The sequence below is a fragment of the Okeania sp. SIO3B5 genome, assembly GCF_010692555.1.
Lineage (GTDB): Bacteria > Cyanobacteriota > Cyanobacteriia > Cyanobacteriales > Microcoleaceae > Okeania.
Map to the genome: position 1 here is coordinate 1 of NZ_JAAHHG010000026.1, position 56,749 is coordinate 56,749.

A 56,749-nucleotide genomic window follows, 5' to 3' on the forward strand; every position below is an offset into this window, starting at 1 on the left:
GTTCCCGTATGCCCTACGGTACAGTTTAAACCTTAAAAAAATTTTGGTTCTCTGATACTTGTTGCTTAGAGCTTTTCCATACACAAGCATTCCTGTGCATGCGCCCCCTAACTCTAGTTTTCAAGGTGCTAGTTTGCTACGATTAGTAGCTAGGTTTTTAGAGCGGTTGAATACCTTTACCGCTTTTATAAGTGTAACATAAAGTTGCCCTAAAAGGGCAAGGGTTTAAACCCAATTTTTTACCGAAAAATTATCCTCACTTAGAGATACTGTATTGAGCAGTCTGGCAAATTGGCCACCACTGCCAAATCCTGCTTCACTACCGTTGGGGTTGTAGAACAAGTCCCCGGTCTCTGTGTTGTACACAATAATAGCATTGGCCGTTGTAGCATCTTGACTATTGGTAACTGTCTCAAATTCAGTCTCAATGCTGAACCCAGTACCGCTTTCACTCATCAGTGCGGTGAAAGTTCTTTTATTCAGAAGAATTAAATCTTGTCCGGGAACGAAGTCTGTAATTTCATCTATTCCTAAATCTTCAGGATTAAACTCTTTGTTGGTGTTGAAAATAAAGCGGTCAATACTAGCTCCTCCACTGAGAACGTCATTTCCACTACCACCATTGAGGCGATCGCGACCAATACCACCATTAAGGGTATCATCACCACTACCACCAAGGAGATGGTCATTACCACGACGACCAATCAAAAGGTCATTGCCAGATGTACCATACAGGAGGTCGTTGCCTAAACCACCATTAAGAGTATCATTACCCTGACCGCCATTCAAGCGGTCTTTACCACCACCACCTCGGAGAATATCGTCGCCACTACCACCCCTGAGTGTGTCGTTCCCTCCTCCACTACTTAAGGTGTCGTTGCCTGCTTCTCCATTTAGCACATCATCGTCTGCATCACCAGTGATTTCATCGTCAGTAACTTCATCAATGACATAGAGACCTGCATCTAAAGTCAAATCAGTTTGATCTTCAACTAAGGTGATGGAAGTAGTACGACCTGTGGTGGGGTCTACATCGCTATCTAGATTGTCATTTGTTTCTTCATTTTGAGGACTGAAACCGTAACCTTCAGGGGCGATAAATTCTAGGAAGTATTCCCCTGGAGGAATGTCTGTGAAACTGTAGGAACCAGAGTCAATAGTTGTGGTTGTCTCAACTAAGTTTTCATCGCTGTCATAGAGATTGACCGTGATATCTGCTAGACCAGGTTCGTTTTGGTCTTGAATGCCGTCAACATCACTGTCTAACCAAACAAAGTCACCGATGGTGGCATCTTGGGGAAGAGTAACAATTTCATCTATAATAAAGTTGGCAAATTCTGTATCTGTGCCAGAATTTCCTGCTTCGTCTTGGATGGTTGTGGTATTAACTCCTAAACTGTAGTTACCAAAGGTTGTGGTTAAGTCTGTCAGTCCCTGAATTCGGTAGGTAGCATCAGAAATATTTTCGATGGTAATTCCATCGGTTAAGATGGTTTCACCATTGCGGGTGAGGGTAATATCGCTGTTGTCAAAGGTTGTAATGTCGATCGCTTCTGAAAAGCGGACATCAATAAATTCTACGGGGTCTGTGGTTAGGGTTTCTGGAACATTGGAAAATTCTAGGATGGTGGGTAGGGTGACATCGGCGAAAAGTTCGAGAGTGCCTGTTGTGGAATTTCCTGCTGCATCGGCGATCGCTATTTCTACTGTGCGAGACCCTACTCCAGAAAGTTCTATATTTCCAGTGAAGTTTGTTCCTGTTACTGTTGCTTGACCGAGGGAATCTCCTGTGGTTATGTCTGTGAAAGAAACTTGCAGATTTTCTTCTGGTAAGTCTCCTGCAATGGTAATTTTATTGCTGGCAATGCTGTATTCTCCGTAGTCGGTGCCATCCTGGGTTGAGTCGGATGAATCGTTGCTAGAACCATTAACTAGGATGTTAGTTGCAGCTAGAGGTGCAATTGTATCTAGTTCCCAACTGGTAGCAATATTCTCAGCTATTGAGTTTCCGGCGCTGTCTGTAATTCCCGAACCATTGATTGTCAGGGTATATTCTCCATCTTCGGTTTGGAAGGGGATTAAGCCTTTGATGACGTAAGTTGTTTCATCTTGTTCCTCAATTTCTATATTTTCTGTAATTAGATTTTCACCGCCATCAACTGTGAGGGTAATATCTTCCCAACTGAAAGATTCGGGGGCGATCGCCTGGTCAAAGGTGATAGTTATACTGGGAATGGGAATATTACGGGGGTTAGTAATTTCATCAATTCCGGCCAAGGTTGGTACGTTGTTGTCCAGTTCCCAGGTGAACCCTTTGCCACCGACTCCGTTATTGCCGTCTATATCTTGAACGTTATTCGCAGCAACAATGAGTTCGTATTCGCCTTCGGTATTACTCAAGTTTGCTATGTTGGCAACTTCGTAAGTAAGGTCATCAATTATTGTCACAGTAACTGTGTCATTTATCAGGTTGCCACCGTCATTGCGAGTTAGGGTGATGTCTTGATAGTCGAAGCTTCCAGCAACAATAGCTTCGGTGAAGGTGACTGTGAATGTGTCCACTGGGGTCGTCAGCAGATTGCTAGTAAAGCCTTCAATGGTGGCAACTGCGGGGCGGTCTCCGGTGAATACCCAATTTTCTGTGACTGTTCCTGCTCCGGTATTTCCGCTTAAATCTTCGATTCCTGTGCTATCAATAGCGAGTCGATATTGTCCGACGTTTCCTGTGATTCCACTCAGGTTATTGATTTGGAAGGTAATGGGGTCAATTTGAGTTACGGAAACTGCGTCGGTAATTAGGTTATTGCCGTCATCCAGGGTAAGTTGAATATCCTGATAATCAAAGGTATCGGCAGCGATGGGTTCGGTAAAGATAACTTGGATATCGGGAACAGGGGTATTCCTGGGATTTGGATCTACGTCAATAATTTGCTGTACTTCTGGAGGTGCGCTGTCGTCGCTGTCGTAAATAATGGTGTAGTTTCCGGCGCTGTCTAAATCTAGGATGTGCAGAATATTTTCGTAGATGGGTTGCCCTGTGGCAGGGAAGGTGCGGTCTGTGCGCCAATAGTTATCGGGGTCGATTTCTGTGCCATCAGAACGCATAATTTTGTCAATGTTGAATTGACCGTTGGCGGGGTCTTCTAAGTTAATGTATGTCCATCCTGCTGTGGCAGTTGTTGTAATTTCTGCTTCTAGGTCGGAAATTGTTACTGGTGCGTCAACGGTTACGTTGTCGATGGCGGTGACTGGTGCTGTTGTACCGTCGCTGAAGTGGAGGATATCGGGATAGAAGTTGGCATCGAATTCACCGTTTACTAGGAAGTCGGGAAGTCCGTCGCTATCTGCTTCAACTTTTTGGATGAGTTCGTGAATGTTGACTTCTTTGATTAGGGATAGTTCCGGGTTGCCTAAACCGTTGACGTGTTCAAAGGTGGCTTCGTATTCGATGAATTTTCCTTGCAAGCTGGATTTGAGTAACCAGTCAGCAACGGCGGTTTCTCCTGGTTCGATGTTGCCAAAGTCTACGGTGAGGGAAGGAGTTGCTGGATTTCCGTTTACTTGAGAACCGATAATCTCGAAGTCTATGAGTAATCCTTTTTCGTTTTCGATGATTTGGGGTTGGGAGGAGGTGATGCTTAAATCTTGGGCGGCTCCAAAACCTTCGTTACTGACTAATACTCCCAGGGAGAATGGTTCGGAAATTTCTGTGGCATCGGTGAATGGATCGTCTCCAAAGACGTTGCGTTGTTGGAAGTAGTCAACGGTGAGTTCTGCTTGGGGGTAGACGGTAATGGGAGTTGAGACTAGAGGAACTGTGACGAGTTCGCCTTCTTGCAGGTAGCTGAGACTGCCTCCAATACTATATTCTTCGGGGGTTTCCTGAGCGGCGAGGTTGGTGGGGATAAATGTCCATTCGGCGCTACCAGTGGAGTCTGTTCCTAGAATTCCTGAGCCATCAACAGCGGAGATATTTTCGAGGATGGGGTCGGTGATGCCGAATAATTCGTTGACGACGTTACCATTTTCGTCTAATACTTCTAGGTCAATATCAATGTTTTCTAAGCTGACTACATTGCTACTGTTTTCTATGACGAGTTCGCCGAGGAATGCAGAGCGGGTTAATACTGCTTCTTGGTCGATTTCAATACGGACTTTAGCGCAGACTCCATCGCTGTCGTTATTGAGAGCTTCTTCCAATTCTTGTACACTAGCAAAAAATTGTTCGGCCACATCACTGAAACCTGCTGCTTCACTGGCTTCAATTGCTGCATTAGCCTTTGTTAAAGCATCCTGCCAAGTGTCTATTGCCAGAAAATATTGGCTTTCCCCTTGTGGAAGGTCCGATAGATTAAAGATACCTGCTTCCCAGTAATCCATCGTCCGATTCCAACGTTCTAGAAACTTGTTAACATCTGCTCCTGTTATTCCTAATGGTAAAGTAGTATTTAAGAGTTCATTTCTTTCTGATTCAGAAATTTTTAACTCCGATGTTGCTGTACCTTCAATTCTTGTCTCAAATGCCTCAATCCAATTTGTGAAATTGACATCATCTTGTTCAGCAGCTTCCCACCAGACAAAATCTCCAAACAGAATAGTTTGTGCGTCTACAAAGTCCTGAAGTTGCTGTAAATTATCACTAATAAGTTGTATGGCAGGTTCAGGAACAGAGCTAGATTGAATAGAGTCAAGTTGTGACGATCTTTGAAGGAGCAAACGCCTTTGATTTCCTGTTCCTGCACTTCCTGCACTTCCTCCATCTCCTCCACTTCCTCCATCTCCTCCACTTCCTCCATCTCCTCCACTTCCTCCACTTCCTTCACAAGCTGTTAGAAGTTTATAGCCACATTCTAGATATTTCAGATATTTCCAAGGTCCAGGAATTGTTTTTCCAATAGCCTTTGCACAGCTTATAGCAGCTTTGAAACAGTTATAAGCATCAATCAAACCTATACCATCTGATAGACCACCAACGCACTTCTTAGCGTCCTTTATACATTTTTGCCAATCCTTTAATGGAACAAGTTTTAGAGCACATTTTTCAATTTCTTGTTTAATCTTTTCTTCACAAGGATCGCAATTGGAAGGAGTTAATACAACATCACCACCAGTAACAGGACCAAGACCACGAGGACCACCAGGATTACCAAAATCAATAGGATCACCAGAACCACCAGGACCACTAGGATCATCATCCGGGGGATTAGTAGTAGTTTCACAGTTTCCTTCCACATTCCTTACAAGCAAAGGAATGGCACGTTTTATTACTTGACCAGCACAAATGTAATCATAGTCAAGACCATATGAAATGTTGCAAGGAACTTGTGGAGTAGAAGAAGCAGACCTAAGTTGTATGGAACTACGATTAACAATACCATTGTCTTCTTGTGAACTGCTTAACTCTAAAGTATCAAAATCAGCAATTCTCGTAATCCTGACAGGTACAGTAATCGAACTTTTCGCATCTAAACCACCAATGTCATCAATCAAAGGCTCAATTTTATAGAATGGATGTTCCCCAAAGTCCATATTCAGATTGTTAGCAGCAATCAAACCATGATTGGTAAAAGTCATATCAATCTGTTTCACCTGACCAACTACTTGTAAATCTGCTAAATCAATTACAGGCGGATCGACAACAACAGTAGGAATAGGCACGTCAGTCTCAAAAACACTTTCTAAAGTAATATCGTAGCGGTCTTCAATCTCAATTTCTGTAACATTCCAAGTATATTTAACAGTCTGACGAGACAAGAAAGAGTTAACTATTTCATTTTCCCCGGCATCAATTTGGATTGTTTGACGGAAGGAATCATGGTCATCTGCCTTTACTTCCAAGGTATAATAACCTTCTGGCAAATCGTCAAAGTTGACCATACCACTCTCATCAGTGGTAACTTTGCCGAGTTCTTCCCCTGTAAAATAATCCCGTAATGTCACCTCTGCACCACTTAACTTCGGCGCACTTTCGGTAAAATAAAACAACTCATTAACCACATTGACCTGTAAGCTACCAATGGCATCACTAACAGCTCGAAACTCAAACGGAATAGATAAATCTCCATCGCTCCCCGCAGCATCAAAGAAAACATTGCCTTGGTACTGGGTCAACTCTAACTCTTCATCCGGTGACAATATGAAAGTAACATTTGTTGACTCCCCTGGTGCTAGAAATTCAATGGTGTCTGTAGCCGCCGATAACCAAGGTGCTTCGGGTAGAATAACGTCAATATTCTCAGCAACTGCTCCACCTTCGTTGGTTAACTCAACCTCCACAAAAGTTTGCTCTCCCCGCAACATTCCACTGCTAATGGTGCTAACATCTGTGACTAATCGTGGAACAGTTCGTTCTAAATCTACATTAACAGGTAAAGTTGCAGTAGCTCCTTCCGCACTGGTGAGTTGAATTTCAAAAGTATCCTCAGTAATTTGAGATTCATTGGGAGCAGTAATTGTATAGCTAATGTTGTTCGTACCATCTCCCGCCAAAGTATCGGGAACTTGAACTTCAACATTCCAAGATTCGGGCGCATCTACCACATTAGAGGTAAACCCGGTTAAAGGAGTATCAGTCAAATTTTCTAGACTAATTTCAGCGGTGAAGGGTGTATCAGCAAAAATCTTGTGAGTGACTTCCTCCTCATTAAACGTTGCACCCAAGACATTGAAACTGTCCTCAAACCCAGTATCCTCGCCCTCATTGTCAGGGAAGAAAGCACGAATATTAAAAGTTCCAGCTTCTCCTTGCAAGGGAGTAAATTCTCGGACAAAGTTGCCGTTAGCATCGGTAAACCCGTCTAACTCCCTGGTGAAACCATTATTTTCAACTTCAATTGTGACAAACTCAAAGGGAATAGGAGAATTATCTTGATTACTACGAGCTGTTCCCTCTAATAAAATGCTTTCTCCAGTAACTCCTACTTCTACATCTGTTGTTACAGTTGCACTGTAAGCAGGCAACACTTCAAAGGGAGCTATAACTGTATTATTTGCTTCTTGACCTTCCGCTACTATTTCGTCTGCATCAACAGCAGCAATTAGATAATAATTTCCAGGCGATCGAGGGTTAAAATAGGTAACATCACGCTCGTAAAACTGACCAACTTGAATATTCGCACTAATCTCAAATTCGCTTAAAAGTTCATCCTCTGCATCCAGTTGTTCGTCGGTAGAAAGGTAAATTTTGTCTACCCATGTATCTTCTAAAGTTGCTAGACCTTGGTTTTCCACCTTGTAGGTAAACTGTGCTTCTTGTCCAGTAAATGCAGGCGAATCTGCCTCTAGTTCGCTAATTAGCAGGTCTGGTAATTCAACTCCATTGTTCTCTTGAATAGTTCCCGTAGCTGTATTATTAGCGATCGCTCCATTTATGGGATTAGAAAGATTAACATTAAAGGTTTCATCCGGTTCATTCTGTTCTGCATCTAAAACTGTCGGCACAGTAATATTTGCTTGAGTGCTGCCAGTCGGAATGGTAATTGTGCCGGAAGTTTCTGTGTAATCATCCGGTTGAGTCGCGCTACCATCGCTGGTTGTGTAAGAAACCGTCACATCTTCCGTTGCGGGTTGGTCTAGACTAACAGTAAAGTTTGTGGTATATCCTTCGAGAACAGGTGCAGCATTAGCAATGGAAATATTAGTAACAGGTGCTTCATCGTTTTCCTGAATTGTACCTACTGCTGTGTTGTCTGCAATAGTTGCTCCATTAGCATTAGCAAGGGTGACATTAAAAGTTTCGTCTCCTTCTGCAATTTCTGTATCATCAATAGTTTCAACAGAGATTGTAGCTTCAGTCTCTCCAGCAGGAATTGTGACTGTAGCAGAATTAGGAGTGTAATCTTCCTCCGCAGTTGCCGAGTCATCGCTGGTGGCAAATTCTACAGTTACATCTGTTGTTGCAGGTTGATCTAGACTAACAGTAAAACTGGCAGTTTCTCCTTCCGTAACAGTTGCAGCATCAGCAATAGAGATATTGGGAATAGGTGCTTCATCATTATCCTGAATTGTACCTACGGCAGTGTTGTCCGTAATAGTTGCTCCATTAGCATTAGAAAGGGTGACATTGAAAGTTTCATCCTCTTCTGCAATTTCTGAATCATCAGTAGTTTCAACGGAAATTGTTGTTTGAGTTTCTCCTGCGGGAATTGTGACTGTAGCTGAATTAGAAGTATAATCTTCCTCCGCAGTTGCCGAGTCATCGCTAGTGGCAAATTCTACTGTTACGTCTGTGGTTGCAGGTTCGTCTAGACTAACAGTAAAAGTCGCAGCATCTCCTTCCGTAACAGGAGCAGCATCAGCAATAGAAATATTGGGAACAGGTGCTTCATCGTTGTCCTGAATTGTACCGACTCCAGTTCCGTCTCCAATAATTGTCTCAGCAACAGGATTAGAAAGGGTGACAGTAAAGCTTTCCTCTTCTTCAATCTCTGTATCATCAGTCGTTTGAACAGAAATTGTAGCTTCAGTCTCTCCTGCGGGAATAGTTGCAGTTCCAGAAATGGCCGTGTAATCCTCACCCTGAATTGCCGAGTTATCGCTAGTCGTGAAATCAACCGTTGCATCGCTACTAACTGGAATACTCAGAGAAACAGTGAAATCTGCAGTTTGTCCTTCTGTAACTGTTACGTTATTGACAGAGAAGGTAGGGGTAGGTTCATTATCAACAATGGTTAACGTTACTGGACTACCATCTATAGTAGCTGTTCCAGGAGCAGTTGGATTGCTGAGGCTGACAATTATGTCTTCATTTGGTTCATCCACTTCATCGCCCAACACATCTAAACTAACACTAGCTTCACTTGCTCCAGGGGCAAAACTAATCGTATTACCTGCAAAAGAAATACCCTCACCACTGAGGGCAACATTATTAAAATCAGTACCTAATGTAGCATTACCAGAGGTAGCGAAATCTACAGTTCCTGTAACTGAACTATCTCCGAATCGAGTGATTGTAAACTCTACTGGGGTAATTTCTGGGTTGCCCTCTGCATCTATATCCCCTTCCGAGATGTTTCTGGACTGAGGAGCGATAACAAAATTTATCACTGACTCACCCGCAACCACAATGTCCCCTCCATTTTCTTCTAGAGGTATAAAGTTATCATCGGCAGTATCAATTATGCTAGGAAGCGAAATTACGCTATTTTCACCATTAGCTACAGCATTGAGAGTGCCATCTTGAATCGTGGTAAAATTGACCAGGTTAAGTGTACCGCCGTTTAGAGCTTGGAATTGGTTATTGCCAATAGCAGTAGTTAAACCGGGTAGGTTAAGGTCGCTAGCATCTGCAGTAATATCTACTTCGTTAATAGTATTGAGGTTGCCAGCATTAATCGTACCTCCATCAGTTGATTCAATGCCAGAAAAATTAGAAGCATTATCAATGAACTCATTCAGGTTCGACAAGTTAACCAAGCTACCGCTACCATCAGCTTCAATATCAGTTTCCCCAGCGGATATAGAAGTTACTCCACTCAGGTCAATCTCTCCTCCATTGAAAGAGCTTATATCGCGCCTACTACCACTGCCACCAGGTAAACTTGTGAGAGATGATAGGTCAATTTTACTGCCTGTTCCTTCTGCTTGAATAGATGTGCTACTTCCACTTCCGCTCTCATAGTTAAGGATTTGGGACAGGTCTATAACACCACCATTTCTGGCATAAAAGCTACTACCATCAATGTTAACCAATCCACTTAAGTCAGGGGTTACGCCATCGACAGTCATAGAACCATTAGTGAAATTAACCAACTGAGAAGTTAGTGCATTGAGATTATTCGTACTGTCAACAGAGAGCCTAACTTGATTCAGGTTAGTGAGGTTGCCAACATTAATCGTACCTCCATTACTTAAAATAATCCTAGAAAGCCTAGAATTATTGATAGCGCTGAGATTCGATAAGTTAACTAAACTATCGCTGCCAAGAACTCGAATGTCAGTTTCCCCAGCGGATATAGAAGTGACTCCACTTAGGTCAATCTCTCCTCCATAGAAAGAACTTATACTGCGACCAGAAAGGCTAGTACCACCAGGTAAACTTGTGAGGGATGATAGGTCAATTTTACTGCCTGTTCCTTCTGCTTGAATAGATGTGCCGCGACTTCCACTCTCATAGTTAAGGATTTGAGACAGGTCTATAACACCACCATTGTTGGCATAAAAACTACTACCATCAATGTTAACCAATTTACTCAAATCGGGAGTGACACCATTGACAGTAATAGAACCATTAGTGAAATTCACCAACTGAGAAGTTAGTGCATTGAGATTATTCGTACTGTCAACAGAGAGTCTAATTTCATTCAGGTTAGTGAGGTTACCAAAATTAATCATACCTCCATCAGCTAACTCAATCCAAGAAATCCTAGAATTATTGAAATTACTGAGGTTCGACAAGTTAACCAAGCTATCAGTACCACTAGCTTGAATCCTAGTTGCTCCACTTGGAATAGAAGTTACTCCACTCAGGTCAATCTCTCCTCCATTGAAAGACCTTATATTGCGAGTAGAAGCGCTAGTACCACCAGGTAAACTTGTGAGAGATGATAAGTCAATTTTACTGCCTATTCCATCCGCTTGAATAAATGTGTTGCGACTTCCACTCTCAAAATTAGTCAAACCAGGCAAACTAATTAACCCACCATTCTCAGCAAACAAACTTGCCCCATCAATATTACTCGCACCATTTACCAAAACTGACGCCGTAGCTCCATCCGCTGTCAAACTGACTCTTGAAGCCAAAGTCAAGCCATTAGTAATATTCAGCGCTCCACCAATTACCCTCAAATTCTCCGAACTATTGAGACTATTAACATTAACTGAACCATCAATTTGAATCGTCCGGTTCCCTTCAACATTAATTACCGCATCATCCGTAGCACCAGGAATTGTATTATTTTCCCAGTTCCCCTGGTCAAACCAAGAACTTCCGTCACCATTTCCTGTCCAGTTAATTACAGCCATTTCATTTCCTCACAATTAATTAAAAGGAATTGTGTAGTGCGGGCATCTTGCCCGCGAATTGTAACAAAAACTAAGCCAAAAAATTTATCACCCAAGGAATTTTTTAGGCATCTTGCCCACGAATTGTTAATAACAAAATCTAAGCCAAAGAATTTATCACCCAAGGAATTTTTTAGGCATCTTGCCCGCGAATTGTTAATAACAAAATCTAAGCCAAAAAATTTATTAACCAAGGAATTTTTTAGGCATCTTGCCCGCGAATTGTTAATAACAAAATCTAAGCCAAGAAATTTATTACCCAAGGAATTTTTTAGGCATCTTGCCCGCGAATTGTTAATAACAAAATCTAAGCCAAAAAAATTGTCACTCTTTGTAAATAATTTTCCCGGTCTTCTAACATTGGAAAATGAGCTGTATTTGGCATAATAGTTAATTCTATTTTTTCATTTAATTCTGCTGCTTGCCTACCCATTTCTGCGGGAATAATTTGGTCATATTCGCCAGCTACTAATAAGGTAGGTACTGTAAATTTTTTAAATTGTTCTGGTAACCATTCTGTAGCTTCTTTACTTACGGAAGTTAAAACTGTGCCATAAGCAGCATCAAAATCTGCTAATAAAAAATCTTCTAAAAATGTACGACTAATACTATCTGGCAGAGATTTATATAAAAATCTTGCCATGAATATGCGACTCATAAATGGAATTTTTACTAGCCATTTAGGGCGAAACATAACTACATAACGACTAAATTTATGAAAGGTTGTAAATGTTTTTTCATCATATTCAAAAATACCGCTACAAGTTAAGATTGCTTTTTCTACTTTCTCTGGATACATATTCAAAAATAAGGCAGCAATAGAACCTCCCATAGAATGAGCATTAATATAAACTTTCTCTAAATTTAAAGCATCAAGTAAAATTGCTAAATCTTCTGCATAGCCTACTAATTCATATTTTTCTGTAGGATTTTTTGAGGATTTTAAAATAGCTTTTTCCTCAGTAGTAGAAGGTTGAGGTAAACATGAACGTCCAAATCCTCGTAAGTCATAAATTAAACAATCAAACTGATTAGAAAGTTCCTTAGCTGTACTTTCCCAATATCTGCCAGAACCTCCCCATCCGTGGAGAAATACCATTACTGGTTTTGATTTTTCTGTAGAGTTTGATGTCTTTATCCACTCATAGTAATGTTCAACGCCATTAACATTAATATAAGAAGTTTTTTCTGTTGTATTCACCATAGATTGCTCCTATAAAAAATACTTTATTCTTTGCTTTGATTAGTTACGCTGACACGCCTAAAAATGTAGGTTGGGTTGAACGGTAGTGAAACCCAACAAAACCTTACTACTTTACTACTGTTGGGTTTCGTTCCTCAACCCAACCTACGCCTTGGTATTTTTCTACAATTTGACTAATAAATTCCTTAACTGTCGCTGGTGAGGCTGTTTCTAATTGGGCGCTGTTTTGATGCAACCACCAACCTTTAGTAGTTTGGGGCGATCGCCAGATTTCCAAATGTTCTACAGATGGATGGGCATAAAAACTTTCATCCACAGTCCCCAAAAGTCCCCAACTCCAATGTGTAAAATAGTCGTGACTCACTTTATATATAGGAAAATTTCCCTCTACAGGCATTCCCCACCCATCAATAGCAACAAAGGCTTTGACTTGTCCACCCCGTAGTTGCCAACCCCAAGCTGCTCCCACTGCTCCTACTACTCCGGCACTAAAGGCAATGAATAATAGTGGCACATTTTTAGTCAATTGTTTTTTTATACATAAAAAGTTCAAAATGTCAATAGCAGAATAGGGAGAATAATCTTGTGTGGGACAAATTAACAACTCTCCAGATTGAGAGAGACTTTGCCAATGGACAAATAATCCCTCCAAGAATTGCTCTGTTAACTTTGAGTCGTGCATTCCAGGGCAAATTACTATAGTCATATTCAAGTCAAAAGTCAAAAGTCAAAAGTCAAAAGTAAGAAATCCAAAATTCAAAAGTCAAAAGTCAAAAGTCAAAAGTAAGAAAGTTATAAGTTATAAGTCAAAAGTCATAGTGAAGTTAAAAGTCAAAAGTAAGAAAGTTATAAGTTATAAGTTATAAGTTATAAGTCAAAAGTAAGAAAGTTATAAGTTATAAGTTATAAGTCAAAATTCAGAAGTCATAAGGAAGAAGGCTTTAGTTATCTGGGAGAGGACTGAAGGATGGAAAAATCTGGCCTTGTCTGAGTCTTCAGCTCTTTATCAAAATAATTGGGTCATTTCAGTTATCAGTTATCAGTTATCAGTTATCAGTAAATCTGGCCTTCAATATTTTAATATAATCTCAATTATTGTAGTACCCATCCCCCCGGAGGGGAGTGTTAAACTAGCACCAGAGTTTAATTACTCACTGTTGAGGAGGGGTTGCTTCCTTCCCTAGCCTTTCTGTTGCGGAATGCTTTCCTTGCGGAATGCTGCGCAAACGCAAATGCGCAAAACTGACCGCTGAAGTGCTGAAGTGCTGAACGCTTTTTAATTAATAATTCTAAAATCAAGGGAAAAAACGTGGTTACTACTCCAGAAAAAATTCAACAATCAACAGTTGCTCCATCTGAAAAAAAAGACAGAGTAGCAGTCTTATTAATGGGATATGGTGAAGTAGAAAGTTATGAAGATTTTGCTAATTATAACGAACAAGCTTTAAATTTACTTACTGCTAAATTTGCTCCTGTTCCTACCTGGATATATCCTCCCATTGCCAAATTATTAGCTATTTTTGACTTGCATGAATGGAGTCATCAACATGGCAATTTTATCTCTCCTCATAATGCTATTTTTGAAAGTCAAAGAGCAGGAATTGAAAAAAATCTCCAAACAAAATGGGGCGATCGCGTCAAAGTTTTCAAAGCTTTTAATTTCTGCGCTCCCCACTTACCAGAACAGGTATTAACACAAATAAAAGCTGAAGGATTTGATAAATTATTGATTTATCCTTTGCTCGTAGTTGACTCTATTTTTACCAGTGGAATTGCTGTTGAACAGGTTAATGAAGCTTTAGTAAAATTAGCAGATAAAACCGAACATTGGATTAAAGGTCAACGTTATATTCCTTCTTTTTATAACGAACCTGATTATATTAATCTAATGGCAACAATGGTAGAAGAAGAAATTGCTAATGACTTAGCAGTTGCTCATTTACCATCTCAAATTGGCATTGTTTTAACTAATCATGGTTGCCCTCACGAAGCCAAAGGTTTTACTTCTGGAATTGATGAAAGTCAGGCACTTTATGAGTTAGTGCGGGAACGTTTAATTAATCGTTTTCCTTTAATTTCTGTAGGTTGGTTAAATCACGATACCCCACTAATTGACTGGACTCAACCAGATGCTAAAACTGCTGCGAAAAACCTCATAGAATTAGGTGCAACAGCTATTATATTTATGCCTATTGGTTTTGCTACAGAAAATCACGAAACATTATTAGATGTTGAGCATATTATTGAAGCGATACGTCGCAAATATCCAGAAGTAACTTATCGTCAAATGCGTTGTGTCAATGATCGCCCAGAATTTTTGAAGATGGCTGCTGATTGGGCTAACCTTTATATTGAGGAGTTGTTGAGTGAAAATGCTTTAGCTGTTAATCCTTCTTTAGCAGTGGCACAAGCGAAGAAGACTCATAGTCATAGTCACGGTGGAGAACATGGACATTCCCACGGTCATCATCACCATCACGACCATGACCACCATCATCATCATCATTAGGAAGAATTCAGGAGTTAGGAGTTTTGAACTTCTGATATAAATCCGGGTAATTACTATATCCAAGTCATTGCGACTGGAACGGAGTGGAAGGAAGCAATCTCAAGGTTTTAGGAGATTGCTTCCTATCGTCGCAATGACGACTATTTAAGCGGATTGTATATGAATTCTTCTTCAAATAATTAATTTTCTAATCTTCAACTTTTTAAAGCCTCTCTTTTTTTAAGGGGGGTTTGCTTTATCTAAAAAATTTTTATTTCAAAAAAAAAACGATCGCTACTTTGTTGAAAATTTAAACCTAAACATAGATAAAATTAGAGATATTCCACCTATTTTGGCACTCATCAATAAGTGAGTTGCGATCGCCAATAACATTATTAACCAACCGGTGAGATGAATGTAGTACCAAATGTGATTCATTTCTCCACTTGGCAGCCAATTTTCATCTTGAAGTTTTCCCGAACCTATGGATAAAATTGCTGCGAGTAAAATTGTGGTATTAACAATGCGATGCAGTCTATGCCACCAAATTTTTGTACCTACTTTATTTATTAATTTTGGCAAATCATCTAATTTAATTAAACGGTTTCTGCCAATGTTAATACTAACTATTAGAAACCCTAAAAATACAAAAAACAAGACAAAAGCAAAAGTTCCATGAATATCAATTAAACTGCGGTTTTTTACAGTCAGACCAAGTTTACCAAATCTACCGTCCCAGCTATCATAAACTAAAAACCCTGTAATTAGGCAAGCAATTATCAGTCAAGCATTAATACCGTGAAATAAGCGGAGTAAAAATGGTTTATATTGTTGAGTTTTCATAATTGAATAAAGTTTGATATTTTGTATTCTTTGGGAAATAAACTTGATTGTTTGAGTTGAAATTACCTTATATGATCAACTGTATTTTTAAATTTTTACTCCTTGAGAAAATCATCTAAATTCTGGCACTTTAATCGCAAGGATATACTTACCTACAGGTTTATTATTGTTCAGATAACACTCTCTTCTAATAACGCGATCGCGACAATCTACTAATATTTCAGTTACAAATTTTCTTGTATCTAGCTCAGAAAGACAAAAGCTTCCCTAGTAAAGTTACTAATAGTATGGTGATAAAATAAGCAGTAGATATATATGCAAGCCACTTCCAATCAAACTTACCAAAAAAAGATCTCTCTCCAAGAAAAAAACATATTAACACCCATCCTGTTAAAGCAAATATTCTAAATTTACCAGGATTTGTTAAGAGCCAGATTATTATTCCAGGGATAGCTGCGAACCCTAAAGTAAGTGATGCTAAAGAAATTACAGACAAAACAATACGTATAAATAGAAAAGGACGCTTAATTTGCGCCAATTTCAACTGGATAGAATCTACATCTATTGAGCCATTTTCATCGACCTTAAAATTTAATTGGAATTGTTTTTCTGTAGAATTAACCGATGCTTCTGGTAATAATTTTTGAGCTAATATTTTATTAATTAAATCCCAAAATAGAGTTTCTTCTTGTTTTGTCAATCCTTGAATTGTTGAATTATTCACTTTATTGTACCTGATAAAAAATTGATGTAGTAACTACAAAAAATTGCTGCTATTGCACAAGCAATTGAAGAAATAGCATATAATTCTTCATTTTCTATGTTGCCTATTTTGTTTTCGTCAAGTTTTATGAATCTACCGAAACCAAACAAAGAAGTAGAAAATATGAGCGTTAAAAGAAGAATACAAAATATTAAATTCCCTAAAGAATTATCCAAACTACCTTGAAAAAAAGTAACCCCAATAGCAGAAGCAGAGATTGTAGTAGAAAAAATGAATAACTCGCCACCTGTTAGAATTTGATACCACTTCTTATCACTGCCCATTATCTTAATAAAAATAAAATTAATTACTATAGGCATTAAAGGTAAAACTATTTTAACAAATATCCACAGAAGGTTTGAACTCATAATCCTGATAATAGAGACAATGCTAAGTAAGAATAAGATTGGAAAAATATTAATTTCATAGCACCAATGGTTAACTATTTTAAGGCTTACCTATAACATTATACCATTGAGAAAAATATTTGCTGTAAATTCCTCTGGCTTCATATTTCTAAACTCAGTTCCATAATATTTTTTCATATCTCAAAATAATTAGCGATCACCTGTGAATTATTGCTCACAAATAATTTTCATTTGTTTGATTAACGCTCTAGTATTAGATTGTAATTTAGTGCATAATTTTTGCCTATAAAAATATAGAATACTTAAGCTTTTATAAAGTTTTTGGATAATCAAGTATTTGAGGATATAGTCAAGCTAAATAATCTTTATTGTAAGGCTTATAAGAACTGTTTAATGAAACAACAATTAAGACAGCTTACTTTAGGAATAACTTTAACAATTTTGTTCATAGGTTTAATTGGCTGTCAATCAAATTCGTCTGTTAAAAAAACTAAAGTTCGTGCTGCCCATAGTAATTGGGTTGAAGAACATTTCCAAACCGAGATTGTGAATATTGGTCTTGAAAAACTTGGTTATCAGATTGAAAAAACCATAGAAATTGACTACCCTGCTATTTATTTGTCTGTTGCTAATGGGGACCTAGATTATAGTACGATCAGTGGTGAAAAAGCACACCAAGAATATTTTAATAATGCTGGGGGTGAAAAAAAGTTAGAGCGAGTTGGAGTTCTAACCCCTAATGTGATACAAGGTTATCAAATCGATAAAAAAACTGCCGATAAATATAAAATTACTAATCTTGGACAACTGAAAGACCCGAAAATTGCTCAACTATTTGATTCAGATGGTAATGGTAAAGCTAATTTAATTGGTTGTAATCCTGGTTGGTTTTGCGAACGAATAATCGATCATCAGATCAAAGCTTATGGACTAGAAGATACAGTTGAACACAATAGAGGACAATACATTATTTTGCTTGCAGATGTTATTACTCGCTACCAGCAAGGAAAAAGCGTTCTCTACTATGCTTATAATCCTCACTGGGTGTCTACAATCTTAAAACCAGATAAAGATATAATTTGGTTGGAAGTTCCCTTTACCTCTCTTCCAGAATCCCAGAAAAATATAACAGCAAAAGACACCACTACAGAAGGTAAAAATCTTGGGTTTGCTGTCGATCGCCTACGAATTTTTGCTAACAAAGAGTTCTTAGCAGCTAACCCAGTTGCCAAACGTTGGTTGGAACTGGTTCAAATTCCTGCTGAGGATATGAATGTTGAAAGTCTATATATAAAAGAGGGTGAAGATTCTCCAGAGGATATCCGTCGCCATGCCAAAGAGTGGGTTGAAAATAATCAAGAGTTGTTTGATAGTTGGTTAGAAGAAGCAAAAAAGGCAAGTAGAATGTAGAATTTAGAATGTAGAATTTAGAATGTAGAATTTAGAATTCAGATATTAAATTAAGTAATAGAATGACATAAAGTAAGAATATCAGCAAAGGAGATGAATCGAATATTTCACAAGTCTGCCACAACACAGTGATTAACTGGGCTAAACAAGCACCATGCCAAATATTAAATTATCAAATGAGGTAAAAAATGTTTAAACCTATCGATTTTCTTAAAAACCGTTCATTGATGTTTTCTTTCAAAATACTCGGTAAGTTCATCAAAATCTACGAACCAGAGCTTTTTACAGGCGAACAAGCATCGCTCACATTAGCCGAAAAAATATCGCAGGCAGAGTATAAGAAACTGCTGATTATGACAACATCCGGCATTAAGCGAAGAGGACAGCTTGATTCAGTTATAGAGCAGCTAAAAAATGATGGCGTTTCGGTTTTCGTGTTTGATGACATTAACCCAGATCCTACTTTTGCAGATGTTAGCAAAGCTCTGGAGCATGGCTTATCCAATCAATTTGATGCAGTACTTGCGGTTGGTGGTGGCTCTGTCGTCGATGCGGCAAAAGTAGTTGCCATGGCTGCCACGAATGGCAATTCCCCTGAGAAATTAGTTGGCATAATGAAGGGAAAGCAAAAACCGCTGCCTTTTTATGCTATCCCAACAACATCGGGAACAGGTTCAGAAGTCACCATCGCTTCCGTTGTCTCAGAAAAGGAAAGCCATAGGAAACGATTTGTGATCGATCCTAATTTAGTGCCAAAAGCGGCTGCCCTCGATCCGGTACTCTTGGCTACTATGCCACCTGCAATAACAGCAATGACGGGAATGGATGCCCTAACACACGCGGTTGAAGCTTATCTTAGCAGAAACGCAAGCAGGAAAACGGATCGATATGCCCTTGAGGCCATAAAACGCATCTTTGAAAGTCTACCTGTCGCTTTTGAAGACGGAAAAAATTTTCAGGCAAGAGAGGCGATGGCATTAGCATCTCATCAAGCAGGTATTGCATTTACTAACGCTTCCTTGGGATATGTTCATGCGATATCTCATCAATTGGGTGGAATTTATGGTGTATCCCACGGTTTGGGTAATGCTATTCTTCTTCCCAAAGTGCTGAAAGCATCTTTACCTAACATCACAAACCAACTTGCAGAGTTAGCGAAAGAATTAAACATTGGTATGTCAGATATGACAAATGAAGAACGCGCTGCTGCCTTTATTGACTCTATTGAAAAGTTGAATGCTCGTTTGAATATTCCGAGTGTAGTTCATGAGCTACAGAAAGAAGACATTTCGCGTATTGCTGGTACAGCCTACGAGGAAGCCATTTCCAGCTACGCCGTACCAAAGTTTATGTCCACTAAGGATATTGAGGCAATATTGTGTCAATGCCTTGATAATCTCCTTAACTCAAACAAGACTTACGCAAAGGTACTATATTAATAAGTAGTCAGAAAAATTATAAGCATCTACACAAAATCATAGCAATTCTCATACTTATGAGGTACAAAATTTGTAAGCATTTCCTCCGGAATGCTGCGCAAACAGCCGTCAGCCAGCCTCCTATGGTCGGAACTGCGTTATCAGCTAGCCTCCTCCGGAGGAACTGCGTTAACAGCTATTGCTTTTAGTTTAGGATAAAAGCTTTATTAATAGTCTTACTACAAAAGTTGCCTCCCTTACCCTTAAAGTCAGTTTTTTAACTATTCCCAAATGTGGATTCCCTAAGTTTAAGAAAAAAGGGAAAAAAGACAGTTTCTATTTAGAAGGAAGTATTAAAATTATTCAAGGCAACTATATAAAACTACCAAGGATAGGAATAGTAAAAACATACGAAATATTACCGAATTGCAGAGTAAAAAACGTGAGAATCTCCAAACGTGCAGGTGATTGGCACATTAGTTTTAAGTATGATTATCAACCAAACCCTACCCCAAAGGAAGGAGATATTATCGGTGTAGATGTTGGTATAAATGCTCTAGCAACATGTAGCGATGGAAGAATATTTTCTAATGTTAAAGCGTATAAGCAAGCCAAAAAACGACTAACTGGTTATCAACGGCGTGTCAGCAAAAAGAAGATTGGCTCCAAAAACAGAGCTAAAGCTGTAAAAAGACTAGCCAAAGCTCATAAAAAAGTAGCTGATATCAGAGCAGATGCACTACATAAACTAACAACATGGTTAGCTAAAAACCACAGCACCATTGTGATAGAAGATTTGAATATAAGTGGAATGCTCAAAAACCACAAGCTAGCAAGTGCGATAGCGGACTGTGGTTTTTATGAGTTCAAACGTCAGCTTACATATAAGTGTGAGTGGTATGACAGTGTATTAGTGATAGCAGATAGATTTTATCCAAGTTCTCAACTATGTTCTAATTGTGGGCATCAACAGAAAATGCCGTTAAATGTGAGAACTTATGAATGTGCTAACTGTGGATTTAAAGCTGACAGAGACTTTAACGCTGCTGTCAATTTGGCCAACTATGTGTATTAGTAGCTTGAGTTCCAAGCGATTTCAAGCCTGTGGAGAAGATAAGTTACAGACTGCGGTCAGTGGTCTTCTGTGAAACAGGAAGCTAGCTCCAAAGCTCATGCAATCATTCATGGGTAAGTTTGGGTAAGTTTAGTAGAACGGGAATTGATTTTTGCACCTCCAGAAAGAGGAGGTATATTTGCCATCTTACAGAATACTCCGAATTTAGATATCAATGATTTTGTTGTTACAGAACCAGATTTTGGTTTTCCCCGTCCACTTCCGCTAATAGATGATTTTGCCGTTCCCGAACCAGCTATTCCTGAACCTACTCCATCTCCTGTAGCGATCGAACCAGTTCCTGAAATAATGGAAGATGTTGCTACCTCTATGTTGGGTGATTCCGGTATAGTTTGAGATTCGGAAGATTGATTTATGTTTACTATCCAGATTTCTTGAGCGGGGGAATAGGAGAGTAGGGATGTGGTATGCAACCTCCTTCCTCCCTCACAATAACACCTAACTTGTTATTCCCAGGAATATTTGCAGAGCATTCTGTCAAAACCATATTAAAATCTTGAAATAACTAAACAATTATAATGAAAAATATTACTAAATTAACAATTGGATTAATGACAATTTTTCTGGTTAGTTACACTAAACCCGAACCAGAAATAAATACAGATTTATCTACCAAAACTGCCAGAGGAAATCCAATTTTTACTGCTCAAAAAGACAATACTTCTTTGAGTCCTTTTGCTATAAATAGATTTGCCAAACAAACCGTGGTTGAGATTGTCCTTGAGAGTACTTTGGTTGGAGGTAAACAATATATTTCTATAGGTTCGGGAGTAATTATTGGGAAAAAAGAGAATACTTATTATGTGCTAACTGCTAATCATATTGCCAATCGTGATGATGGAGTTTTTGCTTATATTCGCAGTGAAAAACCCTCCGAAAGAGGTGAAGAATCTCCAGTAAAATATGTCAAGCGTTATCCAAAGGAAGATGAAGACTTGGCTGTCGTGAAGTTTGCTAGTGTTAATGATTATGAGGTAGTGGAGTTGGGGGATGTGAGTCAGTTAAGGAATAATAGTCAAGTTTATGTCACAGGTTGGCCGGGAGATGAGAGGAGGCAGGGTTTTCAGTCTGACTATAACCAAGCTATTCGACTTAATCCAAAGTTATACCAAGCTTATAAGAATAGGGGAAATGTTTACCGCAATCAAGGAGAAAATGAAAAGGCGCTCGCTGACTATAACCAAGCTATTCGATTTTATAACAGAGATCCTGAAACTTACTTTAGCAGGGGTATGATTCACAAGCATAACAGAAATATTGAAAAAGCTAGATCGGACTTTAGAGACGCTGCCGCATTATTCAGTACCCAAGGAAATCAAGAGTGGTTTCAAAAGTCTGTACATCAACTAAGACAATTACAATGATATTATTAATAATGGATAATTAATCATTAATTTCCAGAGGTTTTTACCAATTTGAAAAAAAGAAAAGAAGGCGTTTATGAAGAGCAGGTATAATTTTTAAATAAAGTAGGGAAGTTCCATGCAACATTCCTAGATTATTAACACAATAAATGAATAAAATGTGGAACAGGCATCCTGCCTGTTTAGGTGAAAATATTGTTGCATGAAAAGCGATAGAGCATCCATTCCGTATTAAGGAATGAATATTAAGATTAAGATTAAGTGGGATGGGCATCCTGCCCGTCCGAAAATATCAGGAACAGAAGCAGGAACAGAAACAGAAACAGGCAGGATGCCTGTTCCACAATACCTAAAGCTAGTAATGATACATTGTGTATTGCCCTAGCAACTGTCTATAGTTTAGACTATCTTTTAACATGGAATTGTCGCCATATTGCTAATGCTAATATTCAGAGAAAATTATCTGAAATTAGCACTAACTTTGGCTATTAATTACCAATACTTTGTACACCCTATCAATTACTTGAAAAAACTACGATGTTACCTGATGAAAATTTAGAATAAATTTACCAAATTCGAGAAGAACACGCCAAAGCTTTTAATTACGATCCGGAATTAATATTCGCTGACTGGTTGGAAAAACGAGAGCAATTCGAGAAAGAATGGAAAGGGAAAATTATCAAAACTCCTTTGAAAAAAAGAAAAGAAAGTGTTTCTGAAGCACAGGTATGATTTTCAAATTTTGTATCTTGCAATGTCTTTGTTGCATGAAAGTAGGGGTCTTAACATCCATTCCGCACCTATATCGCTATCTTTGGTAATTATTGATGTTCTATTTACTATTGTCCAATAGTTATTGCTCTGCCTCCAAAGCGATCGCTATCTTTGGCAATGGCTTGATGTTCTATTTACTATTGTCCAATAGTTATTGCTTTGCCTCCAAAGCGATCGCTATCTTTGGCAATTATTGATGTTCATTTATCTATTGTCCAATAGTTATTACTCTGCTGAGAAGGCGATCGCTATCTTTGGCAATGGCTTGATGTTCTATTTACTATTGTCCAATAGTTATTGCTCTGCCTCCAAAGCGATCGCTATCTTTGGCAATGGCTTGATGTTCTATTTACTATTGTCCAATAGTTATTACTCTGCCTCCAAAGCGATCGCTATCTTTGGCAATGGCTTGATGTTCTATTTACTATTGTCCAATAGTTATTACTCTGCAATGGCTTGATGTTCTATTTACTATTGTCCAATAGTTATTGCTCTGCCTCCAAAGCGATCGCTATCTTTGGCAATGGCTTGATGTTCTATTTACTATTGTCCAATAGTTATTACTCTGCCTCCAAAGCGATCGCTATCTTTGGCAATGGCTTGATGTTCTATTTACTATTGTCCAATAGTTATTGCTCTGCCTCCAAAGCGATCGCTATCTTTGGCAATGGCTTGATGTTCTATTTACTATTGTCCAATAGTTATTACTCTGCCTCCAAAGCGATCGCTATCTTTGGCAATGGCTTGATGTTCTATTTACTATTGTCCAATAGTTATTGCTCTGCCTCCAAAGCGATCGCTATCTTTGGCAATGGCTTGATGTTCTATTTACTATTGTCCAATAGTTATTGCTCTGCCTCCAAAGCGATCGCTATCTTTGGCAATGGCTTGATGTTCTATTGATCTATTGTCCAATAGTTATTGCTCTGCTGATTAAACCTCAAAGCTTTTACAGGTAAAAGTTTCAGTCTTTTTCACCTCAAACATTGATGTTTTATTGATCTATTGTCCAATAGTTACAGCAGTTTCCGCGCGTTATGAAGTACATATGCACAAGCAAGTGCGGCAGCTATATATTTTCATGCAACAAAGCCTCTTGCAATTGTTGACCAAATTTTTTTGTTAATAGATCGACTCTTTTAACAAGACTAAGACAAATAGGCAGTTATGCAGATAAGATTAAACACAACCAAAACCCTAGACAATGGATGATACAAATAAATAAGTTTAAAATTCTGAATATACTAACAGAAAAATCTAAAATCTAATGGTTGAAGCAAAATCCTATAAAGATACCGTAAACCTGCCCCAAACCAAATTTAATATGAGGGCAAACTCAGTCACTCGCGAACCAGAACTACAAAAGTTTTGGGCAGAAGAACAAATTTATGAACGCCTCTCTCAAACCAACCCAGGGGAAACATTTACTTTGCACGATGGCCCACCTTATGCTAATGGCAACCTACATATTGGCCATGCTATGAATAAAATTCTTAAAGATATTATTAACCGCTATCAAATTCTTCAAGGGCGAAAAGTGCGTTATGTTCCTGGTTGGGACTGCCACGGTTTACCTATTGAATTAAAAGTTATTCAAAATCTTAAATCAGCAGAAAGGGGAAAACTCACACCTATAGAATTACGTCAAAAAGCTAGAGACTTTGCTTTGGAAACTGTAGACAAACAACGGGAGTCGTTCAAACGTTATGGAGTTTGGGGAGACTGGGAACATCCTTACATGACTCTGACTCCAGAATATGAAGCTGCTCAAATTGGGGTATTTGGCAAAATGGTTTTGAAAGGCTACATTTATCGTGGTCTTAAACCTGTGCATTGGAGTCCGAGTTCCAAAACTGCTCTTGCAGAAGCTGAACTGGAATATCCTGAAGGTCACACATCTCAGAGTATCTATGCTGCTTTTAAAATTACGAAACTAGCAAAAGCGGTTCAAAAATCTCTCAAACCTTATCTGGAAAAACTCTGGGTTGCTATCTGGACGACAACACCTTGGACTATTCCTGGTAATTTGGCAGTCAGCGTTAACCCAGACCTCGACTATGCTGTGGTTAAACCCGATGCTGACTATGCAATGGGAGAAGATAAATTATTTATAGTTGCAGCAGAAGCGGTGGAACGTTTGTCGGCAACTCTCGGTACAACCTTAACTCCTGTCGCGACAGTTAAAGGTCAAGATTTGGAAAATTGTACTTACCAACATCCGCTATTTGACCGGGAAAGTAATATTGTTATTGGTGGCGACTATGTTACTACTGACTCAGGTACGGGTTTAGTTCACACTGCTCCCGGACATGGACAGGAAGACTATATTGTAGGGCAACGTTATAGTTTACCAATTTTGTCCCCTGTGGATGGCAATGGGAAATTTACTGCTGAAGCAGGAGAGTTTTCCGGGTTGAATGTATTAAAAGAGGGAAATGTTGCCATCATTGAAGCACTGCAAAATGCTAATTCTCTGCTGAAAGAGGAACCCTACGAACATAAATATCCTTATGACTGGCGAACTAAAAAACCAACTATTTTCCGAGCAACGGAACAATGGTTTGCCTCTGTAGAAGGTTTCCGCAATGAAGCACTCAAGGCGATCGCTGATGTTCAGTGGATACCTGCTCAAGGAGAAAACCGTATTACTCCTATGGTGAGCGATCGCTCTGACTGGTGTATTTCTCGACAAAGGAGTTGGGGAGTTCCTATTCCTGTATTTTATGAGGAAAAGACTGGGGAACCTTTGTTGACTGAGGAGACTATTGCTCATGTGCAAAAAATTGTTGGGGAAAAAGGTTCTGATGCTTGGTGGGAAATGTCGGTGGAGGAACTTTTACCAGAAAAATATCGCCCAGATGCTGACAAGTACCAGAAAGGTACGGATACGATGGATGTGTGGTTTGACTCTGGTTCGTCTTGGGCAGCAGTTGCTCAACAAAGGGATGGGTTAAGATATCCAGTTGATATCTATTTGGAAGGTTCTGACCAACATCGCGGTTGGTTTCAGTCAAGTTTGCTCACCAGTATTGCTACAAATGGTGTTGCACCATATAAAACTGTTTTGACTCATGGTTTTGTGTTGGACGAAAATGGTCGGAAGATGAGTAAGTCTCTGGGAAATGTGGTAGATCCGTCAATAGTTATCGAAGGCGGTAAAAATCAAAAACAAGAACCTGCTTATGGTGCAGATATTTTGCGTTTGTGGGTTTCCTCTGTAGACTATTCTTCCGATGTACCCCTGGGTAAGAATATTCTCAAGCAAATAGCGGATATTTATCGCAAAATTAGAAACACGGCGCGATTTTTGTTAGGGAATATCCATGATTTCGATCCGGCAAAAGATGCTGTTGCTTATGAGGAAATGCCAGAGTTAGACCGTTATATGTTGCACCGGATGACAGAGGTGTTTGCCGAAGTAAAGGATGGTTTTGAGAAGTTTCAGTATTTCCGCTTTTTCCAAACAATTCAAAATTTCTGTGTGGTTGACTTATCTAATTTTTATTTAGATATTGCCAAAGACAGACTTTATATCAGCGCCACTGATGCTTACAGACGCCGTAGTTGTCAGACTGTTTTAGCTGTAGCTGTAGAAAATTTGGCAAAAGCGATCGCTCCTGTTTTACCTCATATGGCAGAAGATATTTGGCAAAATATTCCTTATCCAACTCCCTACAAGTCTGTATTTGAGTCTGGGTGGGTGAAAATGGAGGAACAATGGCATAACCCAGAATTGGCTAAATTATGGGAAGAGTTACGAAAAACTCGCACTGAAGTTAACAAAGTATTGGAAAAAGCACGGGCAGAAAAAGCCATTGGTGCGCCTCTAGAAGCAAAGGTATTGTTGTATGTAAAAGATGCTGTTTTGCGGGAGAAAATATCAGCTTTTAATCCTACTGTTGAAGTAGAAGAAGTTCTCGAAGCTCAAATCGAAACTGAACCTGCTCAACCAGAAAATTTTACTCCTAATAATACTCAAAAATATACTGCTAATTTCACTCAATCTAAAGATTTTTTAGCAGATTTTTCTAAGATTGTGAGTAAGTTTTTTAGTGGTTATCAAAAAGTTTTAGGGGTAGTATTTTTGATCGTTATATTACTGTTGTTAATCCGAGTAGCAGTAACAGTAGTAACAACAATTCACCAACTGCCTTTAGTAAGTTCAATCATGGAATTAGTGGGAATTATCTCCACAATTCGCTTTGTGACTGGCGACCTATTATTTGCTAAAAATCGGCAAAAGTTGTCTGAAAAAATTAAATCGACTACAGAAGATATATTTGGCAAAGATGTTTTATTACCACCAAAACGGAAAAAATCAACAGATAATACAGTTAAACAGTCAGCAATTTTAGTTTCGCCAGAAGGGGTTTATGTTACTCACAAAAAAGTGGATTTTACCCCAGTGGCACAAGTAGTAGAAACAGAAACTTTACCTCAGCAACCTGATAATATGAAAGCCAAAATAGCTGGTAATGGAGTTGATGAACTACGTTATCTGTTTATTACTTCTCAGGTAGAATTATTGGAGTCGCCAGAAGCTTTAAATAATCTTGAATATAAATCTATTTCAGACTCTTTAGGAGTAGGAGTAGTCAAAGCTGATGGTGAGAAATGCGACCGCTGTTGGAATTATTCTACTCATGTCGGTGTTTCTTCAGAAGACCCCACTATTTGTGAACGTTGTGTTGCTGCTTTAGCAGGAGAATTTTAACAAAAAGCAATCAGCTATCAGCTATCAGCTCTCAGCTATTAGTAAGGTGCGTTAATGAAATGTAACGCACCATCTAAACTAAATCAAATCCTATAATTTAAACAACAGCAAAATCAGTTAACTTACGAGTGCATTAGACGTAGGTTGGGTTGAGGAACCGTTAGCGGAGCTTATCCGTTAGGATAAACCCAACAGTAGCAAGGTTTTGTTGGGTTTCACTACCGTTCAACCCAACCTACGCTGACTACATAAAATCCTATAATTTAAACAACAGCAAAATCAGTTAACTTACGAGTTTCAGGATCGTGGAAAGCTAAAACAATATCTTCTTTCGGTACATTTTCCTTTAATAACTCATTAGCAATACCTTCCTCCGTCCAATCTTCTTCAATATAAATCTTCTCATTTTTAATCCGAATATAAACAGAAATTGCTTGAATTCGTCTATCATTTTTCCAGCCAATATTAAACCAAAGATATTGACTTCTTTGGTCATCAAACATTAATACCTCATCTATATCAGGAACGGGAATTTGTGCTGATATTCTTTGATAATTAGTTAGGATTTGTTTGATGATATTTTGATAATGAATTAGCTTATCCATTTAATAATTTCCTCTTTTTTAATGTCAATTACTAATAGTAAAATTTGATATTTTTGGAGAATTAATTCAATTGCCACTTGTGCAAAAAACTTTTCATAAATTTTGTGACTAACTGCCAAATAAACTTTATAACTGGGGTAGGTAACAGAAAGAAATGTTTGATAAATTAAGTATTGTCCTAAGAGGATATCTGAAAAGTTTTTTGGTACTGAATTTTGCCCCCCTAGCCCCCCAACTTTGGGGGGAACAAGAGTCAATTTGCTTTTAAAAGTCCCCCAATTTTGGGGGATTTAGGGGGCCACGGATGCACAGATGATGTCAAACAATCAATCCGTTTATCCGTGCCCGAATCTGTGTCTAGCAACTCCCTCACTCCCCATCACCTATCAAAATCAAAGGCGACCAATAAAACGGCCTTTCATCCTTATAACTTAACTTTGCCTGACGTAATGCTTCCACCTTGGTCATTCCTTGTTGCAAATTCTGATAAAATTTTACCATAATATCCTTTGTCATCTCATCTTCCGCATTCCATAAACTGGCAATCACAGCATCGGCACCCGCACGCTCAAATAAATAGGCAACTCCCGCTATTTCTTCACCATTGGAGTCAGCTTTCATGGCAGTTTGGCAAGCACTCAACACAATTAAATCTGTATTTTCTAATCCTAAAAGTGCAGCATCTCTGATATTAAAAGTTTTTCCATTGGCAAACAAAATAGTATTTTCCTCTAAACCCACACCAGGGCAACCATCTGTTTGAAAGCAACCGTGGGTAGCGAGATGCACTAAGGGAAAACCAAGGGATTCGTTTTTGAAACGAGGGAGGGTTGCCTCTTCTCGAATGTAATGTTTGTTTGGTAACTGTTTCGCGATAATTTTGGCTTCATCCTCTGCACCAGCGAGGTCTACTTTTGTGGGTTGGGGATTGCCAAATGCTAATACTTTCATAGATTGAGTCTTGTTTTCCTGCTGTTTAATGCGGGAAGAGATGCGGGTGAGGTAGTGGATGGGATATTTTTCAATTAAATATTCGTTAGCTTGATTATCGTATAGGGTTTCAAAGGGAATATAACGCAATTTATCGGTGGCGATGATGGCAATTTGTTTGGGGGAGTAAGCTGCTATTTCTGCTTCCATCGGGCGAATGAGATAGTCATAGAGTGTTTCTTGGTTAGCGGCGAAGTCGTCAGCGTTGGGGTTTTCTAGTTGGGCGCGATATTCGGTGAGAATGCTATCAAATTCTTTGGTATCTATGGGAAATTTTTTAACTAAGACGGGTTTGTCTCTGGTGACAAGGAATATGACGATACTATCGGGAACATTTGTAATACCTTTTAAAAGAGCAGGTTGAATAACAACAGTATCCGGTGCAATATTGGCTTTGAGTTTGTCGATGTCTTCTGGTTTGAATTCAAAAAGCTCGGCAACTTCTGGGTATTCCTTGCTAATTTTTTCCGCAAGTTGGCTGTTTTCTGCTTGTAACTGGTTAATTTGTTCGGAAAGTTGGGGACTCCATTCATCTTCTACTTTGCTGTAGAGAAATTGTAATTGTTGATTGTTTTGTTGCCATTGGTTAATCTGTGTTTGAGCTTCTGAGTTTTTGACTTTGGCATTAATAAGACGAGTGTAGTCAGCGAGGTCGAAAGTTGTAGCCAGGTTATACCATTGCCAGGCAGCGTCAGGTTTATTTTGGTCAATGAGAAAATCGACAAGGCCGATCGCTGTATTACTATTACCTTCTAAAAAAAATTTGCGATTTTCTTTTTTCAAGCCTGCACGGACTTTTAGGGTAATTTCTACTGACTGTTCCAAATTTTCTATAGCTTTTTCTGGTTGGTTGTTATCTCGGTAAACTGCACCAATATTACTGAGAGTAGCAGCAGCCAAAAGAGCTTGATTACCCACCTGCTGCCCAATCAGTGAAGCTTTATGATAGTATTCTAATGCCTTTTGGGGTTTACCTATACTGTGGTAAACTACACCAATGTTATTCAGAGTAAAAGCTTCTCCAGAGCGATAGCCAAATTCTTGTGAGACGGATAAAGCTTTTTGGTAGTATTCTAAAGCCTTTTGGGGTTGATCTATTCTGCGGTAAAGATCGCCAATATTATTGAGGGTCATAGCTTCTCCTAGACGATGGCTAACTTCTTGCAAGATGGGTAAAGCTTGTTGGTAGTATTCCAAAGCTTTTTGGGGTTGACCTATATCGCTATAAACTACAGCAATGCTACTGAAAGTAATAGCTTCCATAGAGCGATCGCCAACTTCCTGCCAGATTGGTAAGGCTTTCTGGTAATACTCCAATGCCATTCCGCGTTGACTTATACTGTAGTAAACTGCACCAATATTATGTAGAATAGCAGCAAAACCAGAGATATCGCGCACTTCCCGCTTTATGCGTAAAGCTTGTTGGTAATATTCTAAAGCCTTTTGGGGTTGACCTATGTTGCGATAAACTACACCAATACTATTAAGAGAATCAGCTTCTCCAGAGCGATCGCCCACTTCTTTCGTGATAGATAAAGCTTGCTGGAAGTATTCTAAAGCGTTTTGGGTTTGACCTATATTACGGTGAATTTCACCAATACCACTGAGAGCGTCAATTTCTCTAGTGCGAGCGCCCACTTCTTTTGTGATAGGTAAAGCTTGCTGGTAGTATCCTAATGCTTTTTGAAGTTGACCTATATTACGGTAAATATCACCAATACCATTGAGAGCAGCAACTTCTCCAGAGCGATTGACCAGTTCCCGAAAAATCATCAAAGCTTCGTTGTAAAACTTTAATGCTTCTTGTGGATTGCCTATACGACGATAGTTAATACCAAGCCCAAGGTTAGCATCTGCCTCCTTTTCTCGGTTTTTGATTTTTCTGGCAATTGCTAAAGCTTGTTTAAGCGTTTCTACAGCCTCCTGAGATTGGTATTGCCTTGTTTGTTGCCGTGCTAAGAATAGTAGTTGCTCTAACTTTTCTGCCTGAGAGTTGGAAGTTTGAGCGTAACTCCGTTGTGGTAATAGTGGCAGTATTAGGGGAGTTGTAGTCAGGGTTGTTATTCCGATTAAAGAGGTAATAATAATTCGTTTCATTGTCTTATTTTCCTCAAATAAATAATCAAATATGTATATCTTACGCCAAACAAAACGGCGTGTCATTGCGAGCGACAGCGTTTGCGGAGCATTCCGTCAGGAAAGGAATCTCGTTATTTGACTTCTGGGCAGAAGATTGCCACGGGGGCGTAACTATTAAACACAAAACTTAACTCTTAACCCTCCCCCTCGCAATGACACCCGCCGACTTTCTAATGTCATTGCGAGGCGGTTGGTAAACTCCTTATGTTGTTCACAAAAGCGTTAAGTTAGCCGAAGCAATCTCGTTATTTGACTTTTGGGCAGAAGATTGCCACGGGGGCGTAACTATTAAACACAAAACTTAACTCTTAACCCTCCCCCTCGCAATGACACCCGCCGACTTTCTAATGTCATTGCGAGGCGGTTGGTAAACTCCTCATGTTGTTCACAAAAGCGTTAAGTTAGCCGAAGCAATCTCGTTATTTAACTTCTGGGCAGAAGATTGCCACGGGGGCGTAACTATAACATTGATTAACTATATTCCCCAGCAATTTTCAAAACTTGGTCGTACAGAGATTCTGCTACCCAGAAACCAGCTTGATGAATGAGCATATCTAACAAAGGTTTGACTTCAGGAATCAGTTTTTGGCTTTTTGCCTCAATTAAAATTCCCAAAACCCCTGTATACGGTAAATTTAGTCTCTCTGCTACTGCCCGACCTTTACGCTCGTCCAGCAAAAGTTGATCTGCTGACATTTCTACCGCTAAAGCGATTGCCTCAAGTTCACCAGGGTCAAGTTCTGTTTCCAAAAGTTCTACTATAGCTTGGTTAGTAACTGAGCGAATTGAAATCCAACTATATGTTTGAACTTCAGTTGCACCAGGGACCGGAAAAGTTGTTTCTGTCAATTCTTTGTAAACTGCTGTAGGAATAATCACATTACCGTATAGTTGGTGCAACAAATTCAGTTGGTTAATAGAGGCTAAGTTATTGATAGCTGAAGTATCGCTAACAACAATCATAATCTGCCCATTTTTTGTAAGTTTTCAATGTCTTTTTCCAAGTCTTTTACATCATAATGAACCGGAATTTGACGACTAGCTAATAAATGCTGAAAAGCAATTCTATTCATGTCAGCAAAGCGACTAGCTTGACCTAAAGTCAGTTTTTCTTTTTGGAAAAGCATCACAGCTATTTCCAGTTTCATCTCAGATTCCGTCATCCTAGTTGTGCACAAAATTTGATCAGAAATAATAATGCTCATGTTCAATAATTAATAACTAATAATTAACAATTAATAATTATATCAATTATCTTTTCTTGAGTGAGAAGCAGCAGTAATAATTAAAATTTGTTGCTCCAGTTCAAACTCCATTTCACTGACAATATAACGACTCTTACCAACTTTCTTCATCTCTCTAGGTAGACCTTTTGTTTCATCTACCCCAACCACAGCTTCATGTTTAATAACTGCAATACCTTTCTCTGCATCCTCCCATTCCAAGCCATCCATTCGTACCTGAAAACGTCGGGGTTTACCTTTCATGTCTACTTCATCCCCACGAATCTTAGAAGGCTTACTAGAAATTGGCCACCAAATGTCTCCTTGAAACTTAATCCGAACAATATTAGCGATCGCTTCTGGAACAATCCGATCTTTTTTAATAGTAATATCTTGAGAATTAATATCTATTACCGTACCCGATCTACTATCACCATCTTTTAGTACCACCCTCGCATTAGTAGGGAAGGAAAAAGGAATAGGTTGTACCGTTGGTTTACATTCAGTTTTTACAATAAGTTTAGGGTTAGCAATAGTTTGTCTGATATCTCCTACCACTACTGTCAGACAAGCAACTAGAAAAATTATTATAATTTGAGTTATCTTCATAGTTATACCGGATATAAATATTAGTTACTACTAATATGTTTAACCACTCTGTTAGTGAAATTTTCCGGAGATATAGCGCTGTGCGCAGGCAACAGGCAAAAGGCAACCCACCCCTAACCCCTCCCAAGAGGGGAATAAAAAACGGATAATATAAGACTTTTAGCTATTGGACAATTCTTGTAATTTGTAAATATGCCAGCGCACATTTAACAATCTGTAGTAACGCACCATTGCATAAAGTCAAAAGTTAAAAGTTAAAAGTTGTTAGTATAAAATTATAAAAAAATCAGAATTTATAGAAAATGTTTGGTAAAATAGCTAGTTTATTAACTGTATTAGGAGTCGGTTTATATTTCACAGGTTGGATTTATCGTTGGGCTTATTTTAGTTATTTTCAACTAGAAGTAACTACTCTCGATTTACCCTTTGAATCATTTTTAATTGTACCAATACAGGTATTTTTAGGCAACATATCTAGCGGAGATATTTCTACTATCTTGCGCACTATTAAGATAGCGATCGCCACTTTTATCATCATCATAATTAGTTTCAAAATAATTCAATTTTTCACCCAAGAATTGGCAAATATTATTAATCAAATAATTTCTTGGTTGTTACGAAAAACATTGAAAACCAAACACCATAGAATTAATCGTACCCTCCTTTCATTTCCCAATTTTCAACCAGTTAACGATCAAAAATATGACAAGGTTTTAATTAATGAAATAGTCATAGTCACCTGGTTATTAACAGCCTTATTTGTCCTCGGTCAAAATCAGGGAAAAGTTGATGCTATTCGAGACTCGCGCAACGAAACATCATCTCTTCCAGTAGTGACTTTAATAACACCAGAAAATAAACTACCATTAGGCAGAAAAATTGACGATACTGGAGACGATCCTAAAGTTGGCAGTTTTCGTGTTATCGGAGATTTAGAATTATATGAAGAGTTACTACTACAAGATTACAATGACAAAACCAAGCCTCAACCTCTCCAAATTATCTGGCGACTGCTGATCGATAGAGATGGTCAATATTATATATTCCCCTCTTTGCCAAAAAATGCTCCATCAAATGCTCACCCTCCCGTTGTCGTTATTCAGCAGAGCGATCGCGGGGAATATGTTGTTATTCTCAGCCCCGAAGCGGCACCTTAAGTGTGGCAGAGCTGTTTCATTCTCGATAGACAGGGGGACGCGGGGACGCGGGGACGCGGGGACGCGGGGATAGGGGGACGCGGGGACGCGGGGACGCGGGGATAGGGGGACGCGGGGACGGGGAGACACGGGGACACGGGGACACGGGGACACGGGGATGGAGGCTTTGTAATTTATGATTAAAAGTTGACTTTTCACTCAAAGAAGTAGAACTGCCTATAACTTTCTCCCCATCAGGCTTTGAAATCATCCCGCATTTATGCAACGCCATAGTGGGAGCATCTTGCTCCCTCGTGGTCATCCTACCCGGACTAAGAATTGTTCATCTACATATACCATTACTATACGGAACTACCGAAAATGGTTGTAGGTAAACTTGTTTCATCTAAAACCTACAACCTATAGCAATAGAAAGATAGGTTAGGACTTATGCTGAAAATGAATCTTAGAATAGGCAATGTTTTTCCTACTGTTCCCTGTTCCCTGTTCCCTATTCCCTACTATTCAACCGCCTTTCAATAGCATTGTTAAAACGATCGCTCATTTCCTCCATCTCTAAATTAATCAAAGACACACCCTCATTAACTAAAATTTGCAAAGTACTTTCAGCATTACCAACCAGACCAACTTTTTGCCAAAAATTAGTCAAATGTTCCTGGAGATATGACTCCCAAATTTTCTGATTTTCTGGCGCAATAGAAACCAAAATTCGGCAACCACCCTCTCCAAACAAAAACTCATCCCATCGAAAATCTGACTTTTCAGCTAATTCTAAATTAACCTCAGCTCCCAACTTCCCACTAATACAACACTCCGCAAGAGCGATCGCTAAACCACCCTCAGCACAGTCATGGGCAGAATTTACCCAACCTTCACGAATACCATGACGACAAACTCCCTGTACCCGACGCTCCAAATCAAAATCTACCTCACTGGGTTTCCCAGCAACCACACCATAAACAGTTGCCAAATATTCCGAAGCAGCTAAAGACTCAACTCCTAAATTTCCAATTAAATAGATAATATCTCCCTCAGTTTGCCAACCTTGCCCACAAATATTAGTCAGGTCAGGAATTAAACCCACCATTCCCACCACTGGAGTCGGATATATCCCCTGGGGATGACCCTCACTATCAAGAGTTTCATTATACAAAGACACATTCCCACCAGTAACAGGAGTTCCCAACTCCCGACAACCTTCAGCAATACCGCGACAACTCTCCGCAAGTTGCCAATATCCCACAGGTTTTTCGGGACTACCAAAATTGAGATTATCCGTAACTGCCACAGGTTCGGCACCTACACAACTGAGATTTCGAGCAGCTTCCGCTACTACCGCTTTTGCCCCCGTATATGGATCTAGATAAACTAAACGAGAATTGCAGTCTACCGTCGCAGCAACACCAGAATTTGATGGTGGTTTGTCCGTGGAAATTTGTGGACGTAACCGAATGACAGCAGCATCACTCCCACCAGGAAGCATAACAGTATTATTCTGCACTTGATGGTCGTATTGCTGATATACCCAATGTTTAGAAGCAATGGTAGGAGTATCCAATAAAGTCAGAAGAATATCATTCCAAGTTTGCCAATTTCCCTGCACTTCAATACCTGTTTCCGTACATGATGGCAAAGATGCTGAATTCCATGACCAAGCTTTTTTAGCATATTCCGGTGCATCAGTCAACAACTCCCGCTGATAAATAGGAGTATTATCTGCCAAAGCAGTAGCAGGTATTTCTGCTGCTATTTTCCCCTCAAATAAAATTCGCACAATAGGTTCCTCAATAACTGTACCTGCCACCACAGCATGAAGTTCCCAACGTTCAAAAATATCAATTAATTCCTGTTCGCGACCTTTCTCAGCAACAAATAACATCCGTTCTTGAGATTCTGAGAGCAAATATTCATAAGGAACCATCCCAGTTTCTCGCACTGGCACTTTGTCAAGGTCAAATTCAATACCCACTCCACCATTAGCTGCCATTTCTGAAGTAGAGCAGGTAATGCCAGCAGCACCCATATCTTGAGCTGCCACTACTGCTCCTGTTTTGAATGCTTCTAGACAAGCTTCAACTAGACATTTTTCCAAAAATGGGTCGCCTACTTGCACCGCAGGGCGATCGTCAATTGATTTATCGCTGAGTTCGGCACTGGCGAAACTTGCTCCACCCATACCATCTCTACCCGTGGTGGAACCGACATATAAGACTGGGTTGCCAATACCAGATGCACCAGATTTAACAATTTCGGGAGTTTCCATTAAACCTAATGCCATGACATTGACTAAGGGGTTGCCCGTATAAGCAGGGTCAAAGTAAATTTCTCCACCAACTGTAGGTACTCCGAAACAGTTTCCGTAGTGAGAAATGCCGGAAATTACTCCAGTAAAAATGCGTCTAGTTTTGGCATCTTCTAGGGAACCGAAACGTAGGGAGTTAAGTACAGCGATGGGACGAGCGCCCATTGTGAAGATGTCTCGGAGGATACCGCCGACTCCTGTTGCAGCACCTTGAAATGGTTCGACGGCGGATGGATGGTTGTGGGATTCGATTTTGAAAGCGAGTTGGAGTCCATTGTCTAGGTCTACGACTCCGGCGTTTTCTCCAGGTCCAACGAGGATGCGTTTACCTGTGGTGGGAAATTGTTTGAGCAGAGGGCGGGAATTTTTGTAGCAGCAGTGTTCTGACCACATGACTCCGAACATTCCCAGTTCTGCTTTATTGGGATGGCGATGGAGGCGGTTAAGAATTTCTTGATATTCTTCTGGTTTGATGCCTTCGGATGCTATTTCTTCTGGGGAAAAGGGAGTTTGTGACATAGTTTATAATGGGAAAGTTGAGTTAAGTTTTTGGCAGTTTTATTATCTCATTGAATTGCCTGATTAATTCTCGTGTTGTTATATTTTTAGTTATACTATTTCTTGGTTTCTAAAATATAACTAAAAAAAAAATTGGCGATCGCTGCAACAAAGTCAAAAATTCCACCAATTAAGAATAAAGAAGGGTTAATAGGCCATAACTTGAAATAGGGTGGCGTCTGTTGTAAGGGTGGCAGGAAACTTGGGAGTCTTTCAGGAACTGGGTTTGTGGAAGAGTCCTATTCTTAGCTATTGATACAATCAACTTCAAAAGTTAACCAATACTTATGATTGTGAGGAGGTAATCGTTATGCTAGTGGCCTATTTTTGTCAGTTCAATGGCCATTATGATGAGACTCCCATAAGAAAATTCTAATTGGAGGAGTGAGGGTAATGGACGAAAATTTAATGTGGTGGTTTTGCCGTTTGCCTGTTATTGCTAATAGGGAACTACGGTGGATACCAGAAGCGTCTCTCAAGCGCAATTTAGAAAAAGTCCTGGAGTCTAAACCAGGTTTGAGCTTGGAAGAAACTTTGATGATTTTTATTCAACAGTCTCGCACTTGTAGTTGTGGACTTCCAGCTAAACATTTGCAAGCCTATTTATATAAAATTGCGGCTAAAGCAGCTAAAGATTTTTATTCTGACTATGAATCTCGTTTAGGATTTTTAAGTTTAGAAGATATCTCTCAAGAAGGATTTATAATCGCTTCTAAGTTAGCAAAGCTTTTGGCAAGCAATGAAAGGACAGTTGATTATCTTTATAATGACATCAAACACAAAATCAGGGATCGAGTTTTTCAATTGTTAAGTTGGAAAAGTTCAGATAAATGTAAAAAACATTGGAGACTACGCAATGTCAGTGAAAATCAACTTAAGCAAGCCTTAAAATTTTCTGGTTATACTAATTTCGGATTAGAGAGTCATCTCTTAGCTTGGAAATCCTTTAAGACAGTTTACGCTCCTGCAAAAGGGGAAAAATACGACCCACCAACACCAGAGCAGCGGGAAAAAATAGCAGATTCATATCTCCGGCAACGGAAGCGATCGCCTGAATTAAAACAGGATAATTCACGGATTGATGCTGACTTTATTGAGCAATGTTTAAAAAATTGCATTCAGGCGTTGAAGGTACACTATTCTGTTCAAATAATTAGCTTGGATGCTCCTTTAAAAAATGGTGAAGGAACAACATTTCTAGACCAAACTTCTGAAGAAATATACAATTACGAAGCAGATGCTACCACTATCAATTATAACAAAGCTTATTCTGCCAATTTTCAAGAAAGTGAGGAATTCATATCTAAATTAGATAGCAAAGAGCTTGGTTTACTGGTTTTATACCATGTTTTTGACATTTCAATGGATGCAATCGCCGAACTGTACAAATACAAAAACAAATCTAAGGTTAGTCGTCAGATTAACAAGAGCAATCAAAAGTGGCTGGTAGAAGAATGTCAGAAGCAAGGAATGACTCAAAAAGCAGAGGAGTTGCGCACTCAAAAAAAACTGAATGCAGAAATATCTCAGTTAGTTAATGAGGTGCGCAAAAACAAGAAAACGGATTTTGACTCCCAGGTTTACCAAACTTTTTTAAAAATATGGCAGCAACTTGAACCATCCTCCCAAGAAATACTAAAATTCCATCTAAAGCGGAAACCTTGGAAATATAATGCTCCAAAGTTAAGTATTACTCCTGCTGAAGAAGAAAAAATTGCCAATATTTTTCAAGTTTTAGTCAACGGAATTTTACAATGGCTAGAGAAGGAATTACAAATTTCTCTGAAATCATGCGAACCTTTGATTCACAAAATTAGCGATCTAGTTAACGAGTTTTTGATTCATATTTACCAAGAAAACATTAATCAATAGAGGTAACAAAAATGTCTAGTTTAATTGAAACTTTAACAGCAATATATCCAGAACAAGTTTTTCTGGAAATCACCCCAGAAGATATAGAGGCAGAAACTCCCAACAATGATGACTATTCTTATGATGTGGCTCGTCGTCATGCCTTAATTAATCGCTTGGTGTTAAATCGCTTTACAAAGTGGCTGAAAACTGAAGCACCTATTGAGGAAGAGTGTCATGTTTGGCCTAGTGTTGAGGATTTGCCTAGTATTTGGGAATTTGTCAACGGAAGTGCTTTGACTATTGGCAATACCCGCCTAGTTTTAATTCCTCAGGAGGCTATGGATACAGATGAATTTTCTGTGCCTCAAGAGTGGGTGGATATTCCAGATTGGTTGGCAGATTATTATTTGGCAGTGCAGGTGAATTTGGAGCAAGGCTGGTTTAGGGTATGGGGTTTCATTTCTCATAAGACTCTGAAACAGAAGGCAGAATTCGATCCGGTTTTGCGGAACTATTCGGTGGCAGGGGAGTTATTAATTGAGGATTTAACGGTGATGTGGGTTGCCCGTGAGTTTGAAGAAACAGAAAGGGCAGAAGTTCCGGCGCTGCCAAAGTTATTTGGCGATGAGTTTGATCGCATATCCGAGGTTTTGGGTAAACCTCGTGGTTATTCTCCCAGGTTGTTAGTGACTAACTCGGAAACTGTTGATGATTCTGAGGTGGCTTTTCCTAAGTGGGCGGCATTGATGTCTAAGGAGAGTTTGCGGCAACAGTTGTACTCTAAGTTATGCGGAAAATATCAAAGTTCTTCTTCCAACGCAAGCAAAAGGGAGAAATTGAGTGGTTGGCGAGATGGTATATCAAGTAATGGCTACCATCTAGGACGAAAGTCGGCCTATGCTACACGGAATTCGAGAGTTCGCAACGAGATTAGAGGCAACAAAATAATCGATCTGGGAACGAGTCTAAACCCTCAAAAAGTTGATTTAGTTATGTTTGTCACTCCAGAAGTTGATGAAAAAATCTCTGTTGAGCCTCGGCTTTCTCCCGTTGGTGATGCTGGGTGTTTACCGAGTAATATTAAGTTAAGCTGGCTATCCCAAGAAGGCAGAGAAACTGAAAATGTCGTGCAAAGTGGAGAGGACAACTTGTATCTTCCCCTTCCGCGTGAAACCTACAAACCAAACCAATCTTTTACTATTCAAGTAAGTCTAGGAGAGGTTAAGATTACTGAGGACTTTGAAATTTAATCTAGCAAGCAACTGGCTAAATAGTAATTATTTGCCAGTTACAAACAATGCTAGAATTGGCTTCACTACCAATCTAAAGACAAACGGGAGTATCTAAATGAGTCAAACAGTAATTATTCCTCTAGGGAAGGGTGATTTGAAAACGGGTTTTACCAATATGAAACCCATTTTAAGCGACGATCGTCAAAAACTACCACAGGATTTTGGTATCACTTCCTTGCCTGCTGCACCTAATATTCTTGAAAAAATCCAAAAATTCAAAACTATTCACGAAGAGCTTTTGAGAGGCCGTTCCAGTTCTTCAGTTTTTGATAATAAAGACTACAGTAAGCAAGGCGTTCAAGATTTAATCGATAGACTTAAAAAAGACACTTCTGAATGGCTAGAAAATGATTCCTTTAAAGAAATAATAGATAAATTAAAAGTCGTTTTGAACTTCAATAAAGAGACTATATTCATGTTGGAATTTACTAACTATGAAGAACTCGGACGCATACCGTGGGAAACGTGGAAATTGATTGAGCAATATCCAAAGGCAGGAATAGCGTTAACTAAACCTCAAAATCAACCTGTACAAAAAGTATATAGAAAAAAAATTAGAATTCTCGCTATTTTAAGCGATGCTCAAGATATTGATAACGAAGAGGAGAAAAAAATATTAGATTCATTACCTAAAAATGAAGTAGAAACTATATATGCATCCAGCTTATCCCGTGAAAAGTTGACTGACTTATTGTGGGATCAGGGTGGTTGGGATATTTTATTGTTCTCTGGACATAGTGAAACTGAAGGCGAGCAAGGACGTATTTACATCAATAACGACGAAAAAGATAATAGTCTGACGATAGGAGAACTTAAGGAGGCAGTAAAAAAAGCAATTGAGAGGGGTTTACAGTTGGCAATTTTTAATTCTTGTAATGGACTGGGATTGGCAAGTAGTCTGGCAGAACTAAATATTCCAGCAGTTATTGTGATGAAGGAAAAGGTTGATAATGTAGTTGCTCAAAAATTTTTCTGTACGTTGTTACCAAGTTTCAGAGAAATAGATAATCTACCTTTAGCAGTAAAAGAAGCGAAAAAACAGTTAGAAGGTTTGGAAGGTAAATATCTAGGTGCTTCTTTGTTGCCAGTGCTTTCTGTAAATAAAAATGTGGGGATATTAAGGTGGAGTCAACTCCAGCCAATCACACAAGTAGAAAATATTAAAAAAATCCGTTCCTTATTGGAACTATGGGAAAAACCAATAGTTCCTGATTGGAAAAAGATCATTGATGAATTCCGCTCTCTAAACTCCCCAAAAAATCAAAAAAAACCCGCTTTCTTATTGTGTAGTTTGTTCCTAGTCGAACCAAACGATCTGCATGGTAATAGCTATGTCTCCCAAAAACTAGCTCAAGCTTCATCAATAGTAGCCCCTTTCGTAAATGTGATTAATGTGTTCAGCACCTTATTTTTACTCCTAATTGTTAAAAGCCCAGGTTTCATAATGTCCTGGTCTTTGGCCTTATTATTTCAAGTAATTATTATCAAACTTGTCAACATTTACGCTGAAGGTGCTACCGCCAAACAATCCTTTTGGGGGAGAATTAACATTAGCACCGTTGGTTTGATCTTGTTGAACGTATTTCGATTATCTGCATTTGGAGTAGGCATTGAACTATTTTCCAACCAGCCAGGTTTGAAGGAAAAATTAGCCGAAGATATAGTTCAAGAGTATGTTTTTGAACCTCGGGAAAAAGAGCTAAAACAGCAAAAGGAGCCTGCTATTGAAGCCCGTCAAGAATGTAAAGGATTGCAGCAGCAAGTAGATCGACTACCTTCTAATAATCCAGATTATCCTGAAAGGGATAAACTTTTCCAGGAAACTCATGGGTTATGGGAAGATTACGCTAACCAAAACAGCTCTAAATCCTATGAAAAAGATCCGATATCGGAATGGCCAGCCTGCCCCAAGGCTAACCGTTTAGAAGCAAACTACGATCGCGTTCTTAAAGCAGTAGAGGAAAAACGAACAGAGGTGAAAAACTACGGTAGCGTTCTCGCTTACATCAAAGATGTCAAACCTAAATTGTATGAAAATTCGTTTAATGAAGTTGGAGAAATTCGATATGATATGAGAGCTACATTAGTCGCCTCAAACTTATTTATAGAAAAACTATTTAGCTTTCAGTCGCCTGAACTTAGACTATTTTGTTCCATACTAATAATTACTTCAATTCTTCCCTTTATTCCACGTTATAACGAAGATGTTCAAATGTCACACAGTAAAGCAGTAAATCAAGCAAAACGAGACTTCATTGAAGAAATAAGAAACAAATTGTATCAAAACCAAAACCAACTAAGTCCTGAAGACTATAGCCTATGTCAACAAATTCTTGGCGAGCTAAAAGAGACTGGACGCTGTGACTACCAACCATTTGTTGATTATGTGAAATACGCAAGAAAAATGGAAAAGACTCGATACTTACTAGAGGATTTAGAAAAACTTGAAATTGCTTTAGAAAAGATAATAAATCGTTGGGAACAGTTAAAAAACAGCAGCATTTATCCAGAAACTGCCAGTCCCCAAGACATTATTATTACTGACTACTGGAATGATATTAAAGACCTAATATCGCGTTATTTGCCTAACGATAAGCAGGCTCAAGGCTTAATTGAAGAAGTGAAAGTGGCATCTGCAGCTAACCAGAAATTTGGCTTATCCCCAGTGGCAATCCGTCGATCGCTCTATTCAGAGGTGGTATTGTCTGCCAGCGATACGTTAAGCGATCGCCTGTGTCATGCCATCGAGAAAAAGTACAATTCCACCATCAGACATGACTAATTATGACCTACAAATTACTAATAAATCTCGAATCTAAATTAAATCAAGAGGCAACAAAAATGATTCCAATAAGGAAACACCAAAAGGGAAACTTTTTTGAGAATTTAATTACAAGTTTCTATAAACTATTTAGCATAGAAACCCTCAATAAGCTCAATAAGAATTTTTTCTTAACAACTTTTGCAACAAATCTAGATTTTCTACCAATAGATAAGTAGGAAGTTGAAGCTTCTAGCAACTCAATAGGAGATTGCCAAGGTAGGAGATAAGAGTGAACCCAAAATTTACAGCATATTCCAAGTATATGAAGTACAGATATTAATCATTAAATCTTACCAGTGGAAGCATCTTGCTCGCATGGGTGTACCTCATCAAACTGGAACCCGCTGTAACTCAAACCCCATCCTCCGTCATAACGACAACAAAAAATCAAACCACTAATAAAACCTATGAAGCTACCAGAAAAACCCAAAATTCCCGACTCCAAAGATACCATCTTCTGGCTGAAATTCCAAAGCCAAATAGTTAATCAGAAAAACTCCCGTGAAAACATTCCTCCAGAAAGGTACGAAAAGATAGCCGTTTTATTATGGTTGTGGCTAGTAAATTTGATGTGTGTAGATCCGAAAGAATTGCACGGTACTAGCTATGTGTCCAAAGAATTAGATAAAGCCACTTTAGTCACGGCTTCCGTTACCACCATCGCTAACTGGTGGAACGCATTTACAACTTTACCCTTCTTACTTTTTATGTTTGAGAGCATGGGAATATTTAGCTTTCCGGCTGCCATGTTATCTAATGTAGTCTTAATTAAACTCGGTAACTCTCTAGCTACGGGTGTGGCATCTCATCAACCAGGAAGTTCGGGTTTTGCTCTAATTGGTACTGGCGGTTTCATTACCCTTAACATAGTGCTAACTTTTATATCTGGAGTAGGTTCGGAACTACTATTAAATCAACCTGGTTTGAGTCGTAAACTGGGAGAAGACTTAGCTCAAGAATCTGTTTTTCAACCCTTGGAGAACGAAATTTCAGTCATTCAGCAAAACGCAACCAAAATTCGCCAAGAGTGTACAACTTTGCAACGGAAACTAGAGGCACTCACGCCAAACGATCCAAAAAGGGATGAACTACACTTGGCTGCCTATGGTTTATATGCAGATAGGATAAATCAAGGTGGGTACAAGTCTTATGAAAACGATCCCATCGAACAATGGCCTGCTTGTCCAAAAGCTAACGCTCTAGAAGCAGCAAGCGATCGCCAGCTCAAAGTAGCTCAGGACAAATACCAGGAAAAATTGACAGAAGTGAAAAATTATGGTAGCGATTTAGCCTATCTCAAAAATAATGAACCTGAAATTTATGAAAGTAGCTTCAACGAAGCAGGAAACATTAGTTCCGGGACTGAAGTAACACGAGTAGCAGCGATTTTATTTGTCCAGAAACTTTTGAATAGGCAGTGGGTAGACCTTGGACAGAGTTTGTTTGTGATGACTATATCTGTCATTACCTCAACTATAGCTATTTTTATGGCTATTTCTTACTCTAGACGAGAAGATGTACAAATGTCGAAAAGTGAAGCAGTAATTAAAGCCAGAGAAGTCTTCATTAATGAAACTATTTTTGATTTGAGTAAAAATCAAGTTAGTCCTGAAGATGAGCGCTTATTTGCACTATTTGTTAAGGATTTAAAAGAGACCGGACATTGTGACTATCCACCATTTTTCGAGTATGTGAAACACGCAAGAGAAATGGAAAAAACTCGATATTTACAAGGAGATGTAGAAATAATTGAAAAGGCTTTAGAACAAGTGAAAAATGGTTATCATAAGCTTATAAATAGTAATAGCGAGCCAGAAATTGTAGCAGGGCAGAATTTAATCAATCAAGGTTGTGATTCTATTACAGCTTTAGCCTCCCGTTACTACCCGAAAAGTGACCGGGTTAAGGAACTAATTAAAACTGTTGAATATGTTCAAGCTTACCTACAATATCCACGTCTAAATTTACCATTAACTAGCCGTACAGTTGGTTATCTTGAGGAGTTATTAACTGCCAGCATTAGTTTAGTAGAAAGAATGGATCAAACTATGCGCAAAAACTATGATTATACCATCAAAAATATTTAATTATGGCTAACAAATCACCAAAAAATCTCGAAGATAAATCTAATCAGGAGGTAACAAAAATAGTTCCAATGCAACAACAAAAGCAAAATTTTCTTGAGAATTTAATTACAAAGTTCTATAACCTATTTGGCATACAAACTCTATACAACGAAGAGTTTCATTCAGAGCTAAATAGAGGTAGAAAAGACTTTCGGAGAACTCGATTAATTAAGCCCGATCTAGTAGGATTAAATTTAGATGGGATTAATCTAAGCGGAGTTAATTTAAACAGAGCAAATCTTAGCGGAGCTTCATTACAAAAAGCACAATTACATAAAACTAAAATGGTAGGAGCTAACTTAGACTCAACTAATCTTAAAGGAGCTAATCTCAGCCGAGCTAACTTAGGAGATGCTCAATTATCGTGGGCAGATTTAAGAAATATAAATCTGAGCAATACTATACTTAATAATGCTAATTTAACAGGTGCAGATTTAGATCAATCCCAATCAATTTTAGATGCAGAAAAATGGTTTACGAAATTTGAGCATACCCGATTACCTGAAGGTGTATTTTTAGTGTGGTATATTCAAATTTTTGCTTTTCGTTTACATCTTATGAAAAAACGTGAAAAAAAGTAAAAAAACGTTTGTAATCTAAATTTTGCACTTCAGAATATTGATTAGTGTAGTAATACAGTGCTTCCTGTTGTTATAAGGTACACTTATCGCGGGCAAGATGCCCGCACTACAATGATTTTACTATTCAAGCTTGTACATCATTTGTCCGAAATATGCTGTTACCTACTTCCTATTTCAATAACTTTTCTACTAATATTTCAATATCGGGAAAAACAAGTGTAAAAATAATTCCTTGACTGTAGTTTTTTTGAACTTGATAATCATCCTTTGATGGTTCTTGAAATACGATAAGTTGTTCATTTACTACATCCACAACCCAATATTCTAAAATGCCAGCACGGGCATAAACAAATCGTTTTTTTTCTAAATCTTTTTCTAAAGTTGTATCAGAAACTTCTATTAACAAATAAATTTCTTCAGGATAGGGATGATGAGAATCATATAAATATGCTGGCATTTTAACAACAGCAATATCTGGTTCCGGTTCTGAATTAGGAAGAGTAACTGGATGTGCTTCGTAGATTTTTGCCAGACCTCGAAACTTTTCTCGCAAATATTCAGCAATAGAATCAGTTATTTTCCGATGCAAAGATTTTTCTGGCGACATTTCAATAATTTCTCCTTCTAATAATTCTACATGGCGATCGCTCAAAATACCCGCAGAAATCATTTGATGATAGTCTTGTATTGACCATTTAGCTAAAGTAATCATGGTGTGTTTATGAATAATTTGAGATTGCTATTTAATATTTTACAAGACTTATATCGTGTCCGGTAGCATTGGTGTAATAAGATAGTGAATCAGAATTCAGAATTCAGAATTCAGAATTCAGAATTCTGAATAAAGATAATTTTGGTACTTATATTGGGTATGGTATCAAAACAAAATAATACGAATAAATAATATTAATTATTACTTACACAGAAACTGGGTTTATGTAGGAAATTGCCTGATTTGTAAAGCAATAATCATCAAAATAAATTCGGTTTCTTGTTTGAGTGCGACTACTGAATTAATTTGATTCGGGAAAAATTACGTCTTGATAAATTGAGGAGAGCAAACATTGGAAATTAACACTGGTAAAGTGAACGTTTTGGTCTGTTTGATTAGTAGTTGGTTCTTCTGTTGAGTAACTCGTAAGTTCCCATTTTCCTTTGTCATTAAGGTGATAGCTTTCCACATTCATAGTTTCCGCTTCAATCAGAACATATTCTTTTAAGGTATCAATTCGACGATAATTCCTAAATTTTCTGCCTTGGTCGAAATTTGCTGTACCCGGAGACAATACCTCTATAATTAAACAAGGATGATAGACTATTTGCCTAGCACTTAGATCGCGATCGTCACAAGTAACCATGACATCAGGATAATAAAAAGGACCTTTTTCAGAAATGCCTGCTTTGGCATCTGCCATGAAAACTTTACACCCCTTACCCCGGAGGTGATTTTTCAGTGCAGAAGCTAAGTTTAATGCAATTGAGTTATGTCCAAGACTTCCCCCAGTCATCGCATAGACTTTTCCATTAACATATTCATATTTGATGGGTTGTTGCTCTTCCCATTCAAGATATTCTTGGGAGGTCATCGGTTGGTTTTGTAGTTGGGCAATCATTGTCTCGATTATTTAATCCTATTGAAGAGGATATTGTAACATGGAAATAGAACAATATAGAAAACTAATTAAGTTGATTGTGGAAAAACATTCTGAGGGCAATAATGACAATGGAGAAATAGAAACTCAAATTGCTTTTGACTTAGAACGCGATCGCTATTTGATGTTTCATGTCGGATGGTGTGGAGAAAGACGAGTGTTTGGATGTGTTATTCATGTTGAGATTAGGTTGGGGAAATTTTGGATTCAACGAGATGGAACTGAAGCAGGAATAGCTAATGAGTTAATTGCAGCAGGAGTGCCTAAGTCTGATGTCGTGCTAGGATACAGGTCCTCCTATATGCGTAAGTTTACAGGGTTGGCGACGGGGTTAATATGAAGCTAACCCAAGAGCGATTTTTAGTTAAAATTAGGACTTACGCATAGCCAGCATATATAGTAGGGGTTAACTGCCGTTAACCCCTACAAATCCTGTATAGTTTCATCTTTTGCGTAAGTCCTAAAAATATTTAGTTTTGCATTAACAAATTAGCCATTGCTTTAGCCATCGGCATTTTTGTCAAATCTTCAATCCAATACCATTGGCCATTGGGGTTGCATTCTAAAAAGAAATATTCTCCTTCAGGAGTAAGAATCACATCAAAAGTTGAAAATGCCAAAGAATAATGACGGTTAAAAGCTAAAAGTTTCTGAGCTATATCTTCGGGCAAATCATAAACTGTGTGCTTAATTTGGTAACTGTCTATTGCTCGCCAGTCGGACTGAGTTTTTTCAATTTCTTGAGAGTGAATGGCTGCGGTAAAGACTTCCTCACCAATAATTGTTACTCTTAATTCTATGGATTTATCTATGTATTGTTGTAAAAATGTGGGGGCAAAATTTATTGTTTCTGCAAATTGGAGAAACTGCTCTTTATTAATTCGTTTAGCAAAACAGTGCCATGCTTCTGTTTTATTCACCACAAAACCAGAAAAATGGAATGTTTTAACCAGTAAATTCCAGTTGCAATGCTCCCCAAATTCTCTAGCAATTTCAGGGTTATTAGTAATTAAGGTTTTAGGAACTTTCAAACCTAATTTGGCTGCTAGTTCCAAGTTAGGCAGTTTTTGGCTAGCGTGTCTTAAGTTCCAAAAAGGATTAATCCATCTCTTGTGGGAGTAAAGGTTGTAAAATGAGCGTAAAAACCAGCTATACTCTTCTTTAACAAAAGTCTGCGCGTGTTCTTCTGCAATGTTTTGATCTGGCTCAACTTCCTCTGGTTTTCGATACCAAATGGTGTCAAAACTGTCTGATGTTACTGTTTTGTCAGAGTCTTTAAAGTGGAACTTAAGCTTCCAGGGTTCTTGTTGACCTAACTTTTCCACAAAAAAATCAGAATTGTTTGCCATGTCTGCGGTGTTCATCCGAACTATGTCGCCCCCAATTTTTCTAAGCTCCATCGTCACATAATCTGCGTGAACATCAGATTTATCAGTAATTACTAAAATTGGTTTAATCATAAAATTTGCTGGTAATTAAATACCAAATTATTTTTTAATGGATAGACGGAAAATAACCTCTCCATAAATTAAAGCTAAATCCCCAATCTAACAAAGGTTTTAAGCTCATTTGTGGAGAGGTACAATTTAAAGGGTAAATACAAATCTAGTAGCTCTCGTCTTGCATAGTATCTGAATCGCTGTCCCAACCAAGGATTCCTGTCTCAGTTGATTCCCTCTGACAAGTGCTTGTTTGTCCACCTACAATCAGATGTAATCGACTTTCATCATTAACCTGAAACACAGGATTATAACTAATTTTCTCTTGTAATACCTCTTTAGGAATGCTAGTAAAAGCAGGTTCTACTGCAAAGAGCATTGCAAAAGGTAACTTATCAGAGCACTTTTCTTGAGTTCCTAATGTTTTAACCATTGACATTCTCCTTCTTATTAAGATTAGATTTGCCGTATAATTAGTATTTTCCTATCTAAATTCCAGTCTGCCAACCTAAGAAAAATGGGATTTAGGGGGGTATTTCCTAAACACTTCACTCCCTCGATAAATGGGAAAAAGTAGGATTTTAGAGCCAAAAATGGGAAAATGTGTGATAATGTGGGCTAAAGATAAGTTAAATTCAGTAAAGTTTGAAATTTATGGAGATTCAAGAAGCTTTAAAGTGGACGGATGACCTGGTTTTTGCCTCTACAGGAAAGCATCTCGACTCGCTACAACGCTCCATTTTGGAGGGTGCATGGCAAAATCAACCATATAAAAGCATCGCAGAAGATTACCACTGCACTCCAGATCATGTCAGAAAAACAGCATGGGAATTATGGCAACTACTATCAGATATTTTGGGAGAAGAGGTAAAAAAATCAAATCTTAAAGCTAAGTTAGAACGAATCGAATTTTCCCATATTTCCTATTTTGGTTCTGATACACAAATTTTTGGTTACATTAACATCTGTAGCAAAATTTGCCCTTATCCTAAAGCAGAAAAAACTCCAAAAAAGCGATCGCCTACCACTCCCACTAACTCAGACAACATTCAACCAGAAAAACGCCACGACCTGACTGACGCACCAAAACTCCGTAATTTCCACAACCGCACCAATGAACTCGCTACCTTGAAACAATGGATACTCACAGAAAATACTTGCATTGTCACCATAACAGGATTATCTGATATAGGTAAAACCACCCTCACCAGGCAACTTGTTGCAGATATCCAAGACAACTTTGATCGCGTCCTCTGGCGAAGTCATCGAAAATTCCCTACTCTCAACGCTCTCAAAACTAACTTAATTGAGTTTTTCTCCCCACCCCAACCAAAACAAAATCTGTCAATTCTAGATTACTTGTGTTTCCATCGTTGCCTAATCATTCTCGACGACTTCCAAGAAACATTAACTACTGGAGAATTTGTCGGTACTTACATTCCAGAATACAAAAATTACGGTAAGTTCATCAAAGAAATAGCACGTTCTCCTCACAACAGTTGTTTACTCCTTCTCAGTTGGGAAAAACCTACAGAAATAGCTAATTTAGAAACAGAAAACTGTCACTGCCAAACTCTACAACTTCAAGGTTTAGGAAAGTTAGCAACAGAATTATTAAAAGCGAAAAATTTAACCGATGAAGATAGATGGTTAGAATTTATTAATCTTTACAGTGGCAACCCTTTATGGTTAAATATTATAGCTTCTACTATCCAAGATTTATTCAATGGTAAAGTGGCTCAATTTTTATCTTATTCCCATCTATTTTTAGGAGATTTAGAACCAATATTACACGAACATTATCAGCGCTTATCCAAGTCTGAAAAGTTAGTCATGCAGTGGTTAGCTAATCAGGAAATAGGAGGAAATATTTGTAGTAAACCACCAGAAATTTCTGCAAATAACGATTTTTTAGGAGCAATACAGTCTTTAAGAAAACGGGGATTAATCAAAAAAAATGTGAGCAAGGAAGGGTCTATTTTTACTCTTGAACCTGTTATTAAACAATATGTCAAAAATCAATCTAACAGTTGACGACATATTACTGAATTCTTTTTAGTCACACCATAGAAATACTCATAAATCTCTAAAATTATTACTTATTAAATAAATTGTTCAATCCCAAATCATTAGTCACTTTTAAAGGTATTTAAAAATCCGTCGCAGGGCACTATTTTAGATGTATCATTCCACTACTATAATTTAGATACTTAATCTGAAATACTAACTTAAATCTACTGAAAAATTAGTTAAATGCCTACTTTTTGGTCTAATAAATCCTAAAACAATATCCTCTTTAGGAATCTCTAATTCTAAAAGTTCTAAAGCAACTCCTCTTTCAGTTCCATCTGACTCAATGTAAATTTTTTCTCCCAAAATGCGCAGATGCAAAACAACAGCATGAACTCGCCCTGTTTCATCCCATCCTGTATCAAGCAATAAATAATGACGAGTGTTTGGATGTGTTATTCATGTTGAGATTAGGTTGGGGAAATTTTGGATTCAACGAGATGGAACTGAAGCAGGAATAGCTAATGAGTTAATTGTAGCAGGAGTGCCTAAGTCTGATATCGTGCTAGGATACAGGTCGCCGTTCTTATAAACCTACGATTATCTATATAAATCTATGATTTTCTCTAAACAATCTGTTCTATTCCTGCTTCAACCTGGCAACGTCGGCGTTATCCAGTCCACAGGCTGTCACGGACGTTCGCGCTAGCGTTGCGGAGCAAACTGCCCGCCATAGCTAAATTTAACGCTGCATTCAAGTCTCGTTCGCGCTAGCGTTGCGGAGCAATCACAGCTAAAATTGCAGTGTTCACAATTTGATTGCGCGCTCTGATAACAACAGAGACTCTTTAACAGCTCCACACCTACTGCAAGTCTTAGAGCTAGGAAACCATCTATCAATAATGATTAGCTCAGAACCGTATAACTCACATTTGTATTTAAGCTGTCTTCTGAACTCGTAAAAACCCATATCAGCAACTGCTGCCGCCAACTTATGATTTGCCATCATTCCTGATACATTGAGGTCTTCTATTACTATTTGGCTGTGGTTTTTAGCCAAATAAGTAGTTAGTTTGTGCAATGTATCTTTTCTAATATTAGCTATTTTGCTATGTAGTTTAGCTATCTTAAGTTGAGCTTTTTTCCAGTTGTTAGAGAACTTAGTTTTATGCCTGTTTAGGTATTGCAGTCGAGATAGTTTAGCTTCTAACTTTTTTTTCGGTTTAGCACCATCAAACACTTCCCCTGTTGACAATGTTGCTAAAGTTTTTACTCCTAAATCTACACCAACTACATCTACTGATTTCTCAGTAATTTGGGGTATGGTTTCTACTTTGAAACTAATAAACCATCTATCAGCTTTTCTGCTAATAGTTACAGATTTAGGAGTTACATTATCTGGCAAGATTTCAAAGGTTTTAACCCAACCAATCCGAGGTAACTTTATACGATTAAAACCGACTGTAATTGAGCCATCCAAAGTAAAACTATCATCTCTACCTTTTTTCTTGAATTTAGGTTGTCCTGATAGCGAAGCTCCTCCCTTGGAGGCGACTTTATTAAAGCAACGCTTCCAAGCTTCTGACAAATATCTCAAAGCATATTGAGGCGCTGTTTTAGAAACTTCATAGTACCAGCAGTTTTTCGGTTTTACCATTGCCACTAACAGTTTATGCAGGTCAATTGCGGTAGGAAACTTAAGTTTACTGTCTGGATTATTGAAATTGTGGTTAAGAATGTTCCTAGTCAACCATAGTCCCCAATTATAAGCATGACGGGCTACACCAACGTGTTTAGCCAGTAACGTTTTTTGACGATTATTAGGATGTAACTCAGTTTTGAATCCAAGTAGCATAAACAGATAATCTCAGATTTTTATAGATAATACCAGATTTTAGCCAACAGTTACAAGCCCTATATGCGTAAGTTTACAGGGTTGGCGACGGGATTGAATATCAAATCCGTTTAAATAACTTCACAACCAATAGACATCTTCAGAAAAGAGGGAGTAGGGAGTAGGGAGTAGGGAGTAGGGAGTAGGGAGTAGGGAGTAGGGAACCCACCCCTCGCCCCTCCCCCTCCCAGGAGGGGAAAGAATTGATAATTTCTGTACGATAGTTGATTTTATTTTTTATTATTGGAGATGTCTAATAGACATCTCCAGAAATTATACATTTGGAACAAAAAATTTTTTTCAGAGTATTCAGGAAATTTCAAAACTAAATTTGAAGCTAAACGGAACAAACCTACTACTTATTAAAGTTAGCCTCTATCTTTAATCTTAGTAAATATCCTATGCTTAAGTATTTAATTCATTTTCATTCCCCTACTCCCTATTTCCTACTCCTTATTCCCTGACTTCTACAAGAAGTCTCTTGTAATTTTATCGACTGGAGAAATACCATGAGTAAATGTCTTAATCCCAACTGTTTACATCAAAATCTGCCAGAAACAAAAGTGTGTGAAGAATGTGGTTCAAAACTATTATTGGCAGAACGATATCGTGCTTTAGAAATTATTGGTGAGGGTGGTTTTGGCCGAACTTTTAAAGCTGTGGATGAGTTCAAACCTTCAAAACCTTTATGTGTAATTAAACAATTTTTCTCCACAGTTCAAGATGCTCAAAGTATTCAGAAGGCTACAGAATTATTTGAACAAGAAGCAATACGTTTAGAAACTCTTGGCAAACATTCACAAATACCAGAACTTTTTGCTCATTTAGTTCAAGATAATCATCAATATTTAGTACAAGAATATATTGCTGGTCAAAATTTAGCTGAAGAGTTGGCAACGGAGGGAGTTTTCAGTGAAACTAAAATCCGAGAATTTCTGAATGAAATGTTACCTATCTTGGAGTTTGTTCATAGCCATCAGGTAATACACCGAGATATTAAACCAGAAAATATTGTTCGTATTGCTAACTCCGAGCGGGGTGAAAATCATAAATTTTCTCTAGTTTTAGTTGATTTCGGTGCAGCTAAATTTACATCTAAAACTGCTTTGGCAAAAACTGGAACTTTAATTGGTTCAGCAGCTTATATTGCACCGGAACAAGTAAGGGGTAAAGCTATCTTTGCTAGCGATATTTATAGTTTGGCTATAACTTGTATTTATCTACTTACTGGAGTAGCGCCTTTTGATTTATTTGATAGTAGTGAGGATACTTGGGTTTGGCGAGATTATTTAAAAAGTCCTGTTTCTCTTCAGTTGAGTAAAATTATTGATAAAATGCTGAAAACTGCGACTAAAAATCGTTATCAAACAGCACGGGAAATTTTACATGATTTGAATAGTTCTCCAGAATTAACTACAGTCAAAAATAATATTCCTAAATTATTTATTGGTGGAGTTGCAGGCATAACTTGCTTATTTTTAACGGGGATAGTTTTAGCAGGAATATTTTTAAGTTCTCCTCGACAAAAACCTGTTGTTATTCAATCAGAAAAACTTAAATCAGAACCTCAAAAACCAGTTATTTCGCCTCCAGAATTTGGCGGATTATATGCAAAATCTCCCACAGGGACAGTACAAGCTTTTCCATTAGAACATACAGATGTTACTGCTAAAATTGCGGGAAATGTATCGAGAGTAGAAGTAGTACAACGTTTTACTAATCCTTATAAAACTCCTTTAGAAGCAGTTTATCAATTTCCATTACCCGATGAATCTGCCGTGGATGATATGGAAATTCGCATAGGCGATCGCGTGATTAAAGGCGTTATTAAAAAACGGGAACAAGCAAAAAAAATCTACAATAAAGCTAAAAAAGAAGGAAAAACTGCTGCTTTACTGGAACAAGAACGACCTAATATTTTTACTCAATCTTTAGCTAATATTCAACCAGGGGAAACTATAGAGGTAGTAATTCGCTACACTGATGCTTTAAAATTTGCCGGGGGCGACTATGAATTTGTCTTTCCCATGGTTGTCGGACCTCGTTATAATCCAGGAAATTCTAATTTAAGTAGCTTCCCAGAAAAGCCAATTCATTTAGCCAGTTTACCGACAACAAATTCTCTTCCAAACTTACTTTCTCAAACGGCAAAAACTCCGCCAAAAGAACGTTCAGGCCATGATATTAATGTCACAGTTGAAATTGATGCCGGAGTACCAATTTCTAATATTATCTCCACCTCTCATCAAATCCAAATTCAAAAAGTTGCTGCATCAGGATTGCCATCTATTACTCAAGTACAATTAAACAAAACTGACACTATTCCCAATAAAGATTTAGTTCTTCGTTATCAAGTAGCTGGCAAAGAAACTCAATCTACAGTTCTCTCTCAAGCAGACAACAAAGGCGGACATTTTGCAGTTTCTTTAATTCCTGCTCTGGAATATCAAACTAAAGAAATTGTACCCAAAGATGTAGTATTTTTAATGGATACATCCGGTTCCCAAAACGGTGCACCTTTAGCACAATCAAAAGTATTAATGCGCCGTTTTCTTCAGGGATTAAATCCTGACGATACCTTTACAATTATTGACTTTGCTAATAGCGCTCAAACATTATCAACCCAACCTTTAGCTAATACTCCTGCTAACCAGAAAAAAGCCATAGATTATGTTAATAATTTAAAGGCAAATGGTGGAACAGAATTACTCAATGGAATTGATACTGTACTGAATTTTTCACCTGCAAAAAATGGGCGACTGCGAAGTATTGTCCTGGTAACAGATGGTTTAATTGGCAATGAAAATCAAATCATTTCTCGCATACAAAAACAACTACAACCAGGAAACCGTCTCTACAGTTTTGGTGTTGGTAGCTCCGTAAATCGATTTTTATTAAACCGACTAGCAGAAGTGGGGCGGGGTACAGTCCATGTTGTGCGTCACGATGAATCTGTGGATGCGGTAGTAGAAAAGTTTTTCAATGAAATTAATAACCCAGTGTTGACTAATATAGAAGTAACTTGGCAGGGTTTAGGAGAAGCTCCCGAAATATTCCCACTCAAACCTGCGGACTTATTTGCTCAAGAACCTTTAATTTTGTACGGACGTAAACAAGATCGACTCAGTGGAAATTTACAAATAACTGCCGTTGCTGCTGGTGGAAAACCATATCGTAAGACTTTTCCCTTACGCTTTGACTCAGATGGTGGGAATGAAGCGATCGCTCAACTTTGGGGACGGGCGAAAATTAAGGAATTGATGCTGGAAATGACTGATGGGGAGATGTCAGAAAGAGTTGAAGCTGTGACAAATGTGGCTTTGGGTTATCGGTTGATGTCGAAATATACTGCTTTTGTGGCGGTGAGTGACGAGCAACGAGTTGATCCTAATAATTCTAGTCGTCGGGAGAAAGTGAAAAAACAGACTCCTGATGGGATGGTGGGTATTCCAGAACCTAGTTTTGTTTGGGCGATATTATTGTTTGGTTTATATATGGGTTGGAAACATTGGGTGCAGTTGCGCAAGGCTAAAAAGTTGTCAGAGAATAGTTAATTTAGAATTTAGAATTTAGAATTTAGAATTTAGAATTACCTCTTCTTATAAATTAAGAGGATTTGATCAAAGGATTTTTTTCTTTTTTCTCCATGAATGAAGAGGCTTTATACCTGAATTTTTCGGTAAATATTAATGCTCTTCTTAATTCTCTTGAGACTCTCAAATTTTCCCCTACTCCTTAATAAAGCGCATTATCCAAGAATAACGTTTTGCTCAATTATCTGTTCCGGAACAGTTTGCAGAACTATCTCACCTCCCTGACAACAATCACAAATTGAACTGCAGAATGTAGATTCTATTACTTCTTAATAAAGCGCATTATCCAAGAATAACGTTTTGCTCAATTATCTGTTCCGGAACAGTTTGCAGAACTATCTCACCTCCCTGACAACAATCACAAATTGAACTGTAGAATGTAGATTCTATTACTTCTTAATAAAGGGCATTATCCAACA

General features: G+C 38.3%; 38 protein-coding genes and 2 pseudogenes. 21 read left to right on the top strand and 19 right to left on the bottom strand.

Annotation, left to right across the window (positions count from 1 at the left end):
* Positions 1-225: 225 nt before the first annotated feature.
* The 3 genes from F6K54_RS05995 to F6K54_RS06005 all read right to left on the bottom strand — a co-directional run bounded on the left by F6K54_RS05995 (position 226) and on the right by F6K54_RS06005 (position 12,911).
* A complete protein-coding gene (locus tag F6K54_RS05995) occupies positions 226-10,962 on the bottom strand; it encodes a Calx-beta domain-containing protein (protein ID WP_293075607.1) in 10,737 nt (3,578 codons plus the stop codon).
* Between the two features lie 346 nt (positions 10,963-11,308).
* A complete protein-coding gene (locus F6K54_RS06000; RefSeq protein WP_293075609.1) occupies positions 11,309-12,205 on the bottom strand; it encodes an alpha/beta fold hydrolase in 897 nt (298 codons plus the stop codon).
* 106 nt (positions 12,206-12,311) lie between these two features.
* Positions 12,312-12,911: a hypothetical protein gene (locus F6K54_RS06005; protein WP_293075611.1), complete on the bottom strand. Its 600-nt coding sequence runs from the start codon at positions 12,909-12,911 to the stop codon at positions 12,312-12,314.
* A gap of 603 nt (positions 12,912-13,514) precedes the next feature.
* On the opposite strand from F6K54_RS06005, the gene F6K54_RS06010 reads away from it, so the two are divergent.
* Complete coding sequence (locus F6K54_RS06010) at positions 13,515-14,714, top strand: ferrochelatase (protein WP_293075613.1); 1,200 nt, start codon at positions 13,515-13,517, stop codon at positions 14,712-14,714.
* A gap of 273 nt (positions 14,715-14,987) precedes the next feature.
* Here the strand turns inward: F6K54_RS06010 and F6K54_RS42705 are convergent, their stop codons facing one another.
* From F6K54_RS42705 to F6K54_RS06025, 3 genes are all read right to left on the bottom strand, one after another.
* Positions 14,988-15,476 carry a cytochrome b/b6 domain-containing protein gene (locus F6K54_RS42705; RefSeq protein ID WP_366558065.1) on the bottom strand — a complete coding sequence of 163 codons (489 nt, stop codon included), beginning with the start codon at positions 15,474-15,476 and terminating at the stop codon, positions 14,988-14,990.
* A gap of 307 nt (positions 15,477-15,783) precedes the next feature.
* The gene (locus F6K54_RS06020; protein ID WP_293075617.1) at positions 15,784-16,260 is read right to left on the bottom strand and encodes a hypothetical protein; all 477 of its coding nucleotides are present in this window, start codon (positions 16,258-16,260) and stop codon (positions 15,784-15,786) included.
* Positions 16,257-16,667, bottom strand: coding sequence for a hypothetical protein (locus tag F6K54_RS06025; RefSeq protein WP_293075619.1), 411 nt, complete (start codon positions 16,665-16,667; stop codon positions 16,257-16,259). Before F6K54_RS06025 ends, F6K54_RS06020 begins: the two co-directional genes overlap by 4 nt.
* A gap of 393 nt (positions 16,668-17,060) precedes the next feature.
* Here F6K54_RS06025 and proX point away from each other — a divergent pair, with 393 nt between their 5' ends.
* The 10 genes and pseudogenes from proX to ileS all read left to right on the top strand — a co-directional run bounded on the left by proX (position 17,061) and on the right by ileS (position 27,482).
* Positions 17,061-18,077, top strand: coding sequence for a glycine betaine/L-proline ABC transporter substrate-binding protein ProX (gene proX / locus F6K54_RS06030; RefSeq protein WP_293075621.1), 1,017 nt, complete (start codon positions 17,061-17,063; stop codon positions 18,075-18,077).
* A gap of 188 nt (positions 18,078-18,265) precedes the next feature.
* Entirely contained in the window at positions 18,266-19,516 is a 1,251-nt protein-coding gene (locus tag F6K54_RS06035) for an iron-containing alcohol dehydrogenase (RefSeq protein ID WP_293075622.1), read from the top strand.
* A gap of 253 nt (positions 19,517-19,769) precedes the next feature.
* A pseudogene (locus tag F6K54_RS06040) lies at positions 19,770-20,570 on the top strand (RNA-guided endonuclease InsQ/TnpB family protein); the annotation flags it as partial.
* 144 nt (positions 20,571-20,714) lie between these two features.
* Positions 20,715-20,966 carry a hypothetical protein gene (locus F6K54_RS06045; RefSeq protein ID WP_293075624.1) on the top strand — a complete coding sequence of 84 codons (252 nt, stop codon included), beginning with the start codon at positions 20,715-20,717 and terminating at the stop codon, positions 20,964-20,966.
* 182 nt (positions 20,967-21,148) lie between these two features.
* Positions 21,149-21,994, top strand: a complete 846-nt coding sequence (locus tag F6K54_RS06050) for a tetratricopeptide repeat protein (protein WP_293075626.1) — start codon at positions 21,149-21,151, stop codon at positions 21,992-21,994.
* Between the two features lie 238 nt (positions 21,995-22,232).
* Positions 22,233-22,379: a hypothetical protein gene (locus tag F6K54_RS06055; RefSeq protein WP_293075676.1), complete on the top strand. Its 147-nt coding sequence runs from the start codon at positions 22,233-22,235 to the stop codon at positions 22,377-22,379.
* Between the two features lie 442 nt (positions 22,380-22,821).
* Positions 22,822-22,965, top strand: a complete 144-nt coding sequence (locus tag F6K54_RS06065; RefSeq protein WP_293075628.1) for a hypothetical protein — start codon at positions 22,822-22,824, stop codon at positions 22,963-22,965.
* Positions 22,965-23,228, top strand: a complete 264-nt coding sequence (locus F6K54_RS06070) for a hypothetical protein (RefSeq protein ID WP_293075630.1) — start codon at positions 22,965-22,967, stop codon at positions 23,226-23,228. The genes F6K54_RS06065 and F6K54_RS06070 overlap by 1 nt, the downstream gene beginning before the upstream one ends.
* The gene (locus tag F6K54_RS06075; RefSeq protein ID WP_293075632.1) at positions 23,228-23,671 is read left to right on the top strand and encodes a hypothetical protein; all 444 of its coding nucleotides are present in this window, start codon (positions 23,228-23,230) and stop codon (positions 23,669-23,671) included. Before F6K54_RS06070 ends, F6K54_RS06075 begins: the two co-directional genes overlap by 1 nt.
* 364 nt (positions 23,672-24,035) lie before the next feature.
* Positions 24,036-27,482, top strand: coding sequence for an isoleucine--tRNA ligase (gene ileS / locus F6K54_RS06080; RefSeq protein ID WP_293075634.1), 3,447 nt, complete (start codon positions 24,036-24,038; stop codon positions 27,480-27,482).
* A 263-nt stretch (positions 27,483-27,745) separates the two neighbouring features.
* Here the strand turns inward: ileS and F6K54_RS06085 are convergent, their stop codons facing one another.
* From F6K54_RS06085 to F6K54_RS06105, 6 genes are all read right to left on the bottom strand, one after another.
* Entirely contained in the window at positions 27,746-28,087 is a 342-nt protein-coding gene (locus tag F6K54_RS06085; protein WP_293075636.1) for a XisI protein, read from the bottom strand.
* A complete protein-coding gene (locus tag F6K54_RS42710) occupies positions 28,075-28,344 on the bottom strand; it encodes an element excision factor XisH family protein (RefSeq protein ID WP_366558064.1) in 270 nt (89 codons plus the stop codon). The genes F6K54_RS06085 and F6K54_RS42710 overlap by 13 nt, the downstream gene beginning before the upstream one ends.
* Before the next feature lie 112 nt (positions 28,345-28,456).
* A complete protein-coding gene (locus tag F6K54_RS06090; RefSeq protein WP_293075638.1) occupies positions 28,457-31,174 on the bottom strand; it encodes a CHAT domain-containing tetratricopeptide repeat protein in 2,718 nt (905 codons plus the stop codon).
* Between the two features lie 513 nt (positions 31,175-31,687).
* The gene (locus F6K54_RS06095; protein WP_293075640.1) at positions 31,688-32,179 is read right to left on the bottom strand and encodes a DUF3368 domain-containing protein; all 492 of its coding nucleotides are present in this window, start codon (positions 32,177-32,179) and stop codon (positions 31,688-31,690) included.
* Complete coding sequence (locus F6K54_RS06100) at positions 32,176-32,421, bottom strand: UPF0175 family protein (protein ID WP_293059304.1); 246 nt, start codon at positions 32,419-32,421, stop codon at positions 32,176-32,178. Before F6K54_RS06100 ends, F6K54_RS06095 begins: the two co-directional genes overlap by 4 nt.
* A gap of 42 nt (positions 32,422-32,463) precedes the next feature.
* A complete protein-coding gene (locus tag F6K54_RS06105) occupies positions 32,464-33,048 on the bottom strand; it encodes a hypothetical protein (RefSeq protein WP_293075642.1) in 585 nt (194 codons plus the stop codon).
* A 302-nt stretch (positions 33,049-33,350) separates the two neighbouring features.
* Between F6K54_RS06105 and F6K54_RS06110 the strand changes: the two genes are divergently transcribed.
* Positions 33,351-34,205 carry a hypothetical protein gene (locus tag F6K54_RS06110; protein WP_293075644.1) on the top strand — a complete coding sequence of 285 codons (855 nt, stop codon included), beginning with the start codon at positions 33,351-33,353 and terminating at the stop codon, positions 34,203-34,205.
* A gap of 490 nt (positions 34,206-34,695) precedes the next feature.
* On the opposite strand, the gene purL is transcribed toward F6K54_RS06110, so the two are convergent.
* Positions 34,696-37,026: a phosphoribosylformylglycinamidine synthase subunit PurL gene (purL, locus tag F6K54_RS06115; RefSeq protein ID WP_293075646.1), complete on the bottom strand. Its 2,331-nt coding sequence runs from the start codon at positions 37,024-37,026 to the stop codon at positions 34,696-34,698.
* Between the two features lie 432 nt (positions 37,027-37,458).
* On the opposite strand from purL, the gene F6K54_RS06120 reads away from it, so the two are divergent.
* The 5 genes from F6K54_RS06120 (at position 37,459) to F6K54_RS06140 (ending at position 45,742) form a co-directional block, all read left to right on the top strand.
* The gene (locus F6K54_RS06120; RefSeq protein ID WP_293075648.1) at positions 37,459-38,937 is read left to right on the top strand and encodes a hypothetical protein; all 1,479 of its coding nucleotides are present in this window, start codon (positions 37,459-37,461) and stop codon (positions 38,935-38,937) included.
* An 11-nt stretch (positions 38,938-38,948) separates the two neighbouring features.
* Complete coding sequence (locus tag F6K54_RS06125; protein ID WP_293075650.1) at positions 38,949-40,169, top strand: DUF1822 family protein; 1,221 nt, start codon at positions 38,949-38,951, stop codon at positions 40,167-40,169.
* A gap of 97 nt (positions 40,170-40,266) precedes the next feature.
* Positions 40,267-42,993, top strand: a complete 2,727-nt coding sequence (locus F6K54_RS06130; RefSeq protein WP_293075652.1) for a CHAT domain-containing protein — start codon at positions 40,267-40,269, stop codon at positions 42,991-42,993.
* A gap of 449 nt (positions 42,994-43,442) precedes the next feature.
* Positions 43,443-45,122, top strand: coding sequence for a hypothetical protein (locus F6K54_RS06135; RefSeq protein ID WP_293075654.1), 1,680 nt, complete (start codon positions 43,443-43,445; stop codon positions 45,120-45,122).
* Positions 45,123-45,124: 2 nt separating this feature from the next.
* Positions 45,125-45,742: a pentapeptide repeat-containing protein gene (locus tag F6K54_RS06140; protein ID WP_293075656.1), complete on the top strand. Its 618-nt coding sequence runs from the start codon at positions 45,125-45,127 to the stop codon at positions 45,740-45,742.
* Positions 45,743-45,911: 169 nt separating this feature from the next.
* On the opposite strand, the gene F6K54_RS06145 is transcribed toward F6K54_RS06140, so the two are convergent.
* Positions 45,912-46,454 carry a Uma2 family endonuclease gene (locus F6K54_RS06145; protein WP_293075658.1) on the bottom strand — a complete coding sequence of 181 codons (543 nt, stop codon included), beginning with the start codon at positions 46,452-46,454 and terminating at the stop codon, positions 45,912-45,914.
* A gap of 301 nt (positions 46,455-46,755) precedes the next feature.
* A complete protein-coding gene (locus tag F6K54_RS06150; RefSeq protein ID WP_293075660.1) occupies positions 46,756-47,355 on the bottom strand; it encodes a Uma2 family endonuclease in 600 nt (199 codons plus the stop codon).
* 40 nt (positions 47,356-47,395) lie between these two features.
* Between F6K54_RS06150 and F6K54_RS06155 the strand changes: the two genes are divergently transcribed.
* Positions 47,396-47,734 carry a XisI protein gene (locus F6K54_RS06155; protein ID WP_293075662.1) on the top strand — a complete coding sequence of 113 codons (339 nt, stop codon included), beginning with the start codon at positions 47,396-47,398 and terminating at the stop codon, positions 47,732-47,734.
* Positions 47,735-47,864: 130 nt separating this feature from the next.
* Here the strand turns inward: F6K54_RS06155 and F6K54_RS06160 are convergent, their stop codons facing one another.
* Positions 47,865-48,854, bottom strand: coding sequence for an MvdC/MvdD family ATP grasp protein (locus F6K54_RS06160; RefSeq protein WP_293075664.1), 990 nt, complete (start codon positions 48,852-48,854; stop codon positions 47,865-47,867).
* Between the two features lie 145 nt (positions 48,855-48,999).
* Complete coding sequence (locus F6K54_RS06165) at positions 49,000-49,266, bottom strand: hypothetical protein (protein WP_293075666.1); 267 nt, start codon at positions 49,264-49,266, stop codon at positions 49,000-49,002.
* A 221-nt stretch (positions 49,267-49,487) separates the two neighbouring features.
* Here F6K54_RS06165 and F6K54_RS06170 point away from each other — a divergent pair, with 221 nt between their 5' ends.
* Positions 49,488-50,867 carry an NB-ARC domain-containing protein gene (locus F6K54_RS06170; RefSeq protein ID WP_293075668.1) on the top strand — a complete coding sequence of 460 codons (1,380 nt, stop codon included), beginning with the start codon at positions 49,488-49,490 and terminating at the stop codon, positions 50,865-50,867.
* 189 nt (positions 50,868-51,056) lie between these two features.
* Here F6K54_RS06170 and F6K54_RS06175 read toward each other — a convergent pair whose 3' ends face one another.
* On the bottom strand, positions 51,057-51,272 hold the full coding sequence (locus F6K54_RS06175; protein WP_293075670.1) for an element excision factor XisI family protein: 216 nt from the start codon (positions 51,270-51,272) through the stop codon (positions 51,057-51,059).
* A 10-nt stretch (positions 51,273-51,282) separates the two neighbouring features.
* On the opposite strand from F6K54_RS06175, the pseudogene F6K54_RS06180 reads away from it, so the two are divergent.
* A pseudogene (locus F6K54_RS06180) lies at positions 51,283-51,435 on the top strand (element excision factor XisI family protein); the annotation flags it as partial.
* Positions 51,436-51,651: 216 nt separating this feature from the next.
* Here F6K54_RS06180 and F6K54_RS06185 read toward each other — a convergent pair.
* Positions 51,652-52,698 carry an RNA-guided endonuclease TnpB family protein gene (locus F6K54_RS06185; RefSeq protein ID WP_293075672.1) on the bottom strand — a complete coding sequence of 349 codons (1,047 nt, stop codon included), beginning with the start codon at positions 52,696-52,698 and terminating at the stop codon, positions 51,652-51,654.
* A gap of 548 nt (positions 52,699-53,246) precedes the next feature.
* On the opposite strand from F6K54_RS06185, the gene F6K54_RS06190 reads away from it, so the two are divergent.
* Complete coding sequence (locus tag F6K54_RS06190) at positions 53,247-56,291, top strand: VIT domain-containing protein (RefSeq protein WP_293075674.1); 3,045 nt, start codon at positions 53,247-53,249, stop codon at positions 56,289-56,291.
* Positions 56,292-56,749: the final 458 nt, after the last annotated feature.

Bases quoted from the DNA above. Each gene is read 5' to 3' on its own strand.
- F6K54_RS05995 (WP_293075607.1), bottom strand. From the start codon at position 10,962: ATGGCTGTAATTAACTGGACAGGAAATGGTGACGGAAGTTCTTGGTTT.
- F6K54_RS06000 (WP_293075609.1), bottom strand. From the start codon at position 12,205: ATGGTGAATACAACAGAAAAAACTTCTTATATTAATGTTAATGGCGTT.
- F6K54_RS06005 (WP_293075611.1), bottom strand. From the start codon at position 12,911: ATGACTATAGTAATTTGCCCTGGAATGCACGACTCAAAGTTAACAGAG.
- F6K54_RS06025 (WP_293075619.1), bottom strand. From the start codon at position 16,667: ATGAGTTCAAACCTTCTGTGGATATTTGTTAAAATAGTTTTACCTTTA.
- proX (WP_293075621.1), top strand. From the start codon at position 17,061: ATGAAACAACAATTAAGACAGCTTACTTTAGGAATAACTTTAACAATT.
- F6K54_RS06035 (WP_293075622.1), top strand. From the start codon at position 18,266: ATGTTTAAACCTATCGATTTTCTTAAAAACCGTTCATTGATGTTTTCT.
- F6K54_RS06050 (WP_293075626.1), top strand. From the start codon at position 21,149: ATGAAAAATATTACTAAATTAACAATTGGATTAATGACAATTTTTCTG.
- F6K54_RS06055 (WP_293075676.1), top strand. From the start codon at position 22,233: ATGAATATTAAGATTAAGATTAAGTGGGATGGGCATCCTGCCCGTCCG.
- F6K54_RS06065 (WP_293075628.1), top strand. From the start codon at position 22,822: ATGTTCTATTTACTATTGTCCAATAGTTATTGCTCTGCCTCCAAAGCG.
- F6K54_RS06070 (WP_293075630.1), top strand. From the start codon at position 22,965: ATGTTCATTTATCTATTGTCCAATAGTTATTACTCTGCTGAGAAGGCG.
- F6K54_RS06075 (WP_293075632.1), top strand. From the start codon at position 23,228: ATGTTCTATTTACTATTGTCCAATAGTTATTGCTCTGCCTCCAAAGCG.
- ileS (WP_293075634.1), top strand. From the start codon at position 24,036: ATGGTTGAAGCAAAATCCTATAAAGATACCGTAAACCTGCCCCAAACC.
- F6K54_RS06085 (WP_293075636.1), bottom strand. From the start codon at position 28,087: ATGGATAAGCTAATTCATTATCAAAATATCATCAAACAAATCCTAACT.
- F6K54_RS06090 (WP_293075638.1), bottom strand. From the start codon at position 31,174: ATGAAACGAATTATTATTACCTCTTTAATCGGAATAACAACCCTGACT.
- F6K54_RS06095 (WP_293075640.1), bottom strand. From the start codon at position 32,179: ATGATTGTTGTTAGCGATACTTCAGCTATCAATAACTTAGCCTCTATT.
- F6K54_RS06100 (WP_293059304.1), bottom strand. From the start codon at position 32,421: ATGAGCATTATTATTTCTGATCAAATTTTGTGCACAACTAGGATGACG.
- F6K54_RS06105 (WP_293075642.1), bottom strand. From the start codon at position 33,048: ATGAAGATAACTCAAATTATAATAATTTTTCTAGTTGCTTGTCTGACA.
- F6K54_RS06110 (WP_293075644.1), top strand. From the start codon at position 33,351: ATGTTTGGTAAAATAGCTAGTTTATTAACTGTATTAGGAGTCGGTTTA.
- purL (WP_293075646.1), bottom strand. From the start codon at position 37,026: ATGTCACAAACTCCCTTTTCCCCAGAAGAAATAGCATCCGAAGGCATC.
- F6K54_RS06120 (WP_293075648.1), top strand. From the start codon at position 37,459: ATGGACGAAAATTTAATGTGGTGGTTTTGCCGTTTGCCTGTTATTGCT.
- F6K54_RS06125 (WP_293075650.1), top strand. From the start codon at position 38,949: ATGTCTAGTTTAATTGAAACTTTAACAGCAATATATCCAGAACAAGTT.
- F6K54_RS06130 (WP_293075652.1), top strand. From the start codon at position 40,267: ATGAGTCAAACAGTAATTATTCCTCTAGGGAAGGGTGATTTGAAAACG.
- F6K54_RS06135 (WP_293075654.1), top strand. From the start codon at position 43,443: ATGAAGCTACCAGAAAAACCCAAAATTCCCGACTCCAAAGATACCATC.
- F6K54_RS06140 (WP_293075656.1), top strand. From the start codon at position 45,125: ATGGCTAACAAATCACCAAAAAATCTCGAAGATAAATCTAATCAGGAG.
- F6K54_RS06145 (WP_293075658.1), bottom strand. From the start codon at position 46,454: ATGATTACTTTAGCTAAATGGTCAATACAAGACTATCATCAAATGATT.
- F6K54_RS06150 (WP_293075660.1), bottom strand. From the start codon at position 47,355: ATGATTGCCCAACTACAAAACCAACCGATGACCTCCCAAGAATATCTT.
- F6K54_RS06155 (WP_293075662.1), top strand. From the start codon at position 47,396: ATGGAAATAGAACAATATAGAAAACTAATTAAGTTGATTGTGGAAAAA.
- F6K54_RS06160 (WP_293075664.1), bottom strand. From the start codon at position 48,854: ATGATTAAACCAATTTTAGTAATTACTGATAAATCTGATGTTCACGCA.
- F6K54_RS06165 (WP_293075666.1), bottom strand. From the start codon at position 49,266: ATGGTTAAAACATTAGGAACTCAAGAAAAGTGCTCTGATAAGTTACCT.
- F6K54_RS06170 (WP_293075668.1), top strand. From the start codon at position 49,488: ATGGAGATTCAAGAAGCTTTAAAGTGGACGGATGACCTGGTTTTTGCC.
- F6K54_RS06185 (WP_293075672.1), bottom strand. From the start codon at position 52,698: ATGCTACTTGGATTCAAAACTGAGTTACATCCTAATAATCGTCAAAAA.
- F6K54_RS06190 (WP_293075674.1), top strand. From the start codon at position 53,247: ATGAGTAAATGTCTTAATCCCAACTGTTTACATCAAAATCTGCCAGAA.